We start from the raw sequence: 57,671 nt of genomic DNA, 5'->3' as shown, positions 1-57,671 counted from the left end.
GTTTTAAAGCTACACTTAAAACAACATCTTTTTCCTTAACACCTCTATCACCTAAAGTTCCAGGATCTTTACCTCCATGACCTGCATCTATAACTATCACTTTTCCTGATTTTTTAATAGTTTTTTTTGCTGATGGATTAGATTTTTTTTTGACAGCTGTATTTTTTGTAAATCCTATAAACAACTCATCATCATCTAAATCTAAGTTAGTTTTAAACTCTTTAGATGAAGTAAGCACTACTCGTATGGTTTTTTTATCATATTGAACAAGAGTGATGGATTGGTTATTATTAATATCAAATTTTTTTCTATCACCTTCTAAAATTGCCTCAAAACTAACAATGGATCGATATACTTTACCATCTTTGAAAGAATTTATTTTAATATCATCTAAATCTATATCGTTATCTAATTTTAAATTAACACCATTTTTATCTTTACTTGATTTTAAAACATATAAAGGATCTTCTTTTTCTTTTGCAACTACCTTTTTGTCATCAGTATCTTTTGGTAATAACGCTTGTGTTTTTTCTTTTTTTTCTTCATCAATTCCCATAAAAAGAGTATTATCATTTAGTTCTATTTTTGCTTTTAATTCTTTTTTAGATGTTAAAACTAAACGCATTGTTTGAGGATTAAATTGAGAAACTATAATATCGAATTCTTTAAATTTAAAATTTTGTTTAGGTCCTTTTAGCACACCGTCAAAATCAGCAACATAGCGAAAATTTTCACCTTTTAATGTGAAATTTTTAATATCTTTTTGGTTGATTTTTCTATTTAAATTTAACAAAACTCCATTATCTATTTTTTTCATCTCTAAAATAAAAAGCTCTGCTTGAGGTAAGTTTTTATCTTCTTTTTTATCTTGTGTGTTTAGTCTAGAGGTGATATTTTCGTGTTTTTTAACCTTTTGATCTTTAATAACACTTAATGCATTTTTTAATTTTAAAATTTCATCCTCTTTTACGCCACCATCTATTAGCTCTTGCACATAAGCTTTATCATCAAATCCTAAAAAATTAGAACTAATAATCAAACGCTTTAAAATTTCTTTTTTTTCTTCTTCATTGTCATTAATAACACTTTGTATATATAAAGATTTTAATTGCTGATGGAATTGCAGTTTTTCTTCAGGATTAGAAGTTAAAAAAACTTGATCAAATTTTTTAACTTCAGTATTTGCAAATACATTTAAAAAAAATAGTATTAAAACTAAAAATATCTTAAGCATCTTCGCCATGAACTAATTTTTTCATCAATTCTTCTACACTAATTAATTTATCTAATTTATAGCCATTTGCACCAGTAAAAAATAATCCAGTTTCTTTTTTACCACTCCAAGCATCATATAATCTATCTGCTATACAATAACCCACTTTAGTAGCCTCTTTTCCTCTACCACAAGGCGCAACACAATTACTAATACAATTAATCTTTGGTCCCATTCTTTTATCTACTAAATTTAAAAGATTAGTTCTCACACCTCTTGCAGGATACCCCACAGGAGATTTTAAAAGTTCTATATCTTCTTCTTTACAATCTAGCAAAACTTGCTTAAATTCATCACTCGCATCGCACTCAAAAGTCCCTAAAAATCTAGTTCCCATTTGAACTCCACTTGCTCCTAAAGACATCATTTTTTCTATATCTTTTTTATCCCAAATTCCACCTGCTGCAATCAAAGGAATATCACCCCAATTTTTTATCTCAGCTGCAACTTGAGGCACAACATTTTCTAATTGATATTCCTCCATTAAACATTGTTCATATGTAAAACCTTGATGACCTCCACTTTTTGGACCCTCAACCACAACAGCATCAGGCAAACGATTATATCTACTTTGCCATCTTTTACAGATAATTTTTAAAGCCTTAGCTGAAGATACTATAGGCACTAAAGCCACATCAGGATAATCTTGCGTAAATTCAGGTAAATTTGTAGGAAGTCCTGCTCCAGAAACTATCACATTAAAACCAAGCTCACAAGCATTTCTAGCAATTTGAGCATAATTATTACTCGCATATAAAATATTACACCCCAAAGGTGCATCTGCACATACTTTTCTAGCATTATCAATTAAAGCTTTTAAGCCTTCTTTAGAATAAAAATTATCACTGCCATAAGGTTTTGCATTTAATTCTTTACTAATATGTGTTCTATTTTCATAATATCCAGTTCCAACTGAAGATATGATCCCTAAACCGCCATTTAAAGAAACTGCTGAAGCCAGTCTATCCCAACTTATTCCTAGTCCCATTCCACCTTGGAAAATAGGATATTTTATTTCATGTTTTCCAATTTTTAGAGCTTTAAAACTCATTATACCACCTTTATCTTAGCAAATTTTCTTTTTCCAACTTGTAATATATACTCACCTTGTTCTAAATGACATTGCTCATCTTGTATCTTTTGTCCATTAATACTTACTGCGTTAGAATTGATCAATCTTCTAGCAGCAGAAGTAGAATTTTCCATTTGACATTCTACTATTGCCTTTGCTAGCCAAATTTTACCTTGCAAAGCAAATTCTTGCATATTGCTTGGTAATTCTTTGTTGCTATGAATTTTATCAAATTCTTCTTTTGCATTTAAAGCATCGTTTTGGTTATGAAAACGAATAGTAATTTCTAAAGCTAAATTTTCTTTAGCTTTTTTAGGATGTAATTTTCCTTCGTTAATGTCTATTTTTATTTGTTCAATCTCATTTAAACTTTTTTGACTTAAAAGCTCATAATATCTAAACATCAACTCATCGCTAATGCTTAAAATTTTAGCATACATATCTTTAGCTTCTTCTGTAACACCAATATAATTGCCCAAGCTTTTACTCATTTTATTAACACCATCTAATCCTTCCAATAATGGCATCATAATCACAGCTTGTTCTTTAGAAATATTATAGGTTCTTTGTAGCTGTCTCCCCATTAAAAGATTAAATTTTTGATCCGTTCCACCCATTTCAATATCGCTTTTTAAAACAACACTATCATATCCTTGCAACAAAGGATATAAAAATTCACAAATTGAAATCGGACTTTGTTCTTTAAAACGCTTAGTAAAATCATCTCTTTCAAGCATTCTAGCTACACTAAAAGCTGAAGTTAGTTCCACTATGCCAGCAGCTCCAAGCTCATTTAACCATTTAGAGTTAAAATGAATTTGTGTTTTATTTGGATCTAAAATTTTAAAAACTTGCTCTTCGTAAGTCTTTGCATTTTTTAAAACTTCTTCTTTGTTAAGCTTTTTTCTTGTTACGCTTTTACCCGTAGGATCTCCTATTTGGGCTGTAAAATCGCCTATTAAAAATTGCACAATTGCTCCATGCTTTTGTAAAAATGCCATCTTGCTTAATACAACAGTATGACCTAAATGCAAATCTGCAGCCGTAGGATCAAACCCTGCTTTAATGAAAAAATTTTCACCCTTTTCGTAATATTTTTTTATCAATTGTGAAAGTTTTTCCTCATCAATAATTTCTGCTACACCTCTTTTCACTTCTTGTAAAATTTCATTAAAATTCATAAAAAACCTTTTTTAGTGATTATTATATGCATCATTTAAAGATATAAAATCTAAAATTTTATATCTAGCTTTTAATCTTTCTTTTACACTTTCTACATCAATATTACTTAAAAATTCAACCTGAATTTCAAAATAATTAGTTAAAACAGGTTCTGAATCGGCTGAATTAATATTTAAAAGATTTACTTGCATTTTAGCCAAAGTAGTCAAAAATTCAGCTAAAGAACCTTTTTTATTTTCAATAGAAACAATAATCTTATAACTTTTAATTAAACTATCATTCCAAAATACAAACACCATTTCTTTATTTTCTTCAATCATTTTCATAGCTTGTTCGCATAATTTATGATGGATTATAGCTCCATTAGCTTGTCTAAAAGCAATGATTTCATCGCCTCTTTTTGGTCTACAACAATAATCAAAATTAATCGTCGTCATTTTATAATTTGACCCAATCACAATGCTTTCAAATTTTTGCTTTTTTTGCTCAAATTTACAAGCTTGATTGTGATTTGCGTATTTTTTAAGACATACAATTACTTCTTTAAAATAATTAAAATCTAAAGCAATTTGTCTTAATTTTTTACTAAATTTTTCCTTTTGAAGCCACTCTTCTATAATACTTGCTTTTTCATCAAAAACCGTAGAAAGAAGATTGATAGCGATTTTATGATTAAGTTCTTTTTTCTTTTGTTTGCAAAAATCTCTAATACTAGCTCTTGCCTTACCTGTTTTAACGCTATCAATCCACGAACATCGATAAAATTCTTCTTCAGATGTTTCAATACTAACAATATCACCATTTTTAAGCACTGTTAAAAGTGGAACCCTCACGCGATTTACAAATGCACTTTTAGCATGAAGTCCCACTTTTGTATGAACCTCATAAGCAAAATCAAGTGCAGTTGCTCCTCTTGGAAGGGTAAAAATTTCACCCTTTGGAGAATAAACTGCAATATCTTCTATATATAAACTATCTTTAGCATACTCATAAAGTTCTATAGCATCAAAATTTTGAACATCTTCATTTTCTTTACCATGCATAGAAATATCAGCAAGCCAATCCAAATTTGGAGTGGCGATATTACCTTCTTTATATTTCCAGTGTGCTGCTACACCAAATTCAGCAGTTTTATGCATATCAAAAGTGCGAATTTGAGCTTCAATAATATTTTTTGCATCAAAAAGTGTTGTGTGTAAAGTTTGATATCCATTTTGTTTTGGCAATGCAATATAATCTTTAAATCTTGAAATCAATGGATTAAAATGAGTGTGTAAAATTCCTAGAGCCAAATAACAATCATACACCTTTTCTACTAAAATTCTCACCCCTAAAAGATCTAGCACTTCTTCAAGCCTAACACCTTTTCTTTGCATTTTAAGATAAATAGAATAATTATGCTTAATTCTTTTATGGATTATAAAACTACCTTGTCTAAAACCATTTTCTAAAAACAACATTTCGATTTTAGAAATAAACTCATTGAAACCTAACTGAATTTGCTGATCTTTTGAGTTGATATAGTTGTCAATTTGTGTAAATTCTTCTGGTAATAAAAATTTAAAACTTAAATCTTCAAGTAAATTTTTTATACTTGAAATTCCAAGCCTATGAGCAATAGGTGCATAAACCACTAAAGTTTCTTCGCTGATTCTTTTTTGCTTGTCTTCTCGTAAATAATTTAATGTAAGCATATTATGTAATCTATCACAAAGTTTAATTACTAAAACACTTACATCTTCAACACCAACTAAAAGCATGTTTCTAAAAGTTAAAGCGGATTTTGCAAGTTTTTCATTAGATCCTGATTGTATAAGATGATCTTCCCTTATACTAACAATTTTTGTTAAACCTTGGACTAACTTAGTAACTTCTTCACCAAAATAAGTTCTTAATTCATTTTCATCACACTTAGTATCTTCTAACACATCATGCAATAAAGCAGCAATAATCATAGATTCAACTGGACTTAAAAAAGCTACCAAAGAAGCTACTAATATAGGATGAACCGCATAAGGTTCTCCGCTTTTTCTAAATTGACCTTCGTGTTTTTGTATGCAAAAATCAACAGCTTGCTCTAAAGCTCGAGTTTTTGGAAAAACCAAAAACAAAACATCTCTAGCTTTTTGCAAATCTTTACAATTTTTTATATCTTCAATAAGTTTATCTAGTAATAACTCATCATTTACTAGTTTCAATAAAACCCTCTAAAGCAATTTTATCTTCAGCTATTTCATATAAAGCAATATCTGTATATTTGTATTTATTTTTATCTAAATTTACTAAAGCTTCTGCGCCATTAGCTAATTCCTCAGCTCTTTTTGCTACGACTAGTGCTAGTTTGTATCTATCATCTTTCATTTTTTTAAGTGCTTGAGCAGCTATTTGTTCCACTCTCATTTTTTTCCTTTATATTAATTTTTAACAATAGAGCATGAGCTCATATCACCTTTAAGAATTTTAAGCAAATTCCCTTCTTTAAACATATTACACACTATAATAGGCAGAGCATTATCTTTTGCTAAAGCTATAGCAGTATCATCCATAACTTTTATATTATCATGTAAAGCTCTTTCATAGCTTAATTCATTGAGCATTTTAGCATCATTAAATTGGTTTGGGTCTTTGTCAAAAATTCCATCTACTTTCGTAGCTTTAATAATCATATCAGCTTGAATTTCAACAGCCCTTAAAGTAGCTGCTGTATCAGTTGTAAAATAAGGATTTCCTGTCCCACAAGCAAAGATCACTATACGGCCTTTTTCCAAATGTCTGTGGGCTCTTCTCATAATATATGTTTCGCAAAAAGCCTCCATTTGTATAGCGCTTTGCACTCTTACACCCAAGCCAGCACTTTCTAGAGCTTCTTGCATAGCTATAGAATTAATTACCGTAGCAAGCATACCCATATGATCGCCACTAGTTCTTTTTATAAGCCCATCTCTTGCAGCAGAAACTCCTCTTATGATATTTCCACCACCAATTACTATACCTACTTCAACTCCTTCATTCACTAAACTTTTAATTTCAGAAGCTATATATTTTAAAATAGAATTTTCAATGCCAAATCCATTTTCACCAGCTAAAGCTTCTCCAGAAAATTTAACTAAAACTCTTTTCTTTTTATGATTCATAAAATTTTCTCCTTTAAATGCCAAACTATATCAAAAATCGGATTAAAAAAAGCTAATTTACCTAATCATTTCTAAAGGATTTATGTGATAATTTTTTTGAGTTACTTCAAAAGTTAAGTCACTCTCTACTCTTCCGATAATATACCCTTTTTTTATATTTCTTCCTACTTTAACCCCTGGTGCAATTTTATCCAAATGTGCATAAATTGTATGAATTCCATCTTTATTTTCTATAATCACAACTTTTTTTAAAGTCGGTGTAGCTTTTGCAAAAACCACTTTACCATCTAAAACATTTTTTACTGCTGCATCTGGAGTGGTACTTTTTAATACCACATTTTCATTGTAAATTTTTATATTATATATAGGATCAATATAGTTTCCAAATTTTTGTTTAACACTGTAAGAATCTAAAGGAGCAATGGTTTTTTCACCAATATAACGCTTAACATTACTCGTTTGAAAGCTCATACCGATTTGTTGTTTAGAGTTATCCTTAGATTCATTTTTTTCTTGTTTTTGAGCTATTTTTTTTTCATCTTCTTTTTCTTTAATGATTTTTAATTGGCTTAAAGTTTTTCTTAATTCTTGTTGTTGTTCTTGCAAAGATGATAATTTTCGCGTATAAATTTCTTTATCAGTCTTTTGCTTTGCAATCTCCATTTCTTGTTTTTTTCTTAAATTTTTAAGCTCATCAATCTGAATTTTATATTCTTTTAAATTTGCATTAATAATAGAAATTTGATTTTGTTTTTCCTCTATTTTTTTAGTGATATCTTCATAATCTTTTGAAATTTTACGAAATTCTTCATTAAAAATTTTATCTAAATTGCTTACCACTTCTAAAGCTATAATGCTATCTTCACTCTCTATATAATTTTGTGGAATAGCCAAATCATAGGCAAAATCTTTGGCTATTAAATCAATCAATTTACCCTCGATAGTATTTTTATTTTTTAACAAATCTTTATTTTGATTATTTAATTGCTCTAAAGCTTTAATTTGAATTTTTACAGAACTTTCTAATTTTGAAGTTTTATTATTTAAAACACTAATTTCTGAGGCAATTTTTTTTAGATTTTTTTCATTATCTAAAATTTCACTTGCTAAATCTTCAAGTTTTTTTGAAAGTTGTTTAACAATTCTTTCATTTTCTTTAATGTCTTTTTGTTTTTGTTCAATTTCATTAGAAAATCCTAAAGAAATAAAAACACAAAAAAGCAAAAAGCATTTTTTCATTTTCTAACCTTAAACATTACAAAATTAACACACAAAAAGCATACTGCAAGCATTATTATAAAAATTAAAGCCAGATGTGAAAAAATATTTATTTTAGGAAGACTTATATCTACTCCTTGCAAAGCTAATTTGATTGATTCAAGATCGTATACTTGAGTAAAAAATACAACTAAAAACAAAAATGCTACAAAACAATCAATCAAAACTATCTTATAAAGCATAAAAGATCTAAACCAAAAAGGAGCTCCAAACAAACACATAATTTCCACTCTTTGAGTATGCTCAAAAAGCCAAATTTTCATTTGTTTTAATAACAACACAAAGCTTAATAAAATAATAATAAACAAGAAAAACCAAAGTAAAAATTTAACCAAAACAAGTAACTTATAAATTTTCGTATGAGTTTTTGCAAAAGTTTCTACTTTGACTATATTAGAATTTTGCAAAAGTTTATTTTTTAAAGAATCAAGCTCATCATTAGATAATAATTTACTAAGTTTTAAAGTATAAAATTTAGGTAAAGTAGATTTTAAAACTTCTAAATTTTTTGAAGAAATATCATTTTTAAGCCTATCAAGCATTAAATTTGGATCTAAAATATCTATAGATTTAAAATATTCAACTTGTCCTTGTATAGACTTTTGATCCAAAGATGTCTTAGAAACTAAGATGATGTTGTAATCTTTATTTAATAAGTTCTCATAATATTCTATAGTTTTATTGGTAATAATTAAAAACTCAAAAGCAAACATCATAACCATTAAGGCAAAAATCAAAGAAAGATGATTTTTAAGCGATTTCATTCATTCTCCCATTTTCTATATTAAAACGACGATAATCAAGTCTTAAATTTGTAGGAATTCTATGTGTAACTACTACTACACAAGTTCCAAGTAATTCTCTTGCTGATTTTAACAAAGTCCATATAATATCAGAAGAGTATTCATCCAAGTTTCCTGTTGGCTCATCACACAAAAGAAGTTTTGGATTATGCGCTAAAGCTCTTGCCATAGCAACTCGTTGTTGTTCTCCTCCTGAAAGTTGAGCTGGTTTTTTATCGGCTTTAAAGGTTAAATTTACATGTTTTAAAAGTTTAGCAGCTTGTTCTTTACATATATTTTTACTATAACCTTTAATCATTAAAGGTAGCATTACATTTTTTTCTACACTAAATTCTTGAATCAAGCGATAATCTTGAAAAATAATCCCTATTTTTTGTCTAAATTGCAAAAGCTGTGCATTAGAAATATCTATCAAATCACTACCACATACTTTTAAACTTCCACCAATTGGCTCCAAATCCCCATAAAAAGATTTGAGTAAGGTTGATTTTCCACTACCGCTTTTGCCTGTAATAAAAACAAAATCATTATCTTTTAGCGAAAAACTAGCATTTTCTATAACAAGCTCATCATAACCAAGACAAAGCTTTTTAGCTTCTATCATCACTATATTTTCCTTAAAAAATCAATTTTTCAAATAATAAACAATTTTCATAAACAAAATATTTAATTTTTATAAAAACATAAAATTTCTCTTAATTTTTCCATGGCTTTTGAATTTTCCTTTGTTTTAAATGGTTTTCCAAACATAAATTCTACCCCATTTAAATCTAATTTTATATAAATATGCTCAGGCTTATAAAACGCTCCAAATGCTATTTTAATGATATTTCCATCTTTGATTTTATAAATATTTTCAAGATGCAAAAAATAATCTTTACCCTTAAATACTTCATTTTTAAATTTGCGCTCAATTTGTATTAATTCTTCTTGATTAAAACTCATATCCTCTATGGCAAATTTTTCAAAAGAATTTAGCTCTTTACTTTCATCAAATCCACTAATAATTAAATCATATATATCTTTATTTTGTTTTTTCCAACGATCTTCATATTTACTTGAAATTTCTAAATTTTCATTCTTTTTAACAAGAGCATTTAAGCAAGGCAATTGCAAAAACGAATTTAAGGTAAAATCAAAATATAAAAAACTATCTGTTCTAAGCTCGAATTTTCCATCTTTTTTCAAAACCCTAGCACATTCATTGACAAAATTTTCTCCTACAACTCTTCTGTGTGGCTTTTTATCCCAAGGAACTGGAAAATGAAGAAAAATTTTATCTATCAAATTAGACTTTAAAACACTTAATAATAATCTAGCATCAGTTTGAATCAATAATATATTTGTGATATTTTGACTTAAAGCTAATTTTGCAACTTGCTCAAGCGCTGGAGTATAAATTTCAACCCCAATTATCAAAATATCAGGATTATTTTTAGCTTGATAAAGCAAATGCCTACCACTTCCAAAGCCTATTTCTATGTAAATTTTTTCTTTATTGTAAATTTGTTCAAGTAATTCTTTTAAAGAATTAGCAATTAAAGAAGTTTTTTTCACCAATCTTGTATGTTTTAAGGCAATTGCTTCATTTAAAATATCTTGGGCAAAATTTTGCTTAAATACCATCAAAGCTTTTTGTAAATACCCAATCTGAGAAGGCTTAGTATGTTTTTCACCTTTTATTAGCCATTCTTTTTTTTGTTTATCTTGTTTAATTTGTAAAAAAAATTTTTCTTGCTCAATGCGTGTAAAAATTAATTGTATATTTTCACCATAAGCAGACCATAAAAATTCAACTCCATCTTTTTTAAAAGGGAATTGAATATCGTTTAATCTTTGACATTTAAAATTTGGCATTATTTAGCTGCTGTAAATTTATTTGATGGTTTTGATTCTATACCATTGGCATCAATTGCTATGACCTCATAGCTATAAACTTTTCCTGGTAAAGCTGTGATATCTTTTAATTGCTTAGATTTAATCTCCTTAAATACTGCACTACTTCCACCGCCTGTTCTTTTTACTATGTATTCTCGTGCTCTATCGTCATTATCTATCCATTCTACTTTAATACCATCATCTTCAACAGCACACAAAACTATATTTGGAGCCAAAGGTGCACCTAAAGTAATACCCTCAACAGGCTCACTCATCAACGGACTTTCTAAACCATCTTTATCCACCATGCTTACCTTATAATATCTTTTTTCACTTACACCATTGATTGCATCTTCGTAGGTATTTTCAGCAGTTTTTGCCACAACACTTAAAGGCAATAAAGTATTAGAACCTGAATATATTTTATAATAAGCAAAATCTGCATAATCAATTTTATCCCAAGTTAAAATGATTTTTTTAGGTGCATCTTTACTAGCTTGTAAATTTGCAACCATAGGAGGTAAAGCTTTTGTGGTAGATTCTACTATTTTACTTGGCGGACTTTTGATACCATCATAAGTTAAAGCTATGATTCTATATTGAAAGCTCTCATCTGATTTTAAAGAATCATCGATATATTCAGCGCTTAAACGATTTTTAACCTTAGCAAGTTCTTTAAATTTCATATCTTTCATATTAGCCCGTTCAATAATATATGAATTTACCCTAAGATCAGGATGTGGTCTCCATACTATCTTTACACGATTTGGCAAGCCTACTATAGCTTGAGTGAAAGGAACTGGATCAATTACTCTAGTTGTATAAGCTTCTATATTCATTCCATCTGGCGAAACTTGACCAAGTTCATTATAAGTTTTCATAGAATAATAATATTTTGTATTTGGCTCTAAATTAGTATCAGTATAATGGGTTTGAAATTTATTATCTATTTTTGCTATGAGCTCCATTGGAGCACTAACTGAACTTGCTCTATAGATATAAAAACCTGCTATATTTTGATCATATAAAGGCTCCCATTCAAACGCTATACTAGTAATATCTGAAATACTTTTAATATTAGATATCTTTGGCAGACCTTCGTTAATTTGAGCTATTTTAGGTGAACCAATAGTACTACAAGCGCTAAAAACCAAAGCTGCACTTAAGATGGCTAAGTGAAATTTTTTCATCAATCTCTCCTTGGGTGAAATTTTCTTTCAATATCTGCTTAAAATCATCAAATATCGGAGCTTTTATAAATAAAAGCTCTCTTGTTTTTGGATGTATAAAATATATCAAATATGCATGAAGCATTACCCTATTATACTTTATTTTTCCTTTATATCCATATAAATCATCTCCTAAAATATAACGATTAAAATCAGCCAAATGCACTCTAATTTGATGGGTTCTGCCTGTATATAACTTTGCCCCAATTAAAGCGCATTTGCTAGAATTTAATAAATTTAAAAATTCAGTCTTTGCGCTTTTTGCGTGAGGATTTAAAATATTTTTTGTTGTAATTTTTTTTAATCTATTATTAGGACATCTAATGATAGCTTTTTCATTGCACATTTTATCTTCTTTTAATGGCAAATCACACAAAGCAAGATAAATTCTCCCCATACTTTTATCTAAAAGTTGCTGAGCTAAAAATTGATGAGCTTGATTATTTTTAGCTATTACGATTGCACCACTTGTGCCTTTATCTAATCTATGTACAAGTCCTGCTCTATATTCTCCATTTAAATTTGATAATGCATACCCTCTTAGCAAAAGCCAATCAACCAAAGTAGCTTCTTTCACACTACTAGCACCATGAACTACGATATTTGGTCCTTTATTTAATACCAAGATATCATCATCTTCATATAAAATCTCTACATCAAATTTAGGAGTGTATTGTTGGTGTATTGTTTTAATTTGAGGAAGATTGATGTAAATTTCATCTTTACATTTGACTTTGTAAGAGTTTTTATCAATCTTTTTGTTATTTATACTTACTAAATTATCTTTAATTATTTTTGAAATTTGTGAGCGACTTTGATTTAGCACTTTGGATAATAAAATGTCAAGTCTTTCTTCAAAAAGTGATGAAAATTTAAGCATATTTTAGTATTTCCTCAGAATAAAATTTGCAATTTTAACATATAATTACAAAATATTTCATAAAGGATTATTTTGATAAAGCTTGATAGAAGAATTTTAACTCACTTTGATTTTGTTCAACCAATACTTATTCTTCCTATTATTGCTATATCTTTTATTTTGATATACGAAGCAGATGTGCGTTTGGCTGAAAAGCAACTTGTATATACTTTAGTCGGATTTGCTGGGTTTGCTTTTTTCTTTTTTATCCCGCTTAGAAAATTAGCATGGCTTATACCTGTTATTTATTGGATTAATATAGTTTTGCTTTTAAGTGTTGATATTTTTGGTGTTGAAAAATTAGGAGCTAGAAGATGGCTTAATGTGCCTTTTACTGATTTTACCATACAACCTTCTGAAATTTTTAAATCCTCTTTTATATTAATGCTAGCTTATATAATCTATCAAAATCCACCGCCACAAAATGGTTATGGTTTAAAACAATTTTTAAAATTGAGTTTTTACATCTTACTTCCGTTTTTACTCATAGCAGGAGAACCCGATCTTGGAACTGCTTTGATACTACTGATAGTAGGCTATGGAATGCTTTTTATCATAGGAGTAAATTATAAAATTTGGCTTACTATTTTTATAGCTATAGCTGTGGCTTCTCCTATTATTTATAGTGATTTTTTAAAACCTTATCAAAAACAAAGAATTCATGATTTTTTATCTGAAGAACCAAGTTATCATGTCAAACAATCTATCATTGCCATAGGAAGTGGCGGATTAACCGGAAAACAAGCCGATGAAGCCACGCAAACTCATTTTAAATTTTTACCCATTTCAACTAGCGATTTTATCTTTGCTTATACGGTTGAAAGATTTGGTTTTATAGGTGCAGTGATAATTATACTTCTTTATATTTTGCTTATATTTCACCTACTTAGCTTAAACTACAAGCTTAAAGATGATTATTTTACAAGAGTAATTACTAATTGTATTGCATTATTTGTATTTTTATATGTAGCTGTTAATATATCTATGACTATTGGATTTGCACCTGTTGTTGGTATTCCTATGCCATTTTTTAGTCATGGAGGAAGCTCTTTTACAACTTTTATGATATTTTTTGGAATATTACAAAATTTAATTACCTTTAGATATTTAGCTATTGAAAAAGCAATAAAAATAAAATTCTAAATTTAAATTAAGAAAGAAAAGATATAATATCATTTCATTTTTAACTTTCTGGCGGATTTATAGCTCAGTTGGTTAGAGCAACCGGCTCATAACCGGTTGGTCGCAGGTTCGAGTCCTGCTAAATCCACCATTTACTTACTTCAATCTCATATTCATAATCATATTAGATAAAAAGATATTGTCTTTATCAAAGCTTTTTAAGTTATATTCTAGTTTTAAATATCTTTTTTGTATAGTTTGCATTAAAGTTGAAAGATTGTATAAACTTAAACTTTCTAATATATTTATAAGCTCTATCTTACTTAAAAGCATTGATATGAAAAGATTCTCTACTTTTATTAGTTAATTGAAGCAAAGATATGACATCTTTTATAACTTGTAAAATATCATTTGCTACTTCACCATAGCCCCAAGTAAAGATAATATAATTATCATCTATATTTGTAACACCAAATAATAAAGAAGGTGTAAAAATTAAAGCACTTAAGGAATAAAAATGTAAAATCTTTTCATCAATTGTATTAAAGAAGCTAAAGAGTTTGTTTGGTGTAATTGTATTAAGGGTGAACGCTAAAGGGGTGCAACCCTTTAGCGTTAATTTACCGCCCAGAAGGGAGGTGAGTTAAATGCTCAACATTGTTCTTATAATTATACTCTTAACGCTTTGCTATGTCAAGGCTTATTGAGTATCCCCTGCTTTTGCAGGGTTTAGAACAATCCCTTTGGCTTACCAAACAAATTTTTAACTAAACTCTATCTCCTTTCTATAGTTTTATTTTTTCTTTTTAATTAGTAGGTTTTCTTGTTAAATTTTCAAGATTGCTTTCAATCTTTTCTTGTATTTTTATAGAATCAGCTTGTATTTTATCTACATCAATACTTCCAACAATATCAGCAATAAACTCACTTAAATTTATTTCACTAAAATCTAACTTTTGAAATTCTTCTGGAGCAAATCCTCTACAATCAGGACTCTTTGGAGAACCCCAACCCCTTCCAATTTGTGGGCGTCCTTGTTCATTAAATATTCTTGCTAATTTTGAATTAAAACAACAATATGTTTTTTTATGCTGAATACAACCTATGAATTTAATTTTTTTAGAGTAATATTCACCAACTTCTACACATCTATTTTGCTTATTGAGTTTGGCTAGCTTTTTTTCATCTTCTTTACAAGGTACAAGCCCTATAAATACTTTATCTTTATCACAACAACCACCACCAGTTAAGCCAAAAAATTTGTCTTTGGAGCGACATCTATTATCTTTTTTATTAAAGATAAAAATTTGTTCTCCACAAGAACCATCATCTTCCCAACCATTATTATTTTCATCATTAAATACTAACTTAAGTATCTTCATCTTCAATATGGATAGCACCTTTTTAAAATACAACTATTACATTTAGAATAGTTATTGTTTTAAACATACAATATCTTTGCTAACTTCTAAAACTATCTAAAGCATAGCATTTATATTTTATTTACCAGCATAAACAGGATATAAAATAAAATATTTAATATAGTATAATGTAGAATTATAGATATTGGAAAAAATTTAAATGGTAATGATTTTAAAAAATTTTTATAGCTTTGAAAAAAATAGCTAAAATTATATCAGGAGTTAAATCTTTAAAATGAGATTTAACCTACTTTAGCAATTCATATAATAGCAAATATTCTATTTTTGAAATTGTTTCTTGAATATATTAAACACTTGCTCTTCATTAGTCAGGCAGTATTTTTCTTTGTTAGAATTTAAATCCACAAAATTCTTTCCTTGAAATTCACACTCTAAAAATTTTAATATATCACCTATTTAGTAAAACAATATCACTTTTTTACACATTTTTACAATAAAATACAAAGTATGTACAAAAGCATGTGCAAATGAAAAAATATTTCATTAAAGTATGGATGCTTAGGTGTTTGGTTGGTAAATTACACACCTGCTAAATCCACCATCTTTTATTTGGCTTCATATTTATAACTATATTCTTTTTAACTATTTTTTTATTTTATGTCAAAAACTGAAAGAATATACAAATTTAAATCCTCTGATATATTAAAGTAGGTAATTGCTTACAGCAAAAGAAATAAATATAGCTAATAAAAAATTATTCTTCATATCTCATATTTAATATAAAATTTATAATTTTGATATAGTTTTTAGCACTTTGTTTTATAAGAATTAATACTTTTCTTTTATCACAAAACACCAGCCTTATATAATAGTACAAAACATATATAAAGTAAATAATATATATTTTTCCAAATGGCGACCCCTAGAGGATTTGAACCTCTGTTATCACACAGAGAGAGTGATGTCCTGAGCCGCTAGACGAAAGGGTCATTTAGCAGTGGTGTCCCGTGTTGGATTCGAACCAACGGCCCCCTCCTTAAAAGGGAGATGCTCTACCGGCTGAGCTAACGAGACAATGGCGCGGCGGACGGGGCTCGAACCCGCGACCTCCGGCGTGACAGGCCGATATTCTAACCAGCTGAACTACCGCCGCAACCAAAAAAGGATGGTGGTCACTATAAGACTCGAACTTATGACATCCACCTTGTAAGGGTGGCGCTCTACCAACTGAGCTAAGCGACCAAAAAGACATTAGTGGTGTCCCGTGTTGGATTCGAACCAACGGCCCCCTCCTTAAAAGGGAGATGCTCTACCGGCTGAGCTAACGAGACAGCAAAAAAATGAAATTATGCCAAAAGAAAAGTTTTTTGTCAAGAAAATAGACAAAAAACAAAGCTTTTATAGCTTAAATTTACTAAGCTAAATCTAAAGAGACCTTGCCATTTTTAATCTCTAGAACTTTTACTTGTATTTCACTACCAAGCTCTAATTTTTCTTTGATTTTAGAATTATGCAATAAACCATCTATACCATCTTTTAATCCTACAAAAACACCAAAATCAACTACTTTTTGCACCACGCCTACAAACTCTTCGCCGATCTCAAATTTAGGCATTTCTTTTTTATCTCTTTTTTTATTGGTATTTTTTGAGTGAATTAAATTTAAAATATATTCTTTGCTTTGCTCGATCATTTCTTTATTTGATCCAGAAATTTTTACCTCACCTTTATCTCTATCTAAATCAATATTTACTTCAAATTTTTCAATAATTTCTTTTATGGTTTTTCCACCTTGACCTATAATATCTGGAATTTTATTTAAATCTATATTGAAAATTTCTATTTTTGGAAGTATAGCTTCATTTATGATTATTTTAGAATTTGCTTCTTGCATTAAATTTAAAATATAAGCTCTTGCTTCTTTTGCTTGATATAAAGCCTCTTGTAATACTTTTTGCTCTATACCACCTAACTTAATATCCATTTGCAAAGCAGTGATACCTTCTAAACTTCCAGCAACTTTAAAATCCATATCTCCATCATGATCTTCAAGCCCCATAATATCAGTTAATATAGCATATTTATCTTCTTCAAAAATAAGCCCCATAGCCACACCTGCTACTAATTTCACACTAGGAACACCTGCAGCTTTTAAAGCCAAAGAGCCACCACAAACAGTGGCCATGGAGCTTGATCCATTGCTTTCTAAAATTTCTGAAACCAAACGAATAGTATGTGCATAATCATTATCTACACTAGGGTGTAAAGCCCTTTTTGCTAAATTTCCATGTCCTAGCTCTCTTCTACCTGGGGCTTTTATAGGACTTGCTTCGCCCACTGAAAATCCTGGAAAATTATAATTAACCATAAATTTTTCACATATTGGATTTTTTTCTGTAAGTATATCTGACATTTGCGCATCATTATCCCCGCCTAAAGTAGCTACAACTAAAGCTTGAGTTTGCCCTCTAGTAAATAGACAAGATCCATGCGCACTTGGTAAGATATTAGTTTCAATATCAATCTTTCTAATATCTTTTAAACCCCTGCCATCAGCTCTTTTGCCATCATTTATAATTTGTGTTCTAACAATTTCTCTTTTACACGCATGTAAAGCTTTTTGGATATCTTCTAAAGTCCATTCTTTTTCAACAGTAATGTTTTCTTTTTCAATTTCTTTAGCAATTTGAAAAATTTCACTTGCTCTTTCACTTTTTGCCATTTGATTAATGGCTATTTTGAGCTTAGTTAAATATGAATTTTTAACAAAATTTATCAATTCTTCATTATCATTTTCAACTTTATACTCAAGATTTGAATTTTTTCTATAAGCAGCAAAAGCTTTTTCATAAGCATTAGATCCTCTTAATATAGCATTACTTGCAAAATCTAGCGCTCTTAAAGTCTCATCTTCGCTAAGCTCATTCATAAAATGCACACCATCTTTTTTACCAGCTAAAGCTCTCATTTCTATCATTAAAAGCTCATCTTTAACACCTGCTACATAAAGATCTAAAGTACTAGATTTTAACTCACTATTGCTTGGATTTAAAACAAATTCATCATTAATTTTACCTATTCTCACCCCACAAACTGGAGCTTTGATTGCAATGTCACTTAAATATAACGCAACACTTGCTGCATTTAAACTCATAACTTGCAAATCCACTTCGCTATCAGCAGAAAGAACCATCACCACAATTTGCGTTGGGTAAGCATATCCTTTTGGAAACAATGGTCTTAAACTTCTATCGATTATCCTTGCGCTTAATGTTTCATAATCACTTGGTTTGGTTTCTCTTTTGACATACCCACCTGGAATTTTACCTGCAGCATATGCTTTTTCAATATATTGAACAGTAAGAGGTAGAAAATCTTCTTCTACCATTTTATCTTCTCTGGCAACAGTTGCCAAAACAACAGCATTTTTTTCTCTCATTAAAACAGCTCCAGCTGCTTGCTTAGCAAATTTATCTGTCTCAAAAATTTCTATGTGATTATTGATATTTAGTATATGTTCCATGATTTTTCCTTGATGTTTATTATAGGCAAAATCAAATAAGCTTTTTAAATTTTAAAGCTAAAACTTAAAAAGCCTGTTTTTATTTTGCCTTATAAATTTAAATCTAAACAACGCTTTTTGTTTAGATTTAAATTTATCTTTTCAATGGCAAATAATACTCACTTTCTTCTAAAATTTCTAAAATATCTTGGGATTCTAATCTTGTTTTGTTTTTAAAATAAAACTCTATATCAACAAAATGATCTATTTTTTGAACACAAAATATCTCATCAACAAAAATACTAATATAATCATACACATCACTTGGCATCAAAGCACTCGCATATATAATGCTATTTACTTCTTCTTTTAAAAGACTTTTTATACAAGATAAAGCTGTAATTCCTGTCTCGCAGCCTTCATGTAAAACCAAAATATCTTTCCCTTTTAAATCTTTTAAAAGATTACCTTTTCTATAACGATAAACATTTTTTAAAATTTTCTCTTCGTATGTTCTATTTGCTTCCCCGTATATATAATCTAAACTTATATCAAAAGCCTTGATTAAGGCTTCATTATAAACTAGCTCTTTGGTTTCGCTAATCATAGCTATTTGACACTCTTCATTGTTTGGTGCTTTAATTTGCTCTGTAAATAAAAAATCATAAGCTAAATTTAACTTATTAGCTAACTCATTTACAAATTCTATGGATTTAAACGAAGGAGTGATAATAAGATAATCTTTTAACTTAGCAATTGGCAGTTGATCGTATAATCTATTAGCAGCGTCTTTTGAATCTTCAAAAATTATCATAATGCTTTCTCACTTTCTTCCAAAGCAAAATCATAAGAGACTCCACCAATTGGATAAAAATTAAACATAAAATACACACCACTTTGATCTTTAGCACTAATGCCTGCACTAGTAAGCTTGGGCGAAATATCTTGACGATACATTAAAGAATAATTCCAACATTTTCTTTGATAAGTATAACCAATTTCCCATTTATCGGGATTTTTATCCAAATCAAACCATATACCGCCAAAAATTTGATAATTAGTGTTAATGTTATATTGAGTTTTAGTACCTAAGAAATTATATTTTTCATTTTCATAAAATCTATAAGCATGACTTAAACCTATTTTCCATTTATCATAATCTAATGAAGCTTCACTAAAAATTTTATCAAAACGATTTTGAACACCATTATATTCAGTTTCATTTCTAAAACTAATATAATCATTATAAAAATATTCCACAATATTATCAAAACCACCAAAATTTTGCTCTGTTAAATTATATTTTATGGCAAAATTATGAAAAAGTTTTTTCTTTCCAATAGCATTATAAAAATACTGATACATAGAAAAATTAATCTGCTCTGGCTCATCTTCTATGTCTATAAAATTTTCAGTAATTTTTCCAGATTTTGCTCCAGATAAATAATAATTTATGCCAAGATATACGGTATGGTAAAAATTTTCATAAGGCTTGGAAAGATCTGTGTATAAAGAAAAATTATGAGAATTTCTAAACAAATGCTCTTGATTTTTTTCATTTGTATTAGAATAATTTACAAAATTTGCATACACTCTTTCAGTAAAAGAAAAATTTAAAAAATCATCAAAAAAACTCGTATGATAAACAAGCGGAACATCAAAATTTAAAGTCTTAGCATAAATTCCAGTATGTCGGTAATATCTATGAAAAGAAGCATCGATACTATATTGTATATAATTATCAAAAATTCCATTTAAATATCGATGATATTGCAATGAAGGATATTCTTGCAAAGTATCTTTATTACTAATTTTAGAAGTGTCTATATAGTATTTTGCATAAAGTCCATAATAATTTTCATCATCTGATAAAAAATAATTTAATCTTGAAGTTACAAGCGAAGCTTCCGGTTTAGCTTTAGAGCTTAAATTCATATAATCAACATCATTTAAATATTTACCATCAAGCCATAATCCTTCCTGATAAGAACCATTTAATAAACTTTTAAATAATTCATCGCTTGAATATTTTATCTCAAAGCCATAATGTTCTTTATTTTTTAACTTTTCTTTTTCCCTGTAGTCTGATTTTTCTACAAAAATACCAGTACTTATCTCACCTTGCGAATTTAAAGAATCTACAAATCTAAGCGTTGAGTATAGTCCATAACCTCTTTTTGTTCTAATTTGTGGCTCAAGTTGCAAATCAGCATTATCGTCAATTACATAATATATAGGTTGATTATAATATAGTCCCTCACTTTGCTTTGCTACAATTTGTGGAATAAGCAAACCACTTTTTCTTTTGGTATCCACACTAAAACCAAAATAAGGTAAATATGCCACGGGTGTATTTTTTACATACAATCTTGCATTGTAAAGATGTAAAAAATTGCTTTCTTTATTTAATTTACCCTCTTCAAAACGAATTTCCCAATCAGGATTTTCAACATTACAGCTTGAAACAACAGATTTTTCAGTGATAAAAAATTTCTTATCAAATTTAGCCTCATAACATTGAAGCCAAACTTCTAAATCATTATTAGAAAAAAACAAATTTTTAAAAGTGGTTGTATTATCTTGCAAATTAATTTTAGTATAGCTTGAATGAGTCCTTTCTTTTTGACCTCTTAAAATATTAACATCGCCAAAAAGCTCCAAATCTTTTGTTTTTTCATTAAATTTTGCCTCATTAGCGGTGATTAAATAAAGATCTGAAACGACCACTACATTGCTTTTAGCTTCAATAATATCACGATTTTTTGCAACATCTAAAGCATATATATCTACCTTTGCAGCATATAAATTTACAATACAAGCAAAAGATAAAAAGATTTTACGCAAGATCAATTACCACTGTTTTTGCCGCATAATCATGCCAAGTTTTTAAAACAATATTACTCAAAGCCCAAGCAAAACCAAGTCCATAAATTTCGCTAATTTGTCTTATGCCAGATCTTAAAATACTTTGTGTTAAATTAGGTTTATCTAAAAGTTCTTGATCTATCACCATAATTTTTAAAAACATTTTTCCTAAAGTTGCGCCATAAAGATAAACAAAAAGAGTGTGGTAGCAAAATTGCAAAAGTAAAATTCCACCAGTAAATCGTAGCAAAAGAGTGTGAATTTCTTCATAAGTTTGTGCCAACGATATTTTATCAAATAAAATAATGCTTACTATAATACAAACAATAAAAATATCTATAATATAGGCTAAAGTTCTTTTTTTAAAACTTGCCAAAACAACTTCTTCTTTTTCTAGCTTATCAAATAATTCTTGATTTGTCATTGAAGGACCTGAAAGGCAATATCTTTTCTATATTGCTTACCTTTAAAATTTATATTATCGCATAATTTATAAGCATTTTCTTGTGCTTCTTTAATACTTTTTCCTATCCCAACACATACTAACACTCTACCGCCGTTAGCATATAATTTATTATTTTCTAAACTTACTCCAGCATAAGATAAATGAGAATTTTTTGGAATTTCACCAATATCAATTAAAACTTTAGGACTATCTTTATAAGGATAATTTTTACTAGCGCAAACTACACCTACTGCGTATTCATCTTTGATTCTTACATTAACACTAGATAAATTTTTATTTGCACATGCTAAAAACATTTCTAAAGGATTTTCTATCAAAGGCATCAATACTTCACACTCTGGATCTCCAAAACGAACATTATATTCTAAAACATAAGGTTTATTATTTACTACCATTAAACCTATAAATAAAACTCCACTAAATTCATTTCCTTGTGCTTTCATACCTTCTAAAGTGGGTTTAATAATATCTTTTTTCACCTGCTCAAGTAAAGATTTGCTAGCTAAAGAACTTGGAGCATATGCACCCATTCCTCCAGTATTTGGTCCTTTATCGTTATCTAAAAGTTTTTTATGATCTTGCACAGGTGGAAGTAAGATAAAATCACTTCCATCGCAAAGTGCGAAAATACTTAATTCAAAACCATTTAAATACTCTTCTATTACGACAATCTTACCAGCATCACCAAAACTCTCACCACTTAACATTTTATGAGTAACTTCCAATGCTTCATCATAACTTTGAGCAATTATAACTCCTTTGCCTGCACACAAACCATCAGCTTTAATCACAATTGGAGGAGTTAAATTTAAAATAAATTTTTTAGCTTTTTCAAAATCTGTTGTATTTAAAAATTTAGCTGTTTTGATTTTATGTTTTTTTAAGAAACTTTTCATATATGATTTTGACGCTTCAAGCATTGCTGCTGCCTTAGTCGGACCAAAAATAGTCATATTATTTTCTCTAAATAAATCCACAATTCCATCTGTTAAAAATTTTTCACTTCCAACAATACACAAATCAATTTCAGAAGCTTTTGCATATGCTGTAATAACCTTGCAATCTTTCATATTAAGATTTGTTCCAATTTTTGCAGTAGCACCATTTCCTGGAATAAAATAAAATTCTATATTCTTATTAGTTTTTTGAAGAGCAAGTGCAATAGAATATTCTCTAGCACCATTTCCTAAAATCAAAATTTTCATTATTTTCCTTAAAATGATAAAACCCAAATGGCCGCAGTATAAATATGTGACCCTAAAAAGTCAAATTTTGTCGTTAGATGATTTTTAAAGGCTGCAGCTTCTTGCTTTTTTAAAAGCTCAAACAAAGTCACAGAACACGGTAAATCACACATCACAACTAATGATTAATGTGTTGGATCCTTTTGATACAATCGAACCATTCAGGCAATAAAATTATAACCAATAAATCTTAAATAAGCTATTTTATAAAATTTTAAATTTGGTTTTAGAATCTTTTTTTAGAAAATATTTTCCTTCTAAAATAACATCAGCTACGGGTGCCCACAATGTCTTCTCATCTACATAAACAACATCAAATTCTATATTTTTCATCAAACCTTGATAATTCACTTTTTTTGGTGCATGTTTAACAACATAATACGGATTCATCGCAAAAATTTGAATTTTCATATTAACATAAACTTCAGGATTAGAACTAACAATTAAAAAATTCTTTTCACATTCTTTTTTGACTTTTTTTACATAAGAAAGAAGTAATTGATCGTTTGGATTTAGAGCATTTTTATTAAGTCTATTTAAATACAACTCTGCAAAAGATAGAGTGCAAAAAGAAATTTCAGTTGCATTTTTAAAATACGAATTTTTAATGCTAGTTGATTTTAAAGACTTTACCCATATCTCTAAATCTAATTTTGTAGCACAAATATTCAATCCTTGCTTAATTTTATCAAAAAGCTTTTCTCTTGCCATATTAAAGCTATTTGAAAAAAGAGTAAAATTTTTATCATAAAATGATTTTTTTAAAGCTTCTAATTTTTCAACACTTACGCTAAAATAATCCATCTCGCTTTTAATTTCAACAAGTTTTTGCTTTTTAGTATGTATTAACTCTTCTAATTCTTGATATTTTTTACCACTTTCTGCTTCTAATCTTGCTTGTTTTGATTTTATTTCACTAGCCAAAGTATTCATTTGTCTTTCTAATGCTAATTTTCTATTTTTTCTATTATCAAGCGAAGCTAAAAGAGCTTGGTAATGACATTGGTGAGATAAAAAAACCTCATCATATAAACGCTCTATATTGATATTTTTTTGCTTGTCTTTCATATCTTTATATGCCATTTCAAGATGAACAATAATATTTTTCATCACCGAAAAATCAGCTTGGTTAATTGTATTATCTGAAAAAAGCAAAGTATCCAAAGCCTTATATAAAAATCTTTTAAGTGCAAAAAAATCAATCACATACGGCACTTCATCCATATTAATATCTTTTACAGCATTAATACACAAAGTTTCGTTATAAAAATATCTTTGGATAGCTTGAGGAATAGTTATATTCAAAGGAATTTTATCAAGCTCATCATAATCTGTTTGCCTATAAAGATCTTGCACATAAGCATCACGCTTGGCTAGTCTTAAGTCTTCTAACTCATCATCACTATCAGTTTTCCAAAAATCTCTTTCTTTTATAAAATCATTTTCGCCAAATTCTTGAAATTTTGAAGGACGCAAATCAGTAATATGCTTTCCATCGGATCTAAATTCAACAAACATACCCACAGCTGGCATACTTCTTTTATCATGCCATGCATGTTTATTAAATTCAAAAAAAGTCTTTGCAAGATTAATCACCGTTCCTCTGCCAGTACCATCTACATAAACCATTATCTTGCCGTGCATATAAAGCCTTCTAAGTTAGAAATAAAATGCTATTTTATCTTTGTTTTTATAAATTTACAATAGTATTTTAAAATTCAATAAATTAATATTTGGTGGAAAATTTACTCATTGCTTGATAAAATCTTCCACCTGCTTTTGTTTATTTTTGCACTAAATAATCACTCCCATTCTATGGTTGCTGGTGGCTTACTTGAGATATCATAAACAACACGGTTAATCCCATCAACTTCATTAATAATACGACGAGAAATATTTTCTAGTAATTCATAAGGCAAATGTGAAAAAGTAGCTGTCATACCATCGCTTGCATTTACCACTCGCACACAAACTGCATTATCATAGGTTCTATTATCTCCCATTACACCAACACTTTGAACATTTAACAATACACAAAATGCTTGCCAAGTTTTATCATACCAACCACTACTTTTTAACTCTTCTATTAAAATCACATCAGCTTTTCTCAAAAGCTCCAAACTAGGCTCATTTACCTCGCCCATTATGCGTATAGCAAGTCCTGGTCCTGGAAATGGATGGCGATAAACCACATCTTTATTTAAACCAAGCTCTATTCCTAAAGCTCTTACCTCATCTTTAAAAATTTCTTTTAATGGCTCTATAAGTTTTAAATTCATTTTTTCAGGCAAACCACCTACATTATGATGGGATTTTATAGTCTTACTAGCACCCACTACAGAACTTTCAATAATATCTGTATATAAGGTTCCTTGCGCAAGATATTTTACATCTTGGTGTTTTTTTGCCTCTTCTTCAAAAATTTCAATAAAAGTATTTCCTATAATCTTTCTTTTTTGCTCAGGATCAATAATACCTTTTAAACGACTCAAAAATATTTCTTTTGCATTAATACTAATTAAATTAATACCCAAAGTATGCTTAAACATATACTCAACTTGTTCTTTTTCACCGCTTCTTAAAAGACCATTATCTACAAAAACAACCACTACTTGGTCTTTTATAGCACTAGCTAATAAAGCAGCTACAACACTACTATCAACCCCACCACTTACAGCACACAATACCTTGTCTTTGCCAACTTCTTCTTGAATTTTTTGCACTTGAGTTTTAGCAAATGAGCCCATATTCCATACACTATCACAATTACAAGCATATTTAGCAAAATTTTTTAATATATTTTTTCCAAATTCACTATGCTGGACTTCAGGATGAAATTGTAAAGCATAAAATTTACGCTTTTCATCACCAAATACACAAAATGGACTATTTTCACTTGTAGCAATAGCTTCAAAACCTTGTGGTAAATTTTCAACCCTATCAGAATGACTCATCCATACTGTTTGTTTTTTAGGTAAATTTTTAAACAAAGCGCTATCATTTTGTATATCTATGGTTGCTTTTCCATATTCTTTATGACCTGCTGGAGCTACATTTGCACCAAAATGATGAGCCATTAATTGCATTCCATAACAAATTCCTAAAATTGGTAAATTTAATTCAAAAATACCTTTATCGCAAAAATAAGCATCATTTGCATACACACTAGCTGGCCCGCCACTAAGTATCAATCCTTTTGGTTGTTTTTGTTTGATTTCTTCTAAACTAACATTAAAAGGTAAAATTTCAGCATAGACTCCTTGTTCTCTAAGTCTTCTTGCTATTAATTGTGTATATTGTGAACCAAAATCTAAAACTAAAATATCTGCTTTTTTCATTATTCTCCTTTATAAATTTAACATTTGAAATTGTATATACCATACAATGATAGAAATTACGTAACCTATCAAAATAGTCCATGCGTATTTTAAATGAGCATTGAAAGTATAAATTCCTTTCATTTTTCCCATCACACCTACTCCGGCAGCAGATCCAAAACTAATCAAAGAACCACCTATACCAGCAGTAAGCGTAACCAAAAGCCATTGAGTATGATCCATGCTTGGATTTGCCTTTAAAACAGCACTCATAACAGGCACATTATCTACAATTGCAGATAAAATTCCAATGCCAATATTTACACTAGTTGCTCCAAAGCTTATATATAAATGCGAAGCATATGTAAGCCATCCTACAAAATGCAAAGCACTAACAGCTGATAATATACCAAAGAAAAACAATAAAGTATCCATCTCTATACGCGTCATATAATAAAACACATTTAAGTCTTTATTGCCCTTTTTTCTATTGAAAAAATAAATATACAAACTTAACAAAGAAAGTCCAAAAATCATACCCCACATAGCAGGTAATTCACAAATACTATGTATGAACACAGCTAAAGCTATAGTCATAAAACCTAAGATTATAAAAACTTTTCCACCTTCTTTGATCTTAACCTCTTGTAAATTTTCTTTAGAAAAATTTGGGGTAATATTTGGAACATAACGCGATAACAAACAAGCCGTAACCAACCAACCAATAAAAGATGCTGGAAATAAAGCAAAAAATTCAAAAAAAGTAGCTTTTTTTGCCGTCCAAACCATTAAGGTTGTGATATCTCCAAAAGGAGACCAAGCACCCCCTGCATTAGCAGCGACTACTATATTAATAGCTCCTGGTATTAAAAATTCTTTTTTGTCTTTATCTATGGTTAAAAGCACGGTTGATAAAATCAAAGCTGTGGTTAGATTATCTGCGATTGGAGAAATAAAAAAAGCTAAAATTCCTGTTAGCCAAAATAATTTTCTATATGTATAACCTCTGCTTACGAGCTTATATTTTAAAGTTTCAAAAACTGATCTTTCTATCAAAGCTTCTATAAAAGTCATAGCTGCTATCAAAAAAAATACAATTTGAGCTATTTCTAAAATCAAATGATTGACACTTTCTTCTAAAATTTGCGTATCAAGATCATTAGCCACCATATAAATACCAATGATTATAAAAGAAAGTGTTCCTATAAACAAGGCGGGTTTTGTTTTGTTTAAATGATATTTTTCTTCAGCTGCTATAAAATAATACCCCAAAATAAAAATAATCAATATGCCAATGCCTAAACCACTAAAAGCCAAATTTAACTCAGTGGCACTTGCAAACATAAAACTACATATAAAACAAAGTAAAAACAAGATCTTTTTCATATTTCACTTTCCATTGTTTGAAATTTTTTAATCTCAATGGTGCTGTTATTTACATCTTTTGTTTCATAAAATGGAATATCTTTATAACCACATGCACATAAAAATATTAACAAAAAAAACGATAAAATATAAAAATGAAAAACGGAAAAATTAAAACAAGTTGTTATATTATCAATGAACTTACCAAACATTACAAACCTTTAAATATACTTTTTCAATACAAAGAATTTCTTAGTTTATTAAGTGCTAATCACAGACAAATGATAAGTAAAATTTTTGTGAAAAATAATACTTTAATCATTTTAGCCAAACACCATGTTGCATACATGGAACTAAATCACGATGATACCAAAAAAACTATTAAAAATTTAATAAAACACTATACTTTTGCAAAAGCTCAAAGTATTTTTGCTAATATCAATAATATAAAAATTCTTAGTGATAGAAATTTTATCCATCAAAATCAAACAAATATAAATTCAAAAAAACATTTTATAGAGCTTTCTAATGCAAAATTTTCCAATAATATTACAAATCCTATTTTGCATAAGCAATTTGAACAATTAAGAGAAATAATTAAAAATGCTAGAAAATGATTTAAAAAATTTACCCAATCTTCCTGGAATTTATCAATATTTTGATCAAAATGGAAAACTACTTTATATTGGAAAGGCAAAAAATCTTAAAAATCGCATAAAAAGCTATTTTATTTTTACCCCTAAAATTTTACCCAATCCAAACAATAGTCTAAGAATTCAAAAAATGATTTCTCAAACCCATCATCTTGAATTTATTACTACAAATAGTGAAGCAGATGCTTTGATTTTAGAAAATTCATTTATTAAACAACTCCATCCAAAATATAATATTTTACTGCGAGATGATAAAACCTATCCTTATATTTATATAGACTTAAACGAAGATTTTCCAAGATTTGAAATCACTAGAAAAATCATTAAAAAAAATAAAATCAAATATTTTGGACCATTTTTTAAAGGCGCTAAAGATCTTTTAGATGCTTTGTATCTAAGCTTCGCACTTAGGCAAAAAAAATCTTGCAAGCAAGCATGTTTGTTTTACCAAATAAAACGATGCACTGCTCCATGTGAAAATAAAATCTCCAAACAAGAATACGATAAAATCATACAAAAAGCTACTGGAGCTATTTTAAATTCTTCTATATTAATTAAAAATTTAGAAAAAAGAATGCTTGATTTTGCTCAAAATGAAAACTACGAAGAAGCAGCTAAAATAAGAGATCAAATTCAAACTTTAAAAGATATTAGTGTTAAAGTTCAAATTGATGTGGCAAAACTAGAAAATTTTGACATTTTTGCTCTTTGTGTTAAAAATGGCATTCTTTCTTTGGTGCGATTTGTGATCAATAATGGAAAAATGATTAGTTCCAATCATAAAATTATCACTCTTAAAGACCAAGATGATTTTAATCTAAATGAAATTTATAAACAATATATACTAGAAAATTTTCCACCGGATATGCCGATTAATTCTACTAAAATTTATATACACGAGTATTTTGAAGATTTACAAATACTAGAAGATATTCTCTCTAAAAGATTTTTAAAAAAATTTCACATTAAAGTACCAAAACTAGGAGAAAAAAAGAAAATTTGTGATTTAGCTTTAGAAAATGCAAAAATTAATATTGAAAAATATTTAAAAAACGAGGACTATACTATTTTAAAAAATATAAAAGATACTTTTGGTTTGCAAAATTATCCAAACACTATAGAAATTTTTGATACTTCTCATTATCAGGGTGATGCAAGTGTTGGGGCAATGGTTGTTTTTAAAGATTTAAAATTTAATAAAACTTCCTATAGGCATTATCATTTATCCTCTAAAAATGATTATGAACAAATGCTTCAAATGCTAAGCAAAAGAGCTTTGTCTTTTGACAAAACCCCTCCTCCTGATCTTTGGCTTATAGATGGGGGAGATGCTCTTTTAAAGCTTGCCAAAGATATCATAAAAAGTTCAGGAGCAAATGTGGATATTTTAGCCATATCTAAAGAAAAAATTAACCTTAAAGCTCATAGAGCAAAAGGTAACGCTAAAGATAAAATTTATACAGAAAATGCAATGTTTTCTCTTTTGCCTACAGATAAAAATTTGCAATTTTTGCAAAAATTAAGAGATGAGGCTCATCGTTTTGCAATAAGCTTCCATCAAAAAACAAAAAGAAAGCAAGATTTGCAAAATTCTAAACTACTACAACTTGGAATTTCTCAAGGAAATATCAAAAAACTTTTAGACTATTTTGGCTCATTTGAACAAATTTTTCAAGCTAGTTTTAATGATATCAAAACAATATGCAATGAAAAAATAGCAAATTTAATTAAGGAAAATATATAATATTTTTAATAGCCATTTTTGTTTTAGTGCTTTTGTATTTAAATTATCATTTTTTGTTTTTTATAGATATAAATCTTTTTTATCTTTATAGTGTTATTTGCATTAGTATTTTAATTATTTTGCTTTGTTATTTTTTAATAAAAAGAAAAATTTTTAAAAATCAAAATTTGCTTATTGATCAAATCAATAATATATTTAATTTTAACAATGATTTTAGCTTAAAAAATTTAAAAGATAATCTTGCAAATAAACACGATGAATATAAAAAATTACAAGATTCATTGCAAATGCTCACAAGTAAAAATAATCTTTTAAAATCAAAATATAATCAAATCATAAAAGCCATTAAATACTTAAAAAAAGATAATAATATTAATTTTTTATATACTTTGCAAAATCAAATACCTAAAGAAGAAATCAATATTATTTTTAATGATGCAAAGATAGCTATTTTAAACGATGATAAATTAGAAAATTTTTTAATCCAAAATATATTGCAAGAATTTAATATTCAAACAAAATTTTTTAAACCCTATGAAAATCTTGATGAAAATTACACGCTAATACTAAGCAAAGAATTTTTAAAGTATGACAATTACGTACAAGTTGATTTTCAAAATTTTGATGTAAAAAACATTATCAATCTAGCAAAAGAACATTTCACATATCATTATAAAGAAACTAAAAATGTTTTAATCTTTAAATCTAATTCTTTTGAAAACTCACTATTTTTAAATTTAGCAAACCAATATTGTCTAAATAATGAAAGTGTAGAGTATATAAGCGATTTTAAAGAAAAGCTTGATGAAGAATTTAAAATAATTTTGCTTGATTTTGAAGTGATAAAATATGATTTATTATTAATACAAAGTATGTTAAATAATTACAAAAAGAATTATCCAAACTCCTGTGTTATAATCTTTTGCAAAGATAAAAATAAAGAATATAAATTTGTTGATTATATAGTGCAAGATATGAATAAAAATGAATGGCTTGCTATACTTAAAAAGCATATTAATCTAGCTTAGTTCTATGATTAATAGCTTTGTGTAGCGAAATAAAATCTACATTTTCTAAACTTACCCCACTTGGAATACCTTGGGCAATTTGTGTATAAGTTAATTTTAGTGATTTTAATTTTTCTTCGATATAAAACACCAATGCATCTGAATTTATCCCTTGTGTGAAAGCAAAAAATAGCTCTTTAGTATTTTGTTTTAAAATCATTGCTTTTAATTTATCAATATACTCATCATTTGCTTCTTCCAAAACAAAATAATATCCATCAAAACTACCACTATCTTCTAAGGTTAGGATATCTTTTGGACTTTGCACAATGCAAATAATATTCTTATTTCTACCATCATCAAGACAAATTTCGCATAATTCATTTTCACTCAAAGCACCACAACAAGAGCATTTTCTAATCATCCTAATAGATTCTTCAATATTATAAGCTAATTTTGAACCCAATAAAGGATCTTTTATACACACATGATAGGCAAGGCGTAATGCAGTCTTTTTACCTATAGTTGGCAAAGAAGCAAAAGATTTTACTAATTCATTAAATTTTTCCACACCTTTCAATTAAAAATCCTTGAAAAAAGAATTTTAAAAGAATGATATCCATCCTCATAAGAATAGCTTAGATTAAATCCATGAAGATTGCAAATATTATTAATAATATAAAGTCCAAGTCCCATGCCTTCTGCTTGAGTATTTTCTTCTCTTGCAAAAGGTTTTAAATAGTATTCAAAAGTTTTTCTAAATTTACTACCTTTATTGCGCACCATAATATAATCACTTGAACAAATTACTTCACAACTTTTATCATCAGAATATTTTATAGCATTATCAATAAGATTTTTAATCAACAAAGAAAACAACTCCAAATCAGCTATTATCATAGCATCTTCTTTATAAGTAATTTTAACTTTTTGATAAAAATCATCTCTCATTAAATAATCTTGGGCTTGCTCCAAAATTAAACTCAAGTGATAAGTTTGCAAATTCAATTGACAATTTTTCGACAGAACTTTTTCTATTTTACCAAATTCATCAATCAAAAGCTCAAGTCTTTCAAAAATACTCACCAAGCGATTTTTTTGCTTTTGATTATCAATCATCTCGCAAATTATCCTACCTTTGCCAATAGGAGTTTTTAACTCGTGCATAATCATTCTTAAAAAAAACTGCCTTGATTTTACAAGCTCTTGAATTTTATTAATAGCATGATCAAATTCAAATGAAATTTCTGAAATTTCATCATTAACTTGAAAATACTCTGATAAAGGTTCCATTTTTCCTGTGCTGATATTTTTAATTTTATTTTTCAAAACCTTCAATGGCTTTAAAGATCTCAACACTGAAAAATATAAAAATACAATTAAAACTAAAATAAAAACAAAGCTAAATAAAAATAGATATTCTAGTTTAACAGAAGCATCTAGTTGATACAAGTATGTTTTTTGCTCTTGTTCTATATATAAAAAAACTTGATTATGATAAATAATAGAGGAAAAAGTACCATAAGAAGAATTTATTCTAAAAACATTTTCGCCTTTGGTAATAATTTGTTTTAAAATTCTATCATTATCAACCAAAGAATAAGATTTAGATGTGAGATAATTATATAAAGAAAAACCTTCGCTTTTTCCCAAACTATACACAACCTTTTCAATCATCTCTTTTTGCTTAACTCTTTCCTTTGCAATATAAGAATCAATTTGAATTTTCCCTAATAAAATAAATAAAGCACAAACAAATAAAAAAGCTGCAGCAAAAAGAATGGTTATTTTAAGATTGATTGTTGCTTTCATCCTATAAGTTTATAACCTATACCTCTAACCGAAAAAATGTGTTTTGGTGCTTTAGAGTTATCACCAATTTTTGTTCTAAGTCTACCAATGATCACATCTAAACTTTTAGAATCTTTATCTTTTAAACTTTTACAATGATAAACCAATTGTTCTCTACTCACAGAAAAACCATGCTGTCTTATCATATAACTTAAAATTTCATACTCAGCTGGAGTTAATATTAAAACTTCATCATTGTAGCTAATTTCATGTCTTTTTTCATCAATTTTAAAAGCTGAATTTATAATTTTTTCCGGAGCATCATTAGTGCGTTTTGAGCGACGGATTAAACTCATAATTCTTGCATGCATTTCTTTAGGATCATATGGTTTTGGCAAATAATCATCAGCTCCAATTTGAAGTCCAACAATTTTATCACTCAAATCACTTCTTGCAGAAGATATAATAATGGGAATATTATGTTTTTCTCTAATTTCTCTACAAACTTCAAGTCCATCAAGTCCAGGCAATGTCAAATCAAGTATTAAACAATCATAATTTTTTATACCAGCGCTCATACCTAAATACGGATCTTCATAATTTGCAACTTTAATATTAAATTGAGCTAGATACTCAGCTAAAAATTCTGCAAAATCTGGATCATCTTCAATCATTAATACATTAATCATTCTAAACCTTTCGCTTAAACATTAATCTACTTAAGATTAACATTATAACACACAATTTAGTATTATTTTGTTTTTTTGCTAAAATTACAATTTAAAAATTTTAAATAAAGGTTAAAAAGTGGAACTTAGCTATTATGAAATTTTAGAAATATCTCAAAATTCAGACAAAGAAACTATAAAAAAAGCTTATAGAAAAATGGCGCTTAAATATCACCCAGACAGAAATCAAGGCGACAAACAAGCAGAGGAAAAATTTAAATTAGTTAATGAAGCATATGAAGTTTTAAGCAATGATGAAAAAAGAAATATATATGATAGATACGGCAAAGATGGCTTAAAAGGAGCTAGCGGAGGTGGTGGTTTTGGTTTTGAAGATATAGATCTAGGCGATATTTTTTCAAACTTTTTTGGAGATGGCTTTGGTTTTAGTGGCTCAAAACAAAAAAATAAAAAAGAAAATAAATATCCAAGTGATTTAAAAATTGCAACCAAAATTACTTTTAAAGAAGCTGTGTTTGGTTGCAAAAAAAATATAGAATTTACTTATAAAAGTTTTTGTAAATCATGCGATGGTACCGGTGCAAAAGATAAAAAAGAAGATACTTGTCCTCATTGTAATGGAAAAGGTCAAGTCGGAGTGCGTCAAGGTTTTATGACTTTTGTGCAAACTTGTACTCATTGTCAAGGAAGCGGTAAATTTGTAAAAGATAAATGTAAAATTTGTCATGGACATGGATATGAAGAAATTAAAGATCAAATAGAGCTTAATATCCCTGAAGGTATAGATAATGGCATGAGTCTTAGGGTGCAAAACAAAGCTAATCAATTGCCAAATAGTTCCCAAAGAGGAGATTTATATATCAAAATCATCGTTGAAGAAGATGATAAATTTATCCGTCATGAAGATGATATTTATACTATAGTTCCGGTATTTTTTACCCAAGCAGCCCTTGGAAAAACAATCAAAGTAGCAACCTTAAGAGGTGAGGCAGATTTAAAACTTCCTATAGGAGCAAAAGATAAACAAAAATTTGAACTAACAAATGAAGGAATTAAGAATATTCATACAGGAAAACTAGGCTCTCAAATAGTCCAAATTGATATTAAATTTCCAAAAAGTTTAAATGATGAGCAACAAAATTTACTCAATCAACTCGAAAAAAGCTTTGGTTTAGAACATGAAGATTCTTTCATAGAGCAAGAAAGTTTATTTGATAAGATAAAATCTTGGTTTAGTCATTAACAAAGCTGCAAAGCTTCATTCATTGCTTTGCAAATATTTTTTATATCATGATTTTCAAAAAATAACTCAAAAGCATATACTCCTTGCCACAAAAGCATATCTTTACCATCTTTTGTTTTTAAAGAATGTTTTTTGGCAAATTTTAAAAATGGAGTAGTTTTTCCATATACAACATCAAATGCATAGCGTGAATTTACAAAAAGCTTGTTTAACAATTCTTCCTCACAAGGAAGGTTATCATCGTACAATCCAGCACTAGTAGTATTTACAATAAGATCAAAATTTTCATCTAATGGTAATTGATCATACAAATAACAAGGAAAATCTACAAAATTAAAAAATCTTTCTTTAGATCGATTTGCTATTGTAGTTTTAATGCATTTTGTTTTTAAAGCGTATGCTATAGCTTTTGAAGTTCCTCCTGCTCCTAGTATCAATGCTGAATTTATATTTTTAAATTCTTCTATAGTTTTTAAAAATCCTAAATAATCTGTATTATATGCATAAATTTTATTATTTTTCATAATCAAGGTATTAGCAGATTTAATCTCATTTACGCTTTGATCTTTAAAATTGGCAATATTAAAAGCTTGTTCTTTAAAAGGAATAGTTATATTTACCCCATCAAAAATTTTTACAATTTTTTCCAAATTTGTACAATCTTGTAAATGATACCTTGTGTATATAGCATTTTCATTAAAATAAGCGATAGCATTATTATGCATTCTAGGAGAAATTGAATGCATAATAGGATCGCCTATGACTGAAAATATCTTCATTTTACTCTAAAAGTAAAAGCACCTTTTGCTATTTTGGAGCGAATTTTTTCTAATTCTGCCTTTAATTCACTTTCTTTATAAGGCCCAACTAAAACTTTTGTTAAGTCTTTTCCATTTACATTGGTTTTGTAAATTTTATACTCATATCCATTATCTTTTAAAATTTTTAACTCTTTTGATTTTGGATCTAAAGTATTTAAAGAAAAAACTTGTATATAAGCGCCTGCTTGTAACGTAGAATCTGAAGTTTTAATATTTTCAAAAAGTTCATTTGCATTATGAGCAGATGGTGTTTTTTCTTTTACACTGGAATTAGTTTTTTCTATTGGTTTTTTTATTGTTTTTTCTGGAGTTTTTTCAACCACTGCTTCTGGTTTTTTTTCTTCTATAGCTACTTCTTCTTTTGGTTCAATTGTGATTTGATCAAGCACGCTATTATTTGCAATAACATTGCTTGTATTTTCTTCTACTGTATCATTAGAACTAATATTAGCATCACTTATCATACTTTCTTCTTTTAATTTTCTAGCTAATGCTTCAAACTCATCTTCTTCTTTAGAGCTATTTGTAATTGGCAACGAAGAAAAGTTGTCTCCGTAACTAGCTTGACTTTGTGGTTCGACTGGAACTTGTAGAGAATTCTCATCGCTTGGATTATTAATTAACTTCATTACTATCATAACAATTAAAAATACTATAACTAAAATAATTGCTCTTAAAAGAAGTTTTTTAATTTTTTCATTTTTATTACTTTTTTGCAAAATAATATCATCAAATTCATTTTTTTTATTTTCTTCCATTTTTAATCCTTTCAAAATTTTACATATGTTTAGACCAAGAAGCACCACGCTCTTTTTGGTAAACTTCATATGGCAATGTTAAAATATTAAATTCCTTAGGTATATCCAAACTAGGAAAAACCTTCCATTCTACTGGCATTTTTTGAGAAAACAATAAAGAAAGCTTTGATCCCAAAGAACAAGCTTCGCTAAAAGTAGTATGACCTTTATGAATATACAAATGCAAATGATTATTTGTTTTAGTCCTATAAGCTGTAAAATTTATAAAGCCTTCTTCTCTAAGTATTAGCTGTGCTCTATGCCAAAATCTCTCAGCATTAAAGCCATTATAGTCAAATACAATATTTTCAACCTTGTCAAAACTATTAATTAAAGAATGTGCAACAATAATTTTCTTTTCCATATGCTCTTGTATAATATTGGCTGTCAATGGAGCATTAATTTTTTCAAATTTATCAAAAAAAATTCGTCCTTTGTGTTCATATTTATTGATTATCGCATTTCTTTTAATATAATAATGCGTTGTAACCATTTTGATTAAAGACATATCCATCATAGTGATCAAAACATCGCCCCTTTATAAATAATAAAATTATTTGCCAAATTTTTAAGTTTTATTTTTATCTCATCTTGTAATTTTAAATTTTGTATATCATCTAAAATATCTGCAATATAATTTGCCACAATGCTAATTTGTTCTTCTTTAAAACCTCTAGCACTTAAAGCCGCAGTGCCCAATCTTAAACCACTTGTAATGAATGGGCTTCTAGTTTCTCCTGGAACTGTATTTTTATTGGCAGTAATACCTGCTCTTTCTAAAGCTAAATCAGCATCTTTACCGCTAAAATTTTTATTTAAAAAACTCAATAAAACCAAATGATTATCAGTTCCACCGCTAACTAAATCATATTTTCTTTCTAACAATACTTTTGCCAACATTGCTGTATTTTTTATGATTTGTTTTGCATAAATTTTCCATTCATCACTTAAATTATATTTAAAACCTACAGCTTTTGCAGCAATCACATGCATTAAAGGTCCACCTTGAATTCCAGGGAAAATTGCTGAATTAATCTTTTTAGCAATTTCTTCATCATTGCACATTATAATACCACCCCTTGGACCCCTTAAGGTTTTGTGAGTTGTAGAACTTACCACATGAACATGGGGAAATGGACTAGGGTGCTCTCCTGCTACAACTAAACCTGCAATATGAGCAATATCAGCAAATAAATAAGCACCGACCTCATCAGCAATTTCTCTAAATTTAGCAAAATCTATTATTCTGGGATAAGCACTTGCGCCGCAAACTATAAGTTTTGGTTTAACTTTTTTAGCAATATCTCTTACCTTATCATAATCAATTCTTCCATCTAATTCAACGCCATAAAAATGGCTTTCATAAAATTTTCCCGAAGAGCTCACCTTTGCTCCATGAGTTAAATGCCCACCATGACTTAAATCCATACCTAAAATTTTATCACTAGGGTTTAAAAGTGCCATATATACACCCTGATTAGCTTGAGAACCAGAATGTGGTTGAACATTTGCAAAATTACAATTAAAAAGTTTTTTACATCTTTCTATAGCAATTTGCTCTATCTCATCTACAAATTCACATCCACCGTAATATCTTTTATTTGGATATCCTTCTGCATATTTATTAGTAAGTATGCTTCCCATAACTTGCATTACTTCTGGAAGGGTAAAATTTTCACTTGCAATCATCTCAAGACCATTAGTTTGTCTTGATAGTTCTTTTTGAGTTAAATCAAAAATTTCTTTATCAAAATTTTCTAACACTTATCCTCCTTTATATCAGACTTAAGTGGACGCATAGCTGGAAACAATATCACATCACGAATTGATTTTTTATTAGCTAGTAACATAACAAGTCTATCTATACCTATACCTTGACCAGCAGTTGGAGCCATAGCGTATCCTAAAGCATTAACAAAATCTTCATCCATTTCGCAAGCTTCTTCATCACCTGCATTTTTTGCTTCAATTTGCTTTAAAAATCTCTTATATTGATCAAGAGGATCATTTAACTCATTAAAACCATTAGCAATTTCTCTACCTGCGATAAATAATTCAAATCTTTCAGCTATTTCTTGATCAGTATCGCTTCTTCTAGATAAAGGACTAATAGATATTGGAAAATCTATAACAAAGGTTGGATTAATTAGTTTATCTTCTACATAATTATCAAAAAGTTCAGCTTGTAAATGTCCTAGCTCTAATTTTTCATTAGCTTCAAAACCATCGCGTTTTAATTTTTCTATAATTTTTTCTTTGCTATTAATAAGTTCATCATCCAAACCACCATATTTTTTCAAAGCATCTTTATAAGTAATTCTTTCAAAAGGCTTAGAAAAATCAATTATTTTTTCATCAAATTCTATTTTTTTACTTAAATTTAATTTTTCAAACAGTACAGCAAAAAGTTCTTCTGTTAAATCCATTAAATCATGATAATTATGATATGCCCAGTAAAATTCAATCGTAGTAAATTCTGGGTTATGTGTTAAATCCATCCCTTCGTTTCTAAAGCATCTATTGATTTCATAAACTGCTTCAAATCCACCTACAATCAAGCGTTTTAAATATAACTCAGGAGCAATTCTTAAAAATCTTTCTATACCTAAAGCATTATGAAAAGTTACAAAAGGCTTAGCATTGGCTCCACCAGCTATTGGATGCATCATAGGAGTTTCAACCTCTAAAAAGCCTTTATTTTCAAAAAAAGATCTAATATAAGATATGATTTTAGAACGCACGATAAAATCTTTTCTTACTTGTGCATTCATAATCATATCTACATATCTTTTTCTATATCTTTGCTCAATATCAGTTAAACCATGATACTTTTCAGGTAGTGGCACTATGGCTTTAGTGGCAATTTGAATTTTTTCTATATGGATACTAAATTCTCCAGTTTTTGTCATAAAAGGAAAACCTTGAGCTACAACAATATCTCCTACTTCAAGGTATTTTTTTAAAATTGTAAAATACTGCTCTCCTAATACATTTTGATTAAAATAAATTTGAATATTATCTTGCTCATCTTCAATATTAGCAAAAACTGATTTTCCAGCTATTCTTAATAGTTTTAATCTTCCAGCTACAACTCCGCAAGCTTTTTCATCTCTTTGATTTTCAAGTTCTTTTATGTATGAAAATTTCTTTTTATACTCGCCAATACTCATTTCTTTTGTTAAAAAATGAGGATAAGGATTGATACCTATATTTTTTAATTCTAATGCTTTTTGAATTTTTTGTTGCTCTAAAATATTATCAAACATTCTTCAATCCTTATTTGGTGCTACATTTTGGACAAAGACCATAAAGTTGCATTAAATGACCTGTTAATTTGAAATTATATTCTTTTGCAATTAACATTTGTTGCTGTTCTATAACAGAATTTTCAAATTCAACAATCATGCCACAACTTTTACAAATCAAATGATCATGATGAGGCTTATTTGCGAGTTCAAATTTTTTTCCCGAAGCTCCAAAAGAAATTGATGTAGCCATTCCTGATTCTTCCAATAAATTTAAAGTTCTGTAAACAGTTGCGATTCCAACATTTAATTCAGGATTGTTTCGCTTAATTTCAAGATGCAAACTTTCTGGAGTATAGTGTTTATCGCTATGATACAAAGTTTTAAGTAAAATTTCTCTTTGTTTAGTATATTTTAGTCCATTATCTTTAAGTGTTTTTTTAAAACACTCAAGCAAAACATCATATTCTATATTTTCAATTTGCATTTTCAACCTCCGGTGACAAGGTTAAATTAGAATCTTTAATATGATTTTCTATTTTTTCTAAATTAACTTGGGTAAAATCTGTATTCATGATATACTCCCCAGTCTTTTTTAAAATCTCTAAAGTATGACTATTTTGCGCATATTTTTCTAAACTAGAATTTAAAAATTCTATATTGCTAATACAAGCAACTAAAATAGCAAAAATTAAAAATATTTTCGCACTACCAAATAAAAATCCACCTATTTTATCAACAAATCCCAATCCACTCAAACTAAACATTTTGGATAAAATTCCACCAAAAGCCAAACAAGCAACCCACACAATAATGAGCAAAACCAAAAAACCCGTAAAAACAGCTAAATTTTCATTTTGGATATGATAGAAATTATTATCAATAATATTAGCAACCTCTTTAGAATATCGTGATGCTATAAGCACACCACCAACTATACCAAGCAATCCAAATATTTCTTTAAAAAATCCACTCACCAAACCTTTTAATCCTAATACTAAAGTCAAACCTACAACAAAAATATCAAACCATGAAAAATTTTCCATCAAATACTTACTCCAAAAAATATTTATTCTATTATCTTAGGAACTATAAAAAATCCATCTTGTGAATTAGGTGCATACTGGTTAATAATATCAATTACATCAGATTTTTCACTTTCGTCTTTTCTAAAAGGAGTACCACCAGCAGTTATACTTGTCATCGCTTCTATACCACTAAGATCAAGTTCATCTAATTTTTGAACAAAATCAACTATTTGACTAAGCTGTTCTTCGAGTTTTTCTCTTTTATCTTCAGATATTTTTAAAGCACTGAGTTTTTCAAGTCTTAATAACAATTTATCATCTATTTGCATCATCTTAACCTTGGTAATAACTTTATTTATTTTTTTTAAAGAAAAAATTATAACATAAATATTTTATTTTTTCATTTTTATATGCTACAATTGCACATTTTAATCAAAATACTACAATGCGTTGGAAATATATTATATAGGATTTAAAATGGCCTTAAAAGAAAATTTGGAAGCTGTTAGAAACGAACTTAGCTCTCAAGAACAAATGATGGAAAATTTCATAAAAAGCGAACGCTTTATTAAAAAATACAAATATTATTTTTTAACTTTTTTTGGTATTTTGATTATATACCTCACTGCAAATTTTATCATTAATTATAATGAAGAAAAAAAATTGCAAGAAAGTAATTTAATTTTTTCAAATTTAATAAAAAACCCAAATAATACAAAGTCTTTAGAAGAATTAAAAATTAAAAATCCTAATTTATATGTCATTTTTTTAATGAGCCAATCTAAAGATTTAAATCAAAGCATAGAATTAAATATAAATCCTTTACTTAAACAAATCATACTAGCTCAAAATGATGAAAATTCAATTTTTTTAAAAGATTATAATACTTTATTAAAAGGATATGACTTTCTTAAACAAAATGATTTTAAAAATGCAGATATAGAATTTGGCAAAATACCTTTAAATTCACCTTTGTGGCAACTTGTAAATAGTTTAAAACATTATCAAGGAATAAAATGAAACATTTTTATCTTTTCATTATTGCTTTAATTTTTCTTAGCGCTTGTGAAACAAAAAGAGAATATTATCAACCAACGCAAATTGACAAATTAGCCTCTACTCCAAAAGGCATCAAAGGTAAAATTGTAGATTTTAATAATAACGTAGCTCAATTAAACAACAATGCTTTTATTGATAATCTTGGAAATATTGTCAATTTTAAATTAGATAAAAATTACAACATCATCAATACCTATCAAGATGAAATTTTAGCTGCAGATGATAATGGAAATTTTAAAATTTTTAACATCAATGGCGAAGAACTATTTAGTTATAAATTCAATGAAAGTGTTGTAGCTGCAAATGTAGATGGAGATGATATTGCTTTAGTTTTAGCTAGCAATAGCTTGGTTTATGCAAATAAGAATTTAGGCATTAAAATGATTCAAAATTTGGGTAGTGCATATGCTCAAGATAGTCGTTTTGCTAATCCACAATTTTTAAACACTATTATCATCTATCCTATGCTAAATGGAAAACTTACTATAGTAAGTAAAAATTCTTTAAAAATTATAAGAGAGATTATCGTTAGCAGTGAAGAATTTTTTAATAATGTAATATATCTTGAAATAAAAGATGATAAAATGATTGCTGCTACCGAAAAAAAGGTTATAGTGGTTAGTCCAAATAGGACTTTATATTTTAACGAAGATATTAAAGAAATTAATGTTGGCGATAATGAAATTTTTATACTTAGTGAAGATGGTAAAATCATTAAAACCGATTTTAATTTAAGAAAAATCAATGAAATTAAATTCCAATTTGCACTTTTTTCAAAAAGTACTTTTTTCGATAACTTTTTATATGTTTTTGAAAAAACGGGATATTTGATAAAAATCGATTCTAATTTACAAACATATACAGTTTATAAATTTAGCGAAGCGGTTGATAAAAAAAGCTTTATGAAGCAAGATAAATTCTTTTATAGTGATAAAGTTTTACAATTAAATTAAATCTCATGAAACAAGAAAATTTTAATGCTATATTAACTCATTTTAAAATAATCCTTGATGATATAGCACTGATTGATCTTAGCTTGCTAACAAAAATGAAAAAAATTTACGCAATTAGCGGCAAACATACTCAAAATAAAACATTACTAGTAGTATTTAGCTTTACTAAAAGCAAAGTTTTGTTAAAAAATGCTCAAAATTTAGAAAAAATATTTTTTGACATAAAAGAACACTCAAAAACCACTTATAATGAAAGCATATTTTTTCATCAAGCTTTGATATGCTCTAAAGCAAAAAATTACCTAAATTCTAAGGAAATTACTACTTATGCTCTTGTGTGATATTGGCAATACAACAGCTAGTTTTTTAGATGATCAAAAGTTTTATTCTATGAGTATAGAACAATTTTTAAGCTATCAACCAACACAAAAAATATTTTATATCAATGTAAATCCAAATTTAGAAGAAAAATTAAAAGAGCAACCTTTATTTATAAATTTGGCTCCATATTTTAATTTTGATACTATTTATAAAAATTTAGGAATTGATAGAATCGCAGCATGCTATACTATAGAAGATGGTGTAGTAGTAGATGCTGGATCTGCTATTACTGTGGATATAATATCTAATTATATTCATTTAGGTGGATTTATACTACCTGGTATTGAAAACTACAAAAAATCTTTTGCAAATATTTCATCAAAATTAAAATGTGAGTTAAATACTCAAATAAATTTTGATGCTTTCCCACAAAAAACGGCAGATGCTTTAAGCTATGGAACTTTTAAAAGTATTTATTTACTTATTAAAGATTGCGCATATGATAAAAAGTTATATTTTACAGGCGGAGATGGACAATTTTTAGCAAATTTTTTTGATTTTGCTATTTATGATAAATTTTTGATTTTCAGGGGTATGAAAAAAGCTGTTTGTGAAAATTTTAAACTTTAATTTTATTATATTCATTTATACATAATTTTATAAGCTTCATTTAAACTCAAAACAACTATATTTTGCTATTATTATCAAATTTAAAACCGAGCAAAGGAAAATTTAATAATGGATCAAAAACACTTTGATACTATCGTAATCGGAGGAGGTATATCCGGAGCTGCTGTATTTTATGAGTTAGCTAGATATACTGATATAAAAAATATTGCATTATTAGAAAAATATTCTGGTGCTGCCACTTTAAATAGTCATGGTACTAGTAACTCTCAAACAATTCATTGTGGCGATATTGAGACAAATTACACTTTAGAAAAAGCAAAGAAAGTTAAAAAAACTGCGGATATGATTGTAAAATATGGAATTTTACAAAACGCTCAAAATAAATTTATGTTTTCACATCAAAAACTTGCACTTGGTGTTGGAGAGGCTGAATGTGCTTATATGACAAATAGATATGAAGAATTTAAAGAATTATATCCATATATAAAATTCTATACCAAGAATGAAATTAAAAAAATAGAACCTAATGTAGTTTTAAACGAATATAGCAGTGGCGATAGAAGCGATGAAGTAGTCGCAATGGGTGTTGAAGAAGGAGCCATTTACACTACGGTTGATTTTGGTTTAATGAGTCAAAGCTTGATAGAACAAGCTTGCAAACAAAATAAAAATACCCATGTAGCTTTTAATCAAGAAGTGACTCTTATAGAAAAAAAAGATGATGTTTTTTATGTTAAAACTGCAGATTTTAAAGAATATATTGCAAAATCTATTATAGTAGATGCTGGAGCTCATTCTTTATTTTTAGCTCATAAGATGGGTTTAGGACTTGATAAGTCATGTTTTCCTGTAGCTGGAAGTTTTTATCTAGCCAAAAGAAAAATTCTAAATGGTAAGGTTTATATGGTCCAAAATCCTAAACTACCATTTGCTGCTTTACATGGCGATCCTGATTTATTAGCCAATATGAATACTCGATTTGGACCTACAGCCTTAGTTATACCTATGCTTGAACGATATCATGGATTTAAATCTTTACCTGAATTTTTCAAAACTTTAAATTTAGATATGAATGTTGTTAAAATTTGTCTTAATTTATTTAAAGATTCTACGATTAGAAATTATATTCTTTATAATTATTTATTTGAAATACCTTATATAAACAAAAAGCTTTTTGTTAAAGATGCTAAAAAAATAGTACCTAGTTTAAAAGCTGACGATATTTATTATGCTAAAAAATTTGGAGGAGTAAGACCCCAAGTGCTTGATAAAAAAGCAGGTGAGTTAATACTAGGAGAAGCAAGCATCACTGAAATTCCTGGTATTATTTTCAATATGACACCAAGTCCTGGCGCTACAAGCTGTCTTGGGAATGCTCAAAGAGATGCAAAATTAATCTGTCAATACCTTGGAGCCAATTTCAATGAAGATTTATTCGCTAACGAATTGCTATAAATAAGGATTTGGTATGTTGAAAAAAACAAAAATAGTCGCAACAATTGGACCTGCTAGTGAAGATGAAAAAATCATAAGACAAATGATAATAAACGGAGTTAATGTTTTTCGTTTAAATTTTTCCCATGGAACACATGAATATCATAGCAAAAATCTCTCAACCATTCGAAAAATCTCATCAGAATTAAATGCAAGAATTGGAATTTTACAAGATATTAGTGGGCCAAAAATTAGGACTTTAAAAATTCCGCAAGCATTTGAACTTAAAACTAACGATAGGCTAGACTTTTACAAAGATACTTTCGATGGAGAGATAATTAATCAAAATCATTATAAAGTTTGCATCAACCATCCTGAAATTTTATCTATGCTTAAAGTTGGAGAATATATTTATTTGTGCGATGGCTCCATTAAAACAAAAGTAATTCATATAGATGAAAACTTCATCCAAACTCAAGTTGAAAATAATGGCATACTTAGCTCAAACAAAGGGATAAATTTTCCAAACACAAAAATAAACATCGATATTATCACTCAAAAAGATAAAGCAGATTTAAACTGGGGTATTCAAAATGATGTAGATTTTCTTGCTATATCTTTTGTTCAAAATGCACACGATATCGATGAAGTTAGAAAAATTTTAAATGAAAATAATGCTGAAATTGCTGTTTTTGCAAAAATAGAAAAATTTGATGCAGTAGAAAATATAGATGAAATTATTCATTCAAGCGATGGTATTATGGTTGCAAGGGGTGATTTGGGTATAGAGGTTCCTTATTATAAAGTTCCAAATATTCAAAAACTCATTATCAAAAAAGCAAATGAAGCTAATAAACCTGTAATCACAGCAACTCAAATGCTATTTTCATTAGCCAAATCAAAAACTGCCACAAGAGCTGAAATTTCAGATGTAGCAAATGCTGTATTAGACGGCACAGATGCTGTAATGCTTAGCGAAGAAAGTGCTGTAGGGATAGACCCAGCTAATGCTGTAGATATCATGACTCAAACTATTATTGAAACAGAAAAAAATTATCCTTATGAAAAATTTGAAAATTTTAAATGCTTTAATGAGACAGATATCATAGCCAAATCAAATACCCAGCTTGCTACCAATCTCAAAGCAGATGCGATTTTCACACTCACAAGTAGTGGCTCTTCAGCAATTAAAACTGCAAGATATAGACCTAGAATGGATATTATTGCTATCACACATTCTAAAAAAGCTTTAAATTTTTTAAGCATAGTATGGGGCATTCAACCAGCCATACTTATAGAAAAACACGAAAATTTAACTGAACTTTTAAGCAATTCTATTAAACTTGGAGTTGAAAAAGGATTGATCAAAAAAGATGGAACTTACACCCTAACCGCAGGATTTCCAGTTGGTGTAGCAGGAAGTACAAATCTTATAAGAATTTTACAAAAAGAACAAATTGAGTATTATTTAAGCTTGGTAAAATAATCCAAGCTTAAAATTTAGATTCTATTAAATCGCATAAACAATGAATAATTAAAATATGCATTTCTTGAATTCTAGCAGTATCATCAGAAGGAATAACCAAATTGAAATCACACATTTCATTCATCAAACCACCTCCTTTTCCGCTAAGCCCTATACATTTTGCATTAAGTTCTTTTGCTTTTTTAAAAGCATTTAAAACATTAAGACTTTTACCACTAGTTGAAATTCCAACTAAAACATCATTTTTACACATTAAAGCTTCAACTTGTCTTGAAAAAACAAATTCAAAGCCATAATCATTTCCAATCGCACTCAAAGCAGAAGTATCAGTACTTAAAGCTATAGCGGCTAAAGCCTTTCTTTCTTTTTTATATCTTCCACTAAGCTCAGCTGCAAAATGCTGACTATCAGCAGCACTTCCGCCATTGCCACAAATTAAAATTTTTCCATTATTTTCTAGGCATTGATTTAAAATTTGAGCACATTGATAAATTTGTTCTTTTAATTGTAATGATTTTTCTAAAGTATCTTTATGCATATAAAATTCATTTTCAATCTTTTCTATCATTTTTTATCCTTTTTATTATATTTGTTGTGCTAAATCCTTTTTCAAATTCTATTAATTCTACTTTTTTAACCAAATTAGACCCAACTACTTCTTTATCTTTATAATCAGCTCCTTTTACCAAAACATCTGGTTTTAAAAATTCAATCAGCTTAAGCGGTGTATCTTCATCAAATATAACAACATAATCTACAAAATACAAACTAGCAAGCATACAAGCTCTTTGAAATTCACTATTTATAGGTCTATTTTTTCCTTTTAATCTTTTAACACTCGCATCTGAATTTAGACCTATTATCAACACATCACCTAATCTTTTTGCTTTTTCAAGATACTTTATATGTCCAAAATGTAAAACATCAAAACAACCATTGCTAAAAACTATTTTTTTGTTTTTAATCAATTTTAATATCTCTTCTTTAGTTTTAATTTTTTCATAAAAAGAAGCTTTTTCTAAATTTTTAATTTCATCAAAACTTACACTCACACTGCCTATCTTTGAAACCACCACTGCTGCTGCTTGATTAGCTAACTCACAAGCTTTTATAATATCTATTTTCAAAGCCAAAGCATATGCTAACATAGCTATAACACTATCTCCAGCTCCTGTTACATCATAAACTTCTAAAGCTTTAGCAGGAATAACGCTCAACTTATCATCAAAAACAGCTATACCCTCTTCTGATAAAGTAATGATTGAATAAGTAAGATTATAATCACTTTTAAGTTTTTTAATGGCAGAATTTAAATTGTCCTTGTCTAATTTTTCAAGTTTTAAAGCTTCCATTGCTTCTTTTTTATTTGGAGTAAGTAAAGTTGCATTTTTGTATTTATTAAAATTTGCACCTTTTGGATCAATTAAAATTGGTATATTTAAAGTATTGGCATGATAGATTAATTCTTTACAAATTTTTTCGCTTAAATTTCCTTTAGCATAATCGCTTAAAATCACTGCATCAAAATCTTCTACGATAGTTTTAAATTCATTAATGATTTGTGACTCTAATCTTGTATCAAAATTATTTTCATCATCAAGTCTTAAAACTTGTTGAGAATGTGAAAGAATTCTTGTTTTAAGAGGAGTTTTTCTATTTTGTTCGATGAAAAATTTCGCATTTAGTTTTTCTTGTAAAAATTTACCGCTTTCATCATCTCCTATGACTCCAAGTGCATAAACAAAAGCTCCCAAGCTTTGTAAATTTGCATACACATTACCTGCCCCACCAAGTCTTTTATCTTCTTTAGTATGTTTCATAACCATTACCGGTGCTTCAGGAGAAATTTTTGAACAATCACACCATATATAATGATCCACCATAAAATCACCAACCACTAAAATTCTAGGTTGCTTTGAGCTTAAAAAATCAAGCATTTAATTCCTCTTTAAAAATTCTTTTAATTTCTGGCAAATAATCTTTAATGCCTTTTTCAAGGCTAAATCTAGGTCGATAAGAAAAATTCTCATCTAAATTAGCTTGAGTATGAAACTGATATGCTTTTTCATATGGATTTTTAATATATTCACAAGCTAAATTTGTATTTAAAAGTCTTTGTAAAATATCAACTATTTCTTGAAAAGTTCTTGGCACGGAAGTAGCTACATTGTAAATACCACTTTTTGTATATAAAGCATGTAAATTAGCACTAATTACATCTTCAATATAAACAAAATCACGATAAATTCTATCACTTCCTTCAAATAAACGAGGATTTTTACCTGATAAAATTTGAAGTCCAAATTGCAATACCATCGAAGCAGTGGTATTTTTAAAATACTCACCTTTACCATAAACATTAAAATATCTAAGCCCTACTATATGCATTTTATCAAAATACTGCTTAGCAAGCCTATCCATCATAAGCTTTGAAAACGCATAAGGATTTTTAGGTTTTTCATCTTTACCTACCGTTTGAGGGCTTAAAGCATCTCCATAAACTGAAGCTGAACTTGCATAAATTAATTTTGCATTCAAATTTAAACACATATCAATAAAACGCTTAAAAGTGTTAAGATTAATAGATAACACTTTAGTTTGATCATACGCTGTAGTATCTGATATGGCAGCTTTATGAAAGATCACATCTGGCTTAAAATCTTTTATAATTTCAAAAGCTTTATCATCGTTAATATCACCTGTGTAAAGCTCGCCTTTAAAGTCTAATAAATTTTTAAAATGTCCAAAACTTTCTAAATTTCCATTTTCAAATTTAGCACTTGAACGCATTTTATCAATGATTAAAATTTTATGATTTTCTTCTTGTAATCTTAATGCAAGTGCTGATCCTATAAAACCTGCTCCACCAGTAATTACTACTTTCATTTTTCATCCTTTAGGCATTTTAAAAGCTCTTTTAAATTTTTAAAAATTTTAAACTCGATTCCATGATAATTTATATCATCATTGATTAAAAAAAGATTTTTAACTTTTGCATTAATTCCAGCTTGCATATCTGTAAGATTATCTCCTATAAAAAAAGATTTTTCCATGTCTATATCAAATTCTTCTTTTGCTTTTAAAAGCATAGCTGGTTTTGGCTTCCTACACTCACATCCTTGCAGATGAGGACAATGATAAATTTTTTCTATCTTTATATCGTGTTTTACAAATTCATCTATCATATAAGCACTTAAGATAGCAAAATCTTCTTCTTTATAATACCCTCTTGCAATACCTGATTGGTTGGTTATAACAAAAATTAAAAAATTTTTACTTTGAAAATATTTACAAAATTCAAAAATACCATCACAAAATTCAAAATCTTTTATTTTATAAACATATTTTTTATCGATATTAATAACACCATCTCTATCTAAAAATAACGCTTTTTTCATAAAAAAATTATAATGTATTTTTACTAAGATTTTTATAATTTAAAGAATATTAAATGAAAAAAGTTTATAATTAAAATCCATTTTATTATGAGGAGTCAAAAATGAAAAAGCTAGTTGTTTTATCAGCTTTAGCATGTCTTGGAGTTTCTGCTTATGCAGCTGATGGTGCAGCACTTTATAAAAAATGTGCAGTTTGCCATGGTGCTAAAGCAGATAAAGTGTATCTTAATAAAGTTCCTGCTTTAAATTCTGTAGCAAGTGCAGAAAGAATTCAATATATGAAAGAATACTCAGAAGGCAAAAGAAATGCTTATGGCCAAGGTGCGATCATGAAAATCAACCTTAAAGGTTTAACTGAAGAAGATTTTAAAGCTATCGATGCTTATATTGAAACTTTGAAAAAATAATAAACAGCCTTTATGGCTGTTTATTATTCTCTTTTTTTTGAAGTATTTCTTTTTTTCTTTTTTCTAAAATTATTGCGTCATTTAAAGCTTCTTCACTATCATTTAACATAATAAATTTATAATCATCATCAAATTGCTTATTTTTAATCCCCCAAAGTAAGGCACAAACTGCTAGACACAATGCAGTTAAAGAAACTCCAATCATCATCATCAAAACGCCATTCATTTTTTTATCCTTAAAGCATTTAAAATAACCACTATACTACTAAAAGACATAGATAAAGCTGCTAATAATGGATTAATCAAACCTAAAAAAGCTAGTGGTATAGTAAAAGCATTATAACACAAAGAAAAAGCTAAATTTTGCTTAATAATCATATAAGTTTTTTTAGCTATTTCTATACTTTTTTGCAAGCTTTTTAAATCATTCTTTAACAAAACCACATCACTATTTTCAACAGCTAAAGCTGAACCTTCTTTTAAGGAAATTCCAACACCAGCATGAGAAAGAGCCAAAGCATCATTTACACCATCTCCCACCATTAACACCTTATTTTTATGACTTAAATTTAAAATATAATCTAGTTTATCTTCTGGCATACAAGAAGCTTTAAATTTTTCTATATTTAAGCTTTTTGCAACTTTTTTTGCTACAAATTCATTATCCCCTGTTAACATAATAACTTGCATATTTTTTTGTTTTAAATAATCAATAAGTTCTTTAGAATCAGCCCTTATGCTATCTTCAAGCTCAAACACAGCTAAAATTTCATTATTTTTAGCAAATATAAAATGAGTATTGTAAAATTCTTTACTTATAACTCCATTTTCTTTTAAAAATTTTTTATTTCCACCTATAAAAACATCATCTTTTAAACAAGCCCTATAACCTTTTGCTTGGATATTTTGGATATTGCTAAATGTTTTGATTTGATATTCTTGTATATTTAAAAATTTAAGAATACTTTTTGCAACAGGATGATTAGTTAAATGTAAAAAACTAACCAATTCATTTTTATCAAGCTTTTCATTTAAATCATATCTTACAACCTCTAAATTTGCCTGTGTTAAAACACCAGTTTTATCAAAAACTGCAACATTGCATTTACTAAGATCTTCTACCACTCCCACTTCTTTAAATAAAATTTTTTCTTTTAAAGCAGCACTAATAGCAACTAAAGAACTAACTGGAGTAGCAAGAGCTAACGCACAAGGACAAGCTATAATTAAAACAGAAACCATTCTTATCATAGCTTCTTCAAAACCCAAATTAAGCACAAATAAAGTATATAAAAAACACAAAAACGCACAGCTTAAAATAGCAGGAGAAAAATATCTACTAATTTGAGCTACCATTTTTTCTATTTTTGCTTTTTTAGTGCTAGAATTTTCTAATAAAAAAATAATCCTAGCAAGTTTAGAATCTTTGTATAAAGCCTTACATTGATAAAGTATATTACCGCTTAAAACCAATGAAGCAGAGTAAATTTCATCATCTTTAGCAACATCTTTTGGTAAGCTTTCTCCGCTTAAACTAGACATATCTAAACTCGCATTGCCACTTATACAAACTCCATCAATTAAAACTCTATCACCTTCTTTTAATTCTATAATATCTCCGATTTTTACATCTTCAATATCACAATTTTCAAATTTATCTTCTTTTAAAACCCTAACTTGTGTTGCTAAAAAAGATCTTAAATGATCTAAAGTATCAAATGCTTTTTTCTTGCTTAAAAGTTCTAAATATTTACCTACAAACACAAAACAAATTATCATAGCAACAGAATCAAAATACACTTGAGTACTTCTTGAAAACATTGCCCATACTGAATAAATATACGCCAAAGTAGATCCACTAATTACTAAAGTGTCCATATTAAGATTTTTAAATTTCAAAGCATAATAGGCATTTTTATAAAAAACCGAACCTGTATAAAAAAGCACTGGAGTGCAAAGTAAAAATTCTGCAAAATGCAAAATGTCTTTAACCTCTTTATCCATCCCACTAAAAAAACCTGCATATTTTGCAACCGATATCCACATGATATTCATCACACAAGCTATAGCAACGATTAATTTTGCATAAAATTCTCTTTTGGTTTGAGTTGCTCTTTTTTCAAATTTTGTAGGAGAGTAAATATTAGCTTTATAACCTATACACTCTATCTTTTGAATGATTTGCGCTAAAGATATAGTACTTTCATCAAAAACTATTTTTGCTTTATGCGTGATAGGGTTAATATCTACTTCTATTACCCCTTGGCTTTGGATTAAAATTTTTTCATTAAGCCACACACAAGCTGAACAGTGAATTTCTTCTATAAGTAAAAAAATTTGACTAAAGTCATCTTTTGTTTTTTGGATATATTTGGTGTAATCTTTATAACTATACTCTAAATTTACAGGATTTAATGTTTGTTTGCCAAGCTTATCATAAAATTCTTCTAAACCACTATCATGAAGAATTTCATAAACACTTTGACATCCTTTACAACAAAAATAATTTCCATTATTTTCAACCATTTGTTCTTGTTTAAAGCTTAATTGACAATGCTTACATTTCATTTTTATCTTTCAAAATTTTAAATTTTAAATATTTTATCATTTTTATAAATATCAAATTTTAAAATATATTTACAAAGATAAAATATAATTTTAAAAAAGATTTGACAAAAAAGTATTTTTTTTAATAAAATCTTACATTCATTATTAAATCAATACTACATTTTCTACATTTTAGAGGATACATGGAAAAAGAAAAAAAACAACATCAAAGAACGCATATTCCTGTTGAAGGTTACAAAATTGAAGATTTAAAGTTACTTGATTTAGAAAACTTAATCAAAATTGCTCATGAGGCTGAAATAGAAAATCCAAGAGAATTTAGAAGACAAGATTTAATTTTTGAAATTTTAAAAGCTCAAACTAAAAAAGGCGGTTTTATCCTTTTTACTGGAATTTTAGAAATTTCTCCAGAAGGTTATGGTTTTTTAAGAGGGATGGATTCTAATTTAAGCGATAGTGTTAATGATGCTTATGTGTCTAATTCTCAAATTCGAAAATTTGCACTTCGTGTTGGAGATATCGTTACTGGGCAAGTAAGAGAACCTAAAGATCAAGAAAAATATTATGCTTTATTAAAAATTGAAGCGATTAATTATCTTCCACTTAAAGAGGCGAGAGAAAGACCTTTATTTGACAATCTTACTCCTATTTTTCCAACTGAAAAAATTAAATTAGAATACGATCCTTTAAAACTAACAGGAAGAATGCTTGATCTTTTTGCACCTATTGGAAAAGGTCAAAGAAGTTTAATCGTTGCACCTCCAAGAACTGGCAAAACAGAACTTATGAAAGAACTAGCAAATGCTATAGCAAAAAATCACCCTGAGGCTCATTTGATAGTGTTATTGGTGGATGAAAGACCTGAAGAGGTAACAGACATGCAAAGATGCGTAAAAGGTGAAGTTTTCAGTTCTACTTTTGATCTGCCAGCTTACAATCATGTCCGTGTTGCTGAACTTGTAATAGAAAAAGCTAAAAGAATGGTAGAAACTGGTAAAGATGTTATCATTTTGCTTGATTCTATAACAAGACTTGCAAGAGCTTATAACACCGCTACTCCAAGTAGTGGAAAAGTTTTAAGTGGTGGGGTTGATGCAAATGCTCTTCACAAACCAAAAAGATTTTTTGGAGCTGCTAGAAATATAGAGCATGGCGGCTCTTTAACCATTATAGCAACAGCCTTAATTGAAACTGGCTCAAGAATGGATGAAGTAATTTTTGAAGAATTTAAAGGCACAGGAAATAGTGAAATAGTCTTAGATAGAAACATTTCAGATAGGAGAATTTATCCAGCTATTAATGTTATAAAATCAGGTACCAGAAAAGAAGAATTACTCCAAGGAGTAGAAAAATTACAAAAAATTTGGGCTATAAGATCAGCTATTTCTTCAATGGATGATATTGAAGCATTAAAATTTTTATACTCAAAAATGCTAAAAACCAAAAGCAATGAAGAATTATTATCTATAATGAATGGGTAAAAATGCTACAAGCACTAGCTATAAAATATAGACCAAAAAATTTTAATGAACTCATAGGGCAAAACACAGTTTCTATAAGCTTAAAATATGCTCTTGAAAATAATCGTTTAGCGCATGCTTATTTATTTTCTGGACTTAGGGGTAGTGGAAAAACTTCTAGTGCTAGAATTTTTTCTCGTGCTTTAGTATGCGAAAAAGGCCCAAGTGCCAATCCTTGCGGGAAATGTTCTCAATGCGTTTCTTCTTTAACTGGAAGCAATATAGATATTATAGAAATGGATGCAGCAAGCCATAGAAGCTTAGAAGATATACAAGAGCTTATCGAACAGGTAAAATATGCTCCATCTTTAGCAAGATTTAAAATTTTTATTATCGATGAAGTTCATATGCTAACACCTCAAGCGGCTAATGCTTTACTTAAAACCTTAGAAGAACCTCCAAGCTATGTAAAATTTATACTTGCAACAACAGATCCTTTAAAGCTTCCAGCTACCGTTCTTTCAAGAACTCAGCATTTTAGATTTAAACAAATTTCTCAACATGAAATTTTAAAACATTTAGAATGGATCTTAGATCAAGAAAAAATAAATTATGAAGAAGAAGCTTTAAGATTGATCGCTAGAAGCGGGAATGGCTCTTTAAGAGATACTTTAACCTTATTAGACCAAGCTATTGTGTATTGTCAAAATCATATACAAACTGAAAAAATCACCACCATGCTAGGTTTTTTAGATCCAGCTAAAATTGAAGAATTTTACCAAGCAATTTTAAGCAATGATAAAAATAAGGTTTTAGAATTTTTAAAAGAATTTGAAGATTATGAAGCAAATAATGTCATAGATGAAATGATATTTTTCTTGAAAAATGCTTTTTTTGCAAAAAACAACCTTTTTTCAATGCTAATTTATGAAAGATTTTTTAGGATACTTTCTCGTGCAAAAACTATGTTAAATTCAAGTGATAATGATAGTTTTGTACTTTGCGTGATGGCTTTTATGCTAATTGAAGCAACTCATTTAAAAAGTATAGATGAAGCAATTAATACTCAAGAAACAAAACAAACAAACTTGCCTATCCACACAAATATCCAAGAAAAAAGCATCCTTAATACTACCCATAAAGAAGAAAATTCTAATCCTTATGAACTTTTGCTCAAGGCTATTTACAAAAGAGATTATGATCTTGGAGAAGTTTTTAAAAAAACCACTAGTTTTATTTCTTTTAAAGATGATGTATTTAGCATAAGCTCTAATGCAAAAGATGAAGATAGAAACACCTTAAACAATGGCTTTAAATTAATTAAATTACTACTAAGCGAGCTTTTTGGAGAAAATACACAAATTAAAATTCAAAAAATAGAAAACTTACAAACACAAAATTTACAAGATGTCTTTAAAACACCGCCTAAAATGGAAAACAAGGTTACGCCAAATTTAAATGAACATTTTGAAAATTTTAAAAAAGATGCTAAAAAATATGATCCAAAAAATGAGACCAAAGAAGCTCTTGAAAAACTCTTTGGTTATCCACAAATTCAAAATTAAAAACTACCATTGATGGAAATATAAAGCCTTCTTCCCTCTTCTATATGATTATAAGTATTTACCCAAATATTTTCGTTTTTATTTTTATATGATTCCCATGCATTGGTAAAACTTTTATCAAAAAGATTATAAACAGTCGCATTGATATTCCATTTTTTATTCATATCATAACGCGCACCCATAGAAGCTAAAAATATATCTTTGTAATAATTTAGCTAAAGAAATCATTGCTTTAATGCCAGAGCATAAAACTTATATAGAAGTTTTTGGCGGAGCTTTGAGCGTTTTTTATCAAAAAAAGCCCATCAAAAATAGAAGTTATTAATGATATAAATAACGAGCTTATCAATTTACACCTTTGCATAAGAAACAAACCCCAAAGTTTAAATAATGTATTAAATTCTTTATTCGTAAGTAGAAAAATATTTGCAATGATAAAAAATAAAGAATTAAAGCCAAGGAATGATATAGAAAGAGCTGCTTTTTATTTTTATCTTATCAGCACTTCTTTTGGATCAAGCATGGGGCAATTTGCTATGAGCAAACAAAGAGCGCCAAAAAGATTACTTAGAGATTTTAGCTTACACACACAAAGGCTTAAAAATGCTAGTATTGAAAATAAAAGCTTTGAATATATTTTAAAAGAATATGATTACAATGAAGCTTTGTTTTATTTAGATCCACCTTATGTAGGGACTGAAAATTATTATAAAAACACTAATGGTTTTGGAATAAAAGAGCATAAACTATTAAATGAGTTATTAAGGTAAATTTATGCTTTCTTATAATGATTGTGAGCTTGTAAGAGAGCTTTATAAAGGATTTCATATCAAAGAATTAAAGATAAGATATTCTTTAAATAACAATGTTTTAAAAAGAAAAGAGAGCAAGGAGGTTTTAATAATGAACTTTTAATTATTTGAGAGAATATTTATATTCTCTAAACAATTTATTATTTAAGTAAAATAGTTAAAAATTCTAAAGCTTCTTTGTTGGATTTTACTTCATACTCTAAATAATCTTTCTCTAAAATAGCTCCGTATTTAATTAAAAGCAAAATAGCTCCAAAATTATTATGATTAATTGCATAAATGATTGGTAGTGTTCCCATAGCTTCTTTTGTGGCACTCATACCATTTTGAAGATACTCTAATACAGCATCATTATCACCATTGCAAATTGCTCTTATAAAATCTCTTGTATAACCTTGTTTTATATTGTTTTGTATTCTTGACATTTTTTATCCTTTTGTTTTGATAAGACTACAATAGCTTGGTAATGCTGAATGTGTGCTGTTAGATCCTAGAAAGCTCTCCAATTACAATACCAACTAATAAAAAA

At 28.2% G+C, this 57,671-nt stretch carries 54 protein-coding genes, 6 tRNA genes and 2 pseudogenes (1 of these 62 running past the window's edge); 16 read left to right on the top strand and 46 right to left on the bottom strand.

Annotated features, from left to right (window positions below; translation table 11 throughout):
- The 12 genes from FPD38_RS06295 to FPD38_RS06240 all read right to left on the bottom strand — a co-directional run.
- Nucleotides 1–1,243: the 5' portion of an N-acetylmuramoyl-L-alanine amidase family protein gene (locus tag FPD38_RS06295; protein WP_410002935.1), read on the bottom strand. Its footprint begins 572 nt before the window's first position; the window shows 1,243 of its 1,815 coding nt (coding positions 1–1,243); its start codon is at nt 1,241–1,243; its stop codon lies beyond the left edge, outside the window.
- Entirely contained in the window at nt 1,227–2,324 is a 1,098-nt protein-coding gene (locus FPD38_RS06290) for a nitronate monooxygenase (RefSeq protein ID WP_147555873.1), read from the bottom strand. The genes FPD38_RS06295 and FPD38_RS06290 overlap by 17 nt, the downstream gene beginning before the upstream one ends.
- Entirely contained in the window at nt 2,324–3,526 is a 1,203-nt protein-coding gene (gene tyrS, locus FPD38_RS06285) for a tyrosine--tRNA ligase (RefSeq protein ID WP_147555872.1), read from the bottom strand. The genes FPD38_RS06290 and tyrS overlap by 1 nt, the downstream gene beginning before the upstream one ends.
- Nucleotides 3,527–3,538: 12 nt before the next feature.
- Nucleotides 3,539–5,725, bottom strand: coding sequence for a RelA/SpoT family protein (locus FPD38_RS06280; RefSeq protein ID WP_147555871.1), 2,187 nt, complete (start codon nt 5,723–5,725; stop codon nt 3,539–3,541).
- Nucleotides 5,709–5,927 carry a DNA-directed RNA polymerase subunit omega gene (locus FPD38_RS06275; protein WP_039665388.1) on the bottom strand — a complete coding sequence of 73 codons (219 nt, stop codon included), beginning with the start codon at nt 5,925–5,927 and terminating at the stop codon, nt 5,709–5,711. The genes FPD38_RS06280 and FPD38_RS06275 overlap by 17 nt, the downstream gene beginning before the upstream one ends.
- 14 nt (nt 5,928–5,941) lie before the next feature.
- Entirely contained in the window at nt 5,942–6,661 is a 720-nt protein-coding gene (gene pyrH / locus FPD38_RS06270) for a UMP kinase (RefSeq protein ID WP_147555870.1), read from the bottom strand.
- 57 nt (nt 6,662–6,718) lie between these two features.
- Nucleotides 6,719–7,900, bottom strand: coding sequence for a murein hydrolase activator EnvC family protein (locus FPD38_RS06265; RefSeq protein ID WP_147555869.1), 1,182 nt, complete (start codon nt 7,898–7,900; stop codon nt 6,719–6,721).
- Nucleotides 7,897–8,703 (bottom strand): ABC transporter permease, encoded by an 807-nt coding sequence (locus FPD38_RS06260; protein ID WP_147555868.1) that lies wholly within the window; start codon nt 8,701–8,703, stop codon nt 7,897–7,899. Before FPD38_RS06260 ends, FPD38_RS06265 begins: the two co-directional genes overlap by 4 nt.
- Complete coding sequence (locus FPD38_RS06255; protein WP_039666255.1) at nt 8,690–9,346, bottom strand: cell division ATP-binding protein FtsE; 657 nt, start codon at nt 9,344–9,346, stop codon at nt 8,690–8,692. The genes FPD38_RS06260 and FPD38_RS06255 overlap by 14 nt, the downstream gene beginning before the upstream one ends.
- A gap of 62 nt (nt 9,347–9,408) precedes the next feature.
- Nucleotides 9,409–10,599 (bottom strand): tRNA (guanosine(46)-N7)-methyltransferase TrmB, encoded by a 1,191-nt coding sequence (gene trmB, locus FPD38_RS06250; RefSeq protein WP_147555867.1) that lies wholly within the window; start codon nt 10,597–10,599, stop codon nt 9,409–9,411.
- Complete coding sequence (locus FPD38_RS06245; protein ID WP_147555866.1) at nt 10,599–11,810, bottom strand: fibronectin type III domain-containing protein; 1,212 nt, start codon at nt 11,808–11,810, stop codon at nt 10,599–10,601. The genes trmB and FPD38_RS06245 overlap by 1 nt, the downstream gene beginning before the upstream one ends.
- Nucleotides 11,764–12,729: an RluA family pseudouridine synthase gene (locus FPD38_RS06240; RefSeq protein ID WP_147555865.1), complete on the bottom strand. Its 966-nt coding sequence runs from the start codon at nt 12,727–12,729 to the stop codon at nt 11,764–11,766. The genes FPD38_RS06245 and FPD38_RS06240 overlap by 47 nt, the downstream gene beginning before the upstream one ends.
- Before the next feature lie 72 nt (nt 12,730–12,801).
- Here FPD38_RS06240 and FPD38_RS06235 point away from each other — a divergent pair, with 72 nt between their 5' ends.
- Entirely contained in the window at nt 12,802–13,911 is a 1,110-nt protein-coding gene (locus tag FPD38_RS06235; protein ID WP_147555864.1) for an FtsW/RodA/SpoVE family cell cycle protein, read from the top strand.
- Nucleotides 13,912–13,964: 53 nt separating this feature from the next.
- Nucleotides 13,965–14,041 (top strand) — tRNA-Ile (locus FPD38_RS06230).
- Between the two features lie 5 nt (nt 14,042–14,046).
- On the opposite strand, the gene FPD38_RS08170 is transcribed toward FPD38_RS06230, so the two are convergent.
- The 15 genes from FPD38_RS08170 to nhaD form a co-directional block, all read right to left on the bottom strand.
- Nucleotides 14,047–14,223 carry a hypothetical protein gene (locus FPD38_RS08170; protein ID WP_187153113.1) on the bottom strand — a complete coding sequence of 59 codons (177 nt, stop codon included), beginning with the start codon at nt 14,221–14,223 and terminating at the stop codon, nt 14,047–14,049.
- Between the two features lie 473 nt (nt 14,224–14,696).
- The gene (gene traN, locus FPD38_RS06225; RefSeq protein ID WP_261798313.1) at nt 14,697–15,272 is read right to left on the bottom strand and encodes a conjugal transfer protein TraN; all 576 of its coding nucleotides are present in this window, start codon (nt 15,270–15,272) and stop codon (nt 14,697–14,699) included.
- 913 nt (nt 15,273–16,185) lie between these two features.
- Nucleotides 16,186–16,261: transfer RNA gene (locus tag FPD38_RS06220), tRNA-Glu, on the bottom strand.
- A gap of 9 nt (nt 16,262–16,270) precedes the next feature.
- Nucleotides 16,271–16,346, bottom strand: a tRNA-Lys gene (locus FPD38_RS06215).
- A 2-nt stretch (nt 16,347–16,348) separates the two neighbouring features.
- A tRNA-Asp gene (locus FPD38_RS06210) sits at nt 16,349–16,425 on the bottom strand.
- A 13-nt stretch (nt 16,426–16,438) separates the two neighbouring features.
- Nucleotides 16,439–16,514: transfer RNA gene (locus FPD38_RS06205), tRNA-Val, on the bottom strand.
- Nucleotides 16,515–16,527: 13 nt separating this feature from the next.
- A tRNA-Lys gene (locus FPD38_RS06200) sits at nt 16,528–16,603 on the bottom strand.
- 83 nt (nt 16,604–16,686) lie between these two features.
- Complete coding sequence (locus FPD38_RS06195) at nt 16,687–18,795, bottom strand: polyribonucleotide nucleotidyltransferase (protein ID WP_147555863.1); 2,109 nt, start codon at nt 18,793–18,795, stop codon at nt 16,687–16,689.
- A 133-nt stretch (nt 18,796–18,928) separates the two neighbouring features.
- On the bottom strand, nt 18,929–19,588 hold the full coding sequence (locus FPD38_RS06190; RefSeq protein ID WP_147555862.1) for a phosphoribosyltransferase: 660 nt from the start codon (nt 19,586–19,588) through the stop codon (nt 18,929–18,931).
- Nucleotides 19,585–21,621, bottom strand: a complete 2,037-nt coding sequence (locus tag FPD38_RS06185) for an LPS-assembly protein LptD (RefSeq protein ID WP_410002936.1) — start codon at nt 21,619–21,621, stop codon at nt 19,585–19,587. The genes FPD38_RS06190 and FPD38_RS06185 overlap by 4 nt, the downstream gene beginning before the upstream one ends.
- A complete protein-coding gene (locus FPD38_RS06180) occupies nt 21,611–22,063 on the bottom strand; it encodes an RDD family protein (RefSeq protein ID WP_147555860.1) in 453 nt (150 codons plus the stop codon). The genes FPD38_RS06185 and FPD38_RS06180 overlap by 11 nt, the downstream gene beginning before the upstream one ends.
- Complete coding sequence (gene purD / locus FPD38_RS06175) at nt 22,060–23,310, bottom strand: phosphoribosylamine--glycine ligase (RefSeq protein WP_147555859.1); 1,251 nt, start codon at nt 23,308–23,310, stop codon at nt 22,060–22,062. Before purD ends, FPD38_RS06180 begins: the two co-directional genes overlap by 4 nt.
- A gap of 243 nt (nt 23,311–23,553) precedes the next feature.
- Entirely contained in the window at nt 23,554–24,993 is a 1,440-nt protein-coding gene (locus tag FPD38_RS06170) for a hypothetical protein (protein WP_147555858.1), read from the bottom strand.
- A 158-nt stretch (nt 24,994–25,151) separates the two neighbouring features.
- A complete protein-coding gene (gene guaA, locus FPD38_RS06165) occupies nt 25,152–26,687 on the bottom strand; it encodes a glutamine-hydrolyzing GMP synthase (RefSeq protein WP_147555857.1) in 1,536 nt (511 codons plus the stop codon).
- Nucleotides 26,688–26,696: 9 nt separating this feature from the next.
- Nucleotides 26,697–28,052 carry a sodium:proton antiporter NhaD gene (gene nhaD, locus FPD38_RS06160; protein WP_147555856.1) on the bottom strand — a complete coding sequence of 452 codons (1,356 nt, stop codon included), beginning with the start codon at nt 28,050–28,052 and terminating at the stop codon, nt 26,697–26,699.
- 134 nt (nt 28,053–28,186) lie between these two features.
- Here nhaD and FPD38_RS06150 point away from each other — a divergent pair, with 134 nt between their 5' ends.
- The 3 genes from FPD38_RS06150 to FPD38_RS06140 all read left to right on the top strand — a co-directional run bounded on the left by FPD38_RS06150 (nt 28,187) and on the right by FPD38_RS06140 (nt 31,456).
- Entirely contained in the window at nt 28,187–28,648 is a 462-nt protein-coding gene (locus FPD38_RS06150; RefSeq protein WP_187153112.1) for a hypothetical protein, read from the top strand.
- Nucleotides 28,635–30,428 carry an excinuclease ABC subunit UvrC gene (gene uvrC, locus FPD38_RS06145; RefSeq protein ID WP_147555853.1) on the top strand — a complete coding sequence of 598 codons (1,794 nt, stop codon included), beginning with the start codon at nt 28,635–28,637 and terminating at the stop codon, nt 30,426–30,428. Before FPD38_RS06150 ends, uvrC begins: the two co-directional genes overlap by 14 nt.
- Nucleotides 30,429–30,595: 167 nt before the next feature.
- Nucleotides 30,596–31,456: a hypothetical protein gene (locus FPD38_RS06140; RefSeq protein WP_147555852.1), complete on the top strand. Its 861-nt coding sequence runs from the start codon at nt 30,596–30,598 to the stop codon at nt 31,454–31,456.
- Here the strand turns inward: FPD38_RS06140 and recR are convergent.
- From recR to FPD38_RS06125, 3 genes are read right to left on the bottom strand one after another with little or no spacing between them, the layout of a single operon-like run.
- Complete coding sequence (recR, locus tag FPD38_RS06135; RefSeq protein WP_147555851.1) at nt 31,443–32,015, bottom strand: recombination mediator RecR; 573 nt, start codon at nt 32,013–32,015, stop codon at nt 31,443–31,445. The two genes, FPD38_RS06140 and recR, sit on opposite strands and share 14 nt — an antisense overlap.
- The gene (locus tag FPD38_RS06130) at nt 32,012–33,247 is read right to left on the bottom strand and encodes an ArsS family sensor histidine kinase (protein WP_147555850.1); all 1,236 of its coding nucleotides are present in this window, start codon (nt 33,245–33,247) and stop codon (nt 32,012–32,014) included. Before FPD38_RS06130 ends, recR begins: the two co-directional genes overlap by 4 nt.
- Nucleotides 33,244–33,915, bottom strand: coding sequence for a response regulator transcription factor (locus FPD38_RS06125; protein ID WP_147555849.1), 672 nt, complete (start codon nt 33,913–33,915; stop codon nt 33,244–33,246). Before FPD38_RS06125 ends, FPD38_RS06130 begins: the two co-directional genes overlap by 4 nt.
- Before the next feature lie 118 nt (nt 33,916–34,033).
- Between FPD38_RS06125 and dnaJ the strand changes: the two genes are divergently transcribed.
- The gene (gene dnaJ, locus FPD38_RS06120) at nt 34,034–35,158 is read left to right on the top strand and encodes a molecular chaperone DnaJ (RefSeq protein WP_147555848.1); all 1,125 of its coding nucleotides are present in this window, start codon (nt 34,034–34,036) and stop codon (nt 35,156–35,158) included.
- Here the strand turns inward: dnaJ and FPD38_RS06115 are convergent.
- The 8 genes from FPD38_RS06115 to gatC are packed head-to-tail and all read right to left on the bottom strand — an operon-like array spanning nt 35,155 to nt 41,378.
- The gene (locus FPD38_RS06115; RefSeq protein WP_147555847.1) at nt 35,155–35,937 is read right to left on the bottom strand and encodes a shikimate dehydrogenase; all 783 of its coding nucleotides are present in this window, start codon (nt 35,935–35,937) and stop codon (nt 35,155–35,157) included. The two genes, dnaJ and FPD38_RS06115, sit on opposite strands and share 4 nt — an antisense overlap.
- A complete protein-coding gene (locus tag FPD38_RS06110) occupies nt 35,934–36,737 on the bottom strand; it encodes an SPOR domain-containing protein (protein ID WP_147555846.1) in 804 nt (267 codons plus the stop codon). The genes FPD38_RS06115 and FPD38_RS06110 overlap by 4 nt, the downstream gene beginning before the upstream one ends.
- 19 nt (nt 36,738–36,756) lie before the next feature.
- Nucleotides 36,757–37,302, bottom strand: a complete 546-nt coding sequence (locus tag FPD38_RS06105; RefSeq protein ID WP_147555845.1) for a DUF1882 domain-containing protein — start codon at nt 37,300–37,302, stop codon at nt 36,757–36,759.
- Entirely contained in the window at nt 37,299–38,540 is a 1,242-nt protein-coding gene (locus FPD38_RS06100; protein WP_147555844.1) for a serine hydroxymethyltransferase, read from the bottom strand. Before FPD38_RS06100 ends, FPD38_RS06105 begins: the two co-directional genes overlap by 4 nt.
- Entirely contained in the window at nt 38,534–40,042 is a 1,509-nt protein-coding gene (lysS, locus tag FPD38_RS06095; RefSeq protein ID WP_147555843.1) for a lysine--tRNA ligase, read from the bottom strand. Before lysS ends, FPD38_RS06100 begins: the two co-directional genes overlap by 7 nt.
- Before the next feature lie 10 nt (nt 40,043–40,052).
- Complete coding sequence (locus FPD38_RS06090) at nt 40,053–40,508, bottom strand: Fur family transcriptional regulator (RefSeq protein WP_147555842.1); 456 nt, start codon at nt 40,506–40,508, stop codon at nt 40,053–40,055.
- On the bottom strand, nt 40,498–41,067 hold the full coding sequence (locus tag FPD38_RS06085; RefSeq protein WP_147555841.1) for a CvpA family protein: 570 nt from the start codon (nt 41,065–41,067) through the stop codon (nt 40,498–40,500). Before FPD38_RS06085 ends, FPD38_RS06090 begins: the two co-directional genes overlap by 11 nt.
- A gap of 23 nt (nt 41,068–41,090) precedes the next feature.
- Complete coding sequence (gatC, locus tag FPD38_RS06080) at nt 41,091–41,378, bottom strand: Asp-tRNA(Asn)/Glu-tRNA(Gln) amidotransferase subunit GatC (protein ID WP_147555840.1); 288 nt, start codon at nt 41,376–41,378, stop codon at nt 41,091–41,093.
- A 148-nt stretch (nt 41,379–41,526) separates the two neighbouring features.
- Here gatC and FPD38_RS06075 point away from each other — a divergent pair, with 148 nt between their 5' ends.
- From FPD38_RS06075 to pyk, 6 genes are all read left to right on the top strand, one after another.
- On the top strand, nt 41,527–42,069 hold the full coding sequence (locus FPD38_RS06075) for a hypothetical protein (protein ID WP_147555839.1): 543 nt from the start codon (nt 41,527–41,529) through the stop codon (nt 42,067–42,069).
- Complete coding sequence (locus tag FPD38_RS06070) at nt 42,066–43,061, top strand: hypothetical protein (protein ID WP_147555838.1); 996 nt, start codon at nt 42,066–42,068, stop codon at nt 43,059–43,061. Before FPD38_RS06075 ends, FPD38_RS06070 begins: the two co-directional genes overlap by 4 nt.
- A 5-nt stretch (nt 43,062–43,066) precedes the next feature.
- A complete protein-coding gene (locus FPD38_RS06065) occupies nt 43,067–43,402 on the top strand; it encodes a hypothetical protein (RefSeq protein WP_147555837.1) in 336 nt (111 codons plus the stop codon).
- Entirely contained in the window at nt 43,389–44,012 is a 624-nt protein-coding gene (locus tag FPD38_RS06060; protein WP_147555836.1) for a type III pantothenate kinase, read from the top strand. The genes FPD38_RS06065 and FPD38_RS06060 overlap by 14 nt, the downstream gene beginning before the upstream one ends.
- Nucleotides 44,013–44,120: 108 nt before the next feature.
- Entirely contained in the window at nt 44,121–45,467 is a 1,347-nt protein-coding gene (locus FPD38_RS06055; protein ID WP_147555835.1) for an FAD-dependent oxidoreductase, read from the top strand.
- Between the two features lie 13 nt (nt 45,468–45,480).
- Complete coding sequence (pyk, locus tag FPD38_RS06050) at nt 45,481–46,932, top strand: pyruvate kinase (protein ID WP_147555834.1); 1,452 nt, start codon at nt 45,481–45,483, stop codon at nt 46,930–46,932.
- Between the two features lie 7 nt (nt 46,933–46,939).
- Here the strand turns inward: pyk and gmhA are convergent, their stop codons facing one another.
- From gmhA to FPD38_RS06030, 4 genes are read right to left on the bottom strand one after another with little or no spacing between them, the layout of a single operon-like run.
- Nucleotides 46,940–47,500, bottom strand: coding sequence for a D-sedoheptulose 7-phosphate isomerase (gmhA, locus tag FPD38_RS06045; RefSeq protein WP_147555833.1), 561 nt, complete (start codon nt 47,498–47,500; stop codon nt 46,940–46,942).
- Nucleotides 47,484–48,869 (bottom strand): D-glycero-beta-D-manno-heptose-7-phosphate kinase, encoded by a 1,386-nt coding sequence (gene rfaE1, locus FPD38_RS06040; RefSeq protein ID WP_147555832.1) that lies wholly within the window; start codon nt 48,867–48,869, stop codon nt 47,484–47,486. The genes gmhA and rfaE1 overlap by 17 nt, the downstream gene beginning before the upstream one ends.
- Nucleotides 48,862–49,818 carry an ADP-glyceromanno-heptose 6-epimerase gene (rfaD, locus tag FPD38_RS06035; RefSeq protein ID WP_147555831.1) on the bottom strand — a complete coding sequence of 319 codons (957 nt, stop codon included), beginning with the start codon at nt 49,816–49,818 and terminating at the stop codon, nt 48,862–48,864. The genes rfaE1 and rfaD overlap by 8 nt, the downstream gene beginning before the upstream one ends.
- Complete coding sequence (locus FPD38_RS06030) at nt 49,815–50,330, bottom strand: D-glycero-alpha-D-manno-heptose-1,7-bisphosphate 7-phosphatase (RefSeq protein WP_147555830.1); 516 nt, start codon at nt 50,328–50,330, stop codon at nt 49,815–49,817. Before FPD38_RS06030 ends, rfaD begins: the two co-directional genes overlap by 4 nt.
- Nucleotides 50,331–50,431: 101 nt before the next feature.
- Between FPD38_RS06030 and FPD38_RS06025 the strand changes: the two genes are divergently transcribed.
- On the top strand, nt 50,432–50,737 hold the full coding sequence (locus FPD38_RS06025; RefSeq protein ID WP_147555829.1) for a c-type cytochrome: 306 nt from the start codon (nt 50,432–50,434) through the stop codon (nt 50,735–50,737).
- 10 nt (nt 50,738–50,747) lie between these two features.
- Here FPD38_RS06025 and FPD38_RS06020 read toward each other — a convergent pair whose 3' ends face one another.
- Together FPD38_RS06020 and FPD38_RS06015 are read right to left on the bottom strand one after the other, a co-directional pair.
- Complete coding sequence (locus FPD38_RS06020) at nt 50,748–50,963, bottom strand: cbb3-type cytochrome oxidase assembly protein (protein ID WP_147555828.1); 216 nt, start codon at nt 50,961–50,963, stop codon at nt 50,748–50,750.
- On the bottom strand, nt 50,960–53,305 hold the full coding sequence (locus FPD38_RS06015) for a heavy metal translocating P-type ATPase (protein ID WP_147555827.1): 2,346 nt from the start codon (nt 53,303–53,305) through the stop codon (nt 50,960–50,962). The genes FPD38_RS06020 and FPD38_RS06015 overlap by 4 nt, the downstream gene beginning before the upstream one ends.
- 182 nt (nt 53,306–53,487) lie before the next feature.
- On the opposite strand from FPD38_RS06015, the gene rho reads away from it, so the two are divergent.
- Together rho and FPD38_RS06005 are read left to right on the top strand one after the other, a co-directional pair.
- The gene (gene rho, locus FPD38_RS06010) at nt 53,488–54,786 is read left to right on the top strand and encodes a transcription termination factor Rho (RefSeq protein ID WP_147555826.1); all 1,299 of its coding nucleotides are present in this window, start codon (nt 53,488–53,490) and stop codon (nt 54,784–54,786) included.
- 2 nt (nt 54,787–54,788) lie between these two features.
- Nucleotides 54,789–56,330, top strand: coding sequence for a DNA polymerase III subunit gamma/tau (locus tag FPD38_RS06005; protein WP_147555825.1), 1,542 nt, complete (start codon nt 54,789–54,791; stop codon nt 56,328–56,330).
- Here the strand turns inward: FPD38_RS06005 and FPD38_RS06000 are convergent.
- Nucleotides 56,327–56,539: pseudogene (locus FPD38_RS06000) on the bottom strand (TonB-dependent ferric enterobactin receptor CfrA); the annotation flags it as partial. The gene FPD38_RS06005 and the pseudogene FPD38_RS06000 overlap by 4 nt on opposite strands.
- Here FPD38_RS06000 and FPD38_RS05995 point away from each other — a divergent pair.
- A pseudogene (locus FPD38_RS05995) lies at nt 56,536–57,245 on the top strand (DNA adenine methylase); the annotation flags it as partial. The pseudogenes FPD38_RS06000 and FPD38_RS05995 overlap by 4 nt on opposite strands.
- Before the next feature lie 37 nt (nt 57,246–57,282).
- Here the strand turns inward: FPD38_RS05995 and FPD38_RS05990 are convergent.
- The gene (locus FPD38_RS05990) at nt 57,283–57,567 is read right to left on the bottom strand and encodes a hypothetical protein (protein WP_133374359.1); all 285 of its coding nucleotides are present in this window, start codon (nt 57,565–57,567) and stop codon (nt 57,283–57,285) included.
- Nucleotides 57,568–57,671: the final 104 nt, after the last annotated feature.

Source organism: Campylobacter volucris (assembly GCF_008011665.1).
Classification (GTDB): Bacteria; Campylobacterota; Campylobacteria; order Campylobacterales; family Campylobacteraceae; genus Campylobacter_D; species Campylobacter_D volucris_A.
This window is presented reverse-complemented; position numbering and strand designations above follow the sequence as displayed.

Coding starts and splice junctions, on each gene's coding strand:
- FPD38_RS06265 (WP_147555869.1), bottom strand. CDS start 7,900: ATGAAAAAATGCTTTTTGCTTTTTTGTGTTTTTATTTCTTTAGGATTT.
- FPD38_RS06065 (WP_147555837.1), top strand. CDS start 43,067: ATGAAACAAGAAAATTTTAATGCTATATTAACTCATTTTAAAATAATC.
- FPD38_RS06190 (WP_147555862.1), bottom strand. CDS start 19,588: ATGATAATTTTTGAAGATTCAAAAGACGCTGCTAATAGATTATACGAT.
- FPD38_RS06130 (WP_147555850.1), bottom strand. CDS start 33,247: ATGAAAGCAACAATCAATCTTAAAATAACCATTCTTTTTGCTGCAGCT.
- lysS (WP_147555843.1), bottom strand. CDS start 40,042: ATGTTTGATAATATTTTAGAGCAACAAAAAATTCAAAAAGCATTAGAA.
- FPD38_RS05990 (WP_133374359.1), bottom strand. CDS start 57,567: ATGTCAAGAATACAAAACAATATAAAACAAGGTTATACAAGAGATTTT.
- FPD38_RS06290 (WP_147555873.1), bottom strand. CDS start 2,324: ATGAGTTTTAAAGCTCTAAAAATTGGAAAACATGAAATAAAATATCCT.
- pyrH (WP_147555870.1), bottom strand. CDS start 6,661: ATGAATCATAAAAAGAAAAGAGTTTTAGTTAAATTTTCTGGAGAAGCT.
- rho (WP_147555826.1), top strand. CDS start 53,488: ATGGAAAAAGAAAAAAAACAACATCAAAGAACGCATATTCCTGTTGAA.
- FPD38_RS06115 (WP_147555847.1), bottom strand. CDS start 35,937: ATGAAGATATTTTCAGTCATAGGCGATCCTATTATGCATTCAATTTCT.
- FPD38_RS06075 (WP_147555839.1), top strand. CDS start 41,527: ATGGCCTTAAAAGAAAATTTGGAAGCTGTTAGAAACGAACTTAGCTCT.
- tyrS (WP_147555872.1), bottom strand. CDS start 3,526: ATGAATTTTAATGAAATTTTACAAGAAGTGAAAAGAGGTGTAGCAGAA.
- FPD38_RS06055 (WP_147555835.1), top strand. CDS start 44,121: ATGGATCAAAAACACTTTGATACTATCGTAATCGGAGGAGGTATATCC.
- nhaD (WP_147555856.1), bottom strand. CDS start 28,052: ATGAAAAAGATCTTGTTTTTACTTTGTTTTATATGTAGTTTTATGTTT.
- FPD38_RS06180 (WP_147555860.1), bottom strand. CDS start 22,063: ATGACAAATCAAGAATTATTTGATAAGCTAGAAAAAGAAGAAGTTGTT.
- traN (WP_261798313.1), bottom strand. CDS start 15,272: ATGAAGATACTTAAGTTAGTATTTAATGATGAAAATAATAATGGTTGG.
- FPD38_RS06275 (WP_039665388.1), bottom strand. CDS start 5,927: ATGAGAGTGGAACAAATAGCTGCTCAAGCACTTAAAAAAATGAAAGAT.
- FPD38_RS06015 (WP_147555827.1), bottom strand. CDS start 53,305: ATGAAATGTAAGCATTGTCAATTAAGCTTTAAACAAGAACAAATGGTT.
- FPD38_RS06125 (WP_147555849.1), bottom strand. CDS start 33,915: ATGATTAATGTATTAATGATTGAAGATGATCCAGATTTTGCAGAATTT.
- FPD38_RS06195 (WP_147555863.1), bottom strand. CDS start 18,795: ATGGAACATATACTAAATATCAATAATCACATAGAAATTTTTGAGACA.
- FPD38_RS06255 (WP_039666255.1), bottom strand. CDS start 9,346: ATGATAGAAGCTAAAAAGCTTTGTCTTGGTTATGATGAGCTTGTTATA.
- uvrC (WP_147555853.1), top strand. CDS start 28,635: ATGCTAGAAAATGATTTAAAAAATTTACCCAATCTTCCTGGAATTTAT.
- purD (WP_147555859.1), bottom strand. CDS start 23,310: ATGAAAATTTTGATTTTAGGAAATGGTGCTAGAGAATATTCTATTGCA.
- FPD38_RS06170 (WP_147555858.1), bottom strand. CDS start 24,993: ATGCACGGCAAGATAATGGTTTATGTAGATGGTACTGGCAGAGGAACG.
- FPD38_RS06060 (WP_147555836.1), top strand. CDS start 43,389: ATGCTCTTGTGTGATATTGGCAATACAACAGCTAGTTTTTTAGATGAT.
- FPD38_RS06020 (WP_147555828.1), bottom strand. CDS start 50,963: ATGAATGGCGTTTTGATGATGATGATTGGAGTTTCTTTAACTGCATTG.
- FPD38_RS06070 (WP_147555838.1), top strand. CDS start 42,066: ATGAAACATTTTTATCTTTTCATTATTGCTTTAATTTTTCTTAGCGCT.
- FPD38_RS06005 (WP_147555825.1), top strand. CDS start 54,789: ATGCTACAAGCACTAGCTATAAAATATAGACCAAAAAATTTTAATGAA.
- FPD38_RS06090 (WP_147555842.1), bottom strand. CDS start 40,508: ATGCAAATTGAAAATATAGAATATGATGTTTTGCTTGAGTGTTTTAAA.
- FPD38_RS06030 (WP_147555830.1), bottom strand. CDS start 50,330: ATGAAAAAAGCGTTATTTTTAGATAGAGATGGTGTTATTAATATCGAT.
- FPD38_RS08170 (WP_187153113.1), bottom strand. CDS start 14,223: ATGCTTTTAAGTAAGATAGAGCTTATAAATATATTAGAAAGTTTAAGT.
- FPD38_RS06150 (WP_187153112.1), top strand. CDS start 28,187: ATGAAAAACGGAAAAATTAAAACAAGTTGTTATATTATCAATGAACTT.
- rfaD (WP_147555831.1), bottom strand. CDS start 49,818: ATGAAAGTAGTAATTACTGGTGGAGCAGGTTTTATAGGATCAGCACTT.
- gatC (WP_147555840.1), bottom strand. CDS start 41,378: ATGCAAATAGATGATAAATTGTTATTAAGACTTGAAAAACTCAGTGCT.
- FPD38_RS06025 (WP_147555829.1), top strand. CDS start 50,432: ATGAAAAAGCTAGTTGTTTTATCAGCTTTAGCATGTCTTGGAGTTTCT.
- gmhA (WP_147555833.1), bottom strand. CDS start 47,500: ATGATAGAAAAGATTGAAAATGAATTTTATATGCATAAAGATACTTTA.
- FPD38_RS06110 (WP_147555846.1), bottom strand. CDS start 36,737: ATGGAAGAAAATAAAAAAAATGAATTTGATGATATTATTTTGCAAAAA.
- pyk (WP_147555834.1), top strand. CDS start 45,481: ATGTTGAAAAAAACAAAAATAGTCGCAACAATTGGACCTGCTAGTGAA.
- FPD38_RS06245 (WP_147555866.1), bottom strand. CDS start 11,810: ATGAAAAAATTTCACTTAGCCATCTTAAGTGCAGCTTTGGTTTTTAGC.
- rfaE1 (WP_147555832.1), bottom strand. CDS start 48,869: ATGCTTGATTTTTTAAGCTCAAAGCAACCTAGAATTTTAGTGGTTGGT.
- FPD38_RS06260 (WP_147555868.1), bottom strand. CDS start 8,703: ATGAAATCGCTTAAAAATCATCTTTCTTTGATTTTTGCCTTAATGGTT.
- FPD38_RS06240 (WP_147555865.1), bottom strand. CDS start 12,729: ATGCTTAAATTTTCATCACTTTTTGAAGAAAGACTTGACATTTTATTA.
- FPD38_RS06085 (WP_147555841.1), bottom strand. CDS start 41,067: ATGGAAAATTTTTCATGGTTTGATATTTTTGTTGTAGGTTTGACTTTA.
- trmB (WP_147555867.1), bottom strand. CDS start 10,599: ATGCCAAATTTTAAATGTCAAAGATTAAACGATATTCAATTCCCTTTT.
- guaA (WP_147555857.1), bottom strand. CDS start 26,687: ATGAAAAAAGCAGATATTTTAGTTTTAGATTTTGGTTCACAATATACA.